At 64.2% G+C, this 54,749-nt stretch carries 56 protein-coding genes and 1 tRNA gene (1 of these 57 running past the window's edge); 26 read left to right on the top strand and 31 right to left on the bottom strand.

Going from position 1 to position 54,749, the window contains the following annotated elements; translation table 11 throughout:
• From blaOXA to AC0QTX_RS15445, 7 genes are all read left to right on the top strand, one after another.
• On the top strand, positions 1-640 hold the 3' portion of the coding sequence (gene blaOXA, locus AC0QTX_RS15475) for a class D beta-lactamase (RefSeq protein WP_474604708.1). Its footprint begins 155 nt before the window's first position; the window shows 640 of its 795 coding nt (coding positions 156-795); its start codon lies beyond the left edge, outside the window; its stop codon occupies positions 638-640.
• Positions 641-812: 172 nt separating this feature from the next.
• On the top strand, positions 813-1,100 hold the full coding sequence (locus tag AC0QTX_RS15470; protein WP_183446843.1) for a DUF1330 domain-containing protein: 288 nt from the start codon (positions 813-815) through the stop codon (positions 1,098-1,100).
• Positions 1,101-1,103: 3 nt separating this feature from the next.
• On the top strand, positions 1,104-1,406 hold the full coding sequence (locus AC0QTX_RS15465) for a DUF1330 domain-containing protein (RefSeq protein WP_474604707.1): 303 nt from the start codon (positions 1,104-1,106) through the stop codon (positions 1,404-1,406).
• Positions 1,407-1,599: 193 nt separating this feature from the next.
• On the top strand, positions 1,600-2,406 hold the full coding sequence (gene dapB / locus AC0QTX_RS15460; RefSeq protein ID WP_474604745.1) for a 4-hydroxy-tetrahydrodipicolinate reductase: 807 nt from the start codon (positions 1,600-1,602) through the stop codon (positions 2,404-2,406).
• Positions 2,407-2,604: 198 nt separating this feature from the next.
• Positions 2,605-3,225 (top strand): 2,3-bisphosphoglycerate-dependent phosphoglycerate mutase, encoded by a 621-nt coding sequence (locus AC0QTX_RS15455; protein WP_474604706.1) that lies wholly within the window; start codon positions 2,605-2,607, stop codon positions 3,223-3,225.
• A 143-nt stretch (positions 3,226-3,368) separates the two neighbouring features.
• Positions 3,369-3,989, top strand: coding sequence for an alpha-ketoglutarate-dependent dioxygenase AlkB family protein (locus AC0QTX_RS15450; protein WP_474604744.1), 621 nt, complete (start codon positions 3,369-3,371; stop codon positions 3,987-3,989).
• Between the two features lie 44 nt (positions 3,990-4,033).
• Positions 4,034-4,972, top strand: coding sequence for a hypothetical protein (locus AC0QTX_RS15445; RefSeq protein ID WP_474604705.1), 939 nt, complete (start codon positions 4,034-4,036; stop codon positions 4,970-4,972).
• 71 nt (positions 4,973-5,043) lie between these two features.
• Here the strand turns inward: AC0QTX_RS15445 and grpE are convergent, their stop codons facing one another.
• Together grpE and AC0QTX_RS15435 are read right to left on the bottom strand one after the other, a co-directional pair.
• Positions 5,044-5,661, bottom strand: coding sequence for a nucleotide exchange factor GrpE (gene grpE, locus AC0QTX_RS15440; protein ID WP_474604704.1), 618 nt, complete (start codon positions 5,659-5,661; stop codon positions 5,044-5,046).
• A 66-nt stretch (positions 5,662-5,727) separates the two neighbouring features.
• Complete coding sequence (locus tag AC0QTX_RS15435; RefSeq protein ID WP_474604703.1) at positions 5,728-8,478, bottom strand: [protein-PII] uridylyltransferase; 2,751 nt, start codon at positions 8,476-8,478, stop codon at positions 5,728-5,730.
• A 252-nt stretch (positions 8,479-8,730) separates the two neighbouring features.
• Here AC0QTX_RS15435 and AC0QTX_RS15430 point away from each other — a divergent pair, with 252 nt between their 5' ends.
• The 4 genes from AC0QTX_RS15430 to AC0QTX_RS15415 all read left to right on the top strand — a co-directional run bounded on the left by AC0QTX_RS15430 (position 8,731) and on the right by AC0QTX_RS15415 (position 12,100).
• The gene (locus tag AC0QTX_RS15430; RefSeq protein ID WP_474604702.1) at positions 8,731-9,699 is read left to right on the top strand and encodes an aliphatic sulfonate ABC transporter substrate-binding protein; all 969 of its coding nucleotides are present in this window, start codon (positions 8,731-8,733) and stop codon (positions 9,697-9,699) included.
• A gap of 23 nt (positions 9,700-9,722) precedes the next feature.
• Entirely contained in the window at positions 9,723-10,577 is an 855-nt protein-coding gene (locus AC0QTX_RS15425; protein WP_474604701.1) for an ABC transporter permease, read from the top strand.
• A gap of 205 nt (positions 10,578-10,782) precedes the next feature.
• Positions 10,783-11,571, top strand: a complete 789-nt coding sequence (locus AC0QTX_RS15420; protein WP_474604700.1) for an ABC transporter ATP-binding protein — start codon at positions 10,783-10,785, stop codon at positions 11,569-11,571.
• 19 nt (positions 11,572-11,590) lie between these two features.
• Positions 11,591-12,100 carry an OsmC family protein gene (locus tag AC0QTX_RS15415; protein ID WP_474604699.1) on the top strand — a complete coding sequence of 170 codons (510 nt, stop codon included), beginning with the start codon at positions 11,591-11,593 and terminating at the stop codon, positions 12,098-12,100.
• Between the two features lie 144 nt (positions 12,101-12,244).
• Here the strand turns inward: AC0QTX_RS15415 and AC0QTX_RS15410 are convergent, their stop codons facing one another.
• Together AC0QTX_RS15410 and AC0QTX_RS15405 are read right to left on the bottom strand one after the other, a co-directional pair.
• Positions 12,245-12,430 (bottom strand): hypothetical protein, encoded by a 186-nt coding sequence (locus AC0QTX_RS15410; RefSeq protein WP_474604698.1) that lies wholly within the window; start codon positions 12,428-12,430, stop codon positions 12,245-12,247.
• Positions 12,394-13,527 carry a penicillin-binding protein activator gene (locus AC0QTX_RS15405; RefSeq protein WP_474604697.1) on the bottom strand — a complete coding sequence of 378 codons (1,134 nt, stop codon included), beginning with the start codon at positions 13,525-13,527 and terminating at the stop codon, positions 12,394-12,396. The genes AC0QTX_RS15410 and AC0QTX_RS15405 overlap by 37 nt, the downstream gene beginning before the upstream one ends.
• 138 nt (positions 13,528-13,665) lie before the next feature.
• Here AC0QTX_RS15405 and rsmI point away from each other — a divergent pair, with 138 nt between their 5' ends.
• Positions 13,666-14,604, top strand: coding sequence for a 16S rRNA (cytidine(1402)-2'-O)-methyltransferase (rsmI, locus tag AC0QTX_RS15400; protein ID WP_474604696.1), 939 nt, complete (start codon positions 13,666-13,668; stop codon positions 14,602-14,604).
• The gene (locus AC0QTX_RS15395) at positions 14,601-14,978 is read left to right on the top strand and encodes a YraN family protein (protein ID WP_474604695.1); all 378 of its coding nucleotides are present in this window, start codon (positions 14,601-14,603) and stop codon (positions 14,976-14,978) included. Before rsmI ends, AC0QTX_RS15395 begins: the two co-directional genes overlap by 4 nt.
• Before the next feature lie 207 nt (positions 14,979-15,185).
• On the opposite strand, the gene AC0QTX_RS15390 is transcribed toward AC0QTX_RS15395, so the two are convergent.
• Positions 15,186-16,070 carry a lipid kinase gene (locus AC0QTX_RS15390; protein ID WP_474604694.1) on the bottom strand — a complete coding sequence of 295 codons (885 nt, stop codon included), beginning with the start codon at positions 16,068-16,070 and terminating at the stop codon, positions 15,186-15,188.
• A 161-nt stretch (positions 16,071-16,231) separates the two neighbouring features.
• On the opposite strand from AC0QTX_RS15390, the gene gshB reads away from it, so the two are divergent.
• On the top strand, positions 16,232-17,176 hold the full coding sequence (gene gshB / locus AC0QTX_RS15385; RefSeq protein ID WP_474604693.1) for a glutathione synthase: 945 nt from the start codon (positions 16,232-16,234) through the stop codon (positions 17,174-17,176).
• A gap of 1 nt (position 17,177) precedes the next feature.
• On the opposite strand, the gene AC0QTX_RS15380 is transcribed toward gshB, so the two are convergent.
• Positions 17,178-17,807 (bottom strand): LysE family translocator, encoded by a 630-nt coding sequence (locus tag AC0QTX_RS15380; RefSeq protein WP_474604692.1) that lies wholly within the window; start codon positions 17,805-17,807, stop codon positions 17,178-17,180.
• 53 nt (positions 17,808-17,860) lie between these two features.
• Positions 17,861-19,021 (bottom strand): radical SAM family heme chaperone HemW, encoded by a 1,161-nt coding sequence (hemW, locus tag AC0QTX_RS15375; RefSeq protein WP_474604691.1) that lies wholly within the window; start codon positions 19,019-19,021, stop codon positions 17,861-17,863.
• A 438-nt stretch (positions 19,022-19,459) separates the two neighbouring features.
• On the opposite strand from hemW, the gene AC0QTX_RS15370 reads away from it, so the two are divergent.
• On the top strand, positions 19,460-20,113 hold the full coding sequence (locus tag AC0QTX_RS15370; RefSeq protein ID WP_474604690.1) for a TetR/AcrR family transcriptional regulator: 654 nt from the start codon (positions 19,460-19,462) through the stop codon (positions 20,111-20,113).
• A 92-nt stretch (positions 20,114-20,205) separates the two neighbouring features.
• A complete protein-coding gene (locus AC0QTX_RS15365) occupies positions 20,206-20,682 on the top strand; it encodes a DUF2852 domain-containing protein (RefSeq protein ID WP_474604689.1) in 477 nt (158 codons plus the stop codon).
• Positions 20,683-20,841: 159 nt separating this feature from the next.
• Here AC0QTX_RS15365 and rdgB read toward each other — a convergent pair whose 3' ends face one another.
• Together rdgB and rph are read right to left on the bottom strand one after the other, a co-directional pair.
• Positions 20,842-21,483 (bottom strand): RdgB/HAM1 family non-canonical purine NTP pyrophosphatase, encoded by a 642-nt coding sequence (rdgB, locus tag AC0QTX_RS15360; RefSeq protein ID WP_474604688.1) that lies wholly within the window; start codon positions 21,481-21,483, stop codon positions 20,842-20,844.
• A gap of 131 nt (positions 21,484-21,614) precedes the next feature.
• A complete protein-coding gene (rph, locus tag AC0QTX_RS15355; protein WP_474604687.1) occupies positions 21,615-22,328 on the bottom strand; it encodes a ribonuclease PH in 714 nt (237 codons plus the stop codon).
• Positions 22,329-22,481: 153 nt separating this feature from the next.
• On the opposite strand from rph, the gene hrcA reads away from it, so the two are divergent.
• Positions 22,482-23,573: a heat-inducible transcriptional repressor HrcA gene (hrcA, locus tag AC0QTX_RS15350; RefSeq protein ID WP_474604686.1), complete on the top strand. Its 1,092-nt coding sequence runs from the start codon at positions 22,482-22,484 to the stop codon at positions 23,571-23,573.
• Positions 23,574-23,588: 15 nt separating this feature from the next.
• Here hrcA and AC0QTX_RS15345 read toward each other — a convergent pair whose 3' ends face one another.
• Both AC0QTX_RS15345 and AC0QTX_RS15340 read right to left on the bottom strand, forming a co-directional pair.
• Complete coding sequence (locus tag AC0QTX_RS15345) at positions 23,589-24,131, bottom strand: c-type cytochrome (protein ID WP_474604685.1); 543 nt, start codon at positions 24,129-24,131, stop codon at positions 23,589-23,591.
• A 2-nt stretch (positions 24,132-24,133) separates the two neighbouring features.
• The gene (locus tag AC0QTX_RS15340; protein ID WP_474604684.1) at positions 24,134-25,252 is read right to left on the bottom strand and encodes a hypothetical protein; all 1,119 of its coding nucleotides are present in this window, start codon (positions 25,250-25,252) and stop codon (positions 24,134-24,136) included.
• Positions 25,253-25,611: 359 nt separating this feature from the next.
• Between AC0QTX_RS15340 and lepA the strand changes: the two genes are divergently transcribed.
• A complete protein-coding gene (gene lepA / locus AC0QTX_RS15335; RefSeq protein WP_474604683.1) occupies positions 25,612-27,417 on the top strand; it encodes a translation elongation factor 4 in 1,806 nt (601 codons plus the stop codon).
• A gap of 153 nt (positions 27,418-27,570) precedes the next feature.
• Here the strand turns inward: lepA and AC0QTX_RS15330 are convergent, their stop codons facing one another.
• The 3 genes from AC0QTX_RS15330 to AC0QTX_RS15320 form a co-directional block, all read right to left on the bottom strand.
• Positions 27,571-28,350 (bottom strand): SDR family oxidoreductase, encoded by a 780-nt coding sequence (locus AC0QTX_RS15330; RefSeq protein WP_474604682.1) that lies wholly within the window; start codon positions 28,348-28,350, stop codon positions 27,571-27,573.
• A gap of 68 nt (positions 28,351-28,418) precedes the next feature.
• Positions 28,419-28,844, bottom strand: coding sequence for an arsenate reductase (glutaredoxin) (gene arsC, locus AC0QTX_RS15325; protein ID WP_474604681.1), 426 nt, complete (start codon positions 28,842-28,844; stop codon positions 28,419-28,421).
• Positions 28,845-28,937: 93 nt separating this feature from the next.
• Positions 28,938-29,558 (bottom strand): hypothetical protein, encoded by a 621-nt coding sequence (locus tag AC0QTX_RS15320; protein WP_474604680.1) that lies wholly within the window; start codon positions 29,556-29,558, stop codon positions 28,938-28,940.
• 140 nt (positions 29,559-29,698) lie between these two features.
• Between AC0QTX_RS15320 and AC0QTX_RS15315 the strand changes: the two genes are divergently transcribed.
• Positions 29,699-30,532: a lytic murein transglycosylase gene (locus tag AC0QTX_RS15315; protein WP_474604679.1), complete on the top strand. Its 834-nt coding sequence runs from the start codon at positions 29,699-29,701 to the stop codon at positions 30,530-30,532.
• A 48-nt stretch (positions 30,533-30,580) separates the two neighbouring features.
• Here AC0QTX_RS15315 and AC0QTX_RS15310 read toward each other — a convergent pair whose 3' ends face one another.
• From AC0QTX_RS15310 to AC0QTX_RS15285, 6 genes are all read right to left on the bottom strand, one after another.
• Positions 30,581-31,669, bottom strand: coding sequence for a TRAP transporter substrate-binding protein (locus AC0QTX_RS15310; RefSeq protein WP_474604678.1), 1,089 nt, complete (start codon positions 31,667-31,669; stop codon positions 30,581-30,583).
• 188 nt (positions 31,670-31,857) lie between these two features.
• Complete coding sequence (locus AC0QTX_RS15305) at positions 31,858-32,031, bottom strand: DUF1328 domain-containing protein (protein WP_036347532.1); 174 nt, start codon at positions 32,029-32,031, stop codon at positions 31,858-31,860.
• A gap of 94 nt (positions 32,032-32,125) precedes the next feature.
• Positions 32,126-33,217, bottom strand: coding sequence for an ATP-dependent DNA helicase (locus tag AC0QTX_RS15300; protein WP_474604677.1), 1,092 nt, complete (start codon positions 33,215-33,217; stop codon positions 32,126-32,128).
• Positions 33,214-34,179: a DMT family transporter gene (locus AC0QTX_RS15295; RefSeq protein WP_474604676.1), complete on the bottom strand. Its 966-nt coding sequence runs from the start codon at positions 34,177-34,179 to the stop codon at positions 33,214-33,216. Before AC0QTX_RS15295 ends, AC0QTX_RS15300 begins: the two co-directional genes overlap by 4 nt.
• A 304-nt stretch (positions 34,180-34,483) precedes the next feature.
• Positions 34,484-35,389: a hypothetical protein gene (locus AC0QTX_RS15290; protein ID WP_474604675.1), complete on the bottom strand. Its 906-nt coding sequence runs from the start codon at positions 35,387-35,389 to the stop codon at positions 34,484-34,486.
• Positions 35,390-35,504: 115 nt separating this feature from the next.
• On the bottom strand, positions 35,505-35,915 hold the full coding sequence (locus AC0QTX_RS15285; RefSeq protein WP_474604743.1) for a PRC-barrel domain-containing protein: 411 nt from the start codon (positions 35,913-35,915) through the stop codon (positions 35,505-35,507).
• A gap of 188 nt (positions 35,916-36,103) precedes the next feature.
• Between AC0QTX_RS15285 and AC0QTX_RS15280 the strand changes: the two genes are divergently transcribed.
• Together AC0QTX_RS15280 and mepA are read left to right on the top strand one after the other, a co-directional pair.
• Positions 36,104-37,264: an SDR family oxidoreductase gene (locus tag AC0QTX_RS15280; RefSeq protein WP_474604674.1), complete on the top strand. Its 1,161-nt coding sequence runs from the start codon at positions 36,104-36,106 to the stop codon at positions 37,262-37,264.
• Positions 37,265-37,370: 106 nt separating this feature from the next.
• On the top strand, positions 37,371-38,291 hold the full coding sequence (mepA, locus tag AC0QTX_RS15275; RefSeq protein WP_474604673.1) for a penicillin-insensitive murein endopeptidase: 921 nt from the start codon (positions 37,371-37,373) through the stop codon (positions 38,289-38,291).
• Between the two features lie 71 nt (positions 38,292-38,362).
• Here the strand turns inward: mepA and msrA are convergent, their stop codons facing one another.
• Together msrA and AC0QTX_RS15265 are read right to left on the bottom strand one after the other, a co-directional pair.
• Entirely contained in the window at positions 38,363-39,022 is a 660-nt protein-coding gene (gene msrA, locus AC0QTX_RS15270; protein WP_474604672.1) for a peptide-methionine (S)-S-oxide reductase MsrA, read from the bottom strand.
• Positions 39,023-39,107: 85 nt separating this feature from the next.
• Complete coding sequence (locus tag AC0QTX_RS15265) at positions 39,108-39,428, bottom strand: PetM family of cytochrome b6f complex subunit 7 (RefSeq protein ID WP_474604671.1); 321 nt, start codon at positions 39,426-39,428, stop codon at positions 39,108-39,110.
• A gap of 206 nt (positions 39,429-39,634) precedes the next feature.
• On the opposite strand from AC0QTX_RS15265, the gene AC0QTX_RS15260 reads away from it, so the two are divergent.
• The 4 genes from AC0QTX_RS15260 to AC0QTX_RS15245 all read left to right on the top strand — a co-directional run bounded on the left by AC0QTX_RS15260 (position 39,635) and on the right by AC0QTX_RS15245 (position 41,543).
• A tRNA-Ser gene (locus tag AC0QTX_RS15260) sits at positions 39,635-39,724 on the top strand.
• 242 nt (positions 39,725-39,966) lie between these two features.
• On the top strand, positions 39,967-40,113 hold the full coding sequence (locus AC0QTX_RS15255; protein WP_474604670.1) for a hypothetical protein: 147 nt from the start codon (positions 39,967-39,969) through the stop codon (positions 40,111-40,113).
• A 49-nt stretch (positions 40,114-40,162) separates the two neighbouring features.
• Positions 40,163-40,393 carry a hypothetical protein gene (locus tag AC0QTX_RS15250; RefSeq protein WP_474604669.1) on the top strand — a complete coding sequence of 77 codons (231 nt, stop codon included), beginning with the start codon at positions 40,163-40,165 and terminating at the stop codon, positions 40,391-40,393.
• Between the two features lie 976 nt (positions 40,394-41,369).
• The gene (locus AC0QTX_RS15245; protein ID WP_474604668.1) at positions 41,370-41,543 is read left to right on the top strand and encodes a hypothetical protein; all 174 of its coding nucleotides are present in this window, start codon (positions 41,370-41,372) and stop codon (positions 41,541-41,543) included.
• A 1,996-nt stretch (positions 41,544-43,539) separates the two neighbouring features.
• Here AC0QTX_RS15245 and AC0QTX_RS15240 read toward each other — a convergent pair.
• Entirely contained in the window at positions 43,540-43,938 is a 399-nt protein-coding gene (locus AC0QTX_RS15240) for a hypothetical protein (protein ID WP_474604667.1), read from the bottom strand.
• Between the two features lie 360 nt (positions 43,939-44,298).
• Here AC0QTX_RS15240 and trhA point away from each other — a divergent pair, with 360 nt between their 5' ends.
• The gene (gene trhA / locus AC0QTX_RS15235) at positions 44,299-44,943 is read left to right on the top strand and encodes a PAQR family membrane homeostasis protein TrhA (protein WP_474604666.1); all 645 of its coding nucleotides are present in this window, start codon (positions 44,299-44,301) and stop codon (positions 44,941-44,943) included.
• 105 nt (positions 44,944-45,048) lie between these two features.
• On the opposite strand, the gene mmsB is transcribed toward trhA, so the two are convergent.
• From mmsB to ytfQ, 8 genes are all read right to left on the bottom strand, one after another.
• Complete coding sequence (gene mmsB / locus AC0QTX_RS15230) at positions 45,049-46,248, bottom strand: multiple monosaccharide ABC transporter permease (protein ID WP_474604665.1); 1,200 nt, start codon at positions 46,246-46,248, stop codon at positions 45,049-45,051.
• 1 nt (position 46,249) lies between these two features.
• Complete coding sequence (mmsA, locus tag AC0QTX_RS15225; protein ID WP_474604664.1) at positions 46,250-47,779, bottom strand: multiple monosaccharide ABC transporter ATP-binding protein; 1,530 nt, start codon at positions 47,777-47,779, stop codon at positions 46,250-46,252.
• Between the two features lie 93 nt (positions 47,780-47,872).
• Complete coding sequence (gene chvE / locus AC0QTX_RS15220; RefSeq protein WP_474604663.1) at positions 47,873-48,976, bottom strand: multiple monosaccharide ABC transporter substrate-binding protein; 1,104 nt, start codon at positions 48,974-48,976, stop codon at positions 47,873-47,875.
• Positions 48,977-49,177: 201 nt separating this feature from the next.
• Entirely contained in the window at positions 49,178-49,966 is a 789-nt protein-coding gene (locus tag AC0QTX_RS15215; protein ID WP_474604662.1) for a FadR/GntR family transcriptional regulator, read from the bottom strand.
• 11 nt (positions 49,967-49,977) lie between these two features.
• Positions 49,978-50,943, bottom strand: coding sequence for a galactofuranose ABC transporter, permease protein YjfF (yjfF, locus tag AC0QTX_RS15210; protein WP_474604661.1), 966 nt, complete (start codon positions 50,941-50,943; stop codon positions 49,978-49,980).
• The gene (gene ytfT / locus AC0QTX_RS15205; protein WP_474604660.1) at positions 50,940-51,944 is read right to left on the bottom strand and encodes a galactofuranose ABC transporter, ATP-binding protein YtfT; all 1,005 of its coding nucleotides are present in this window, start codon (positions 51,942-51,944) and stop codon (positions 50,940-50,942) included. The genes yjfF and ytfT overlap by 4 nt, the downstream gene beginning before the upstream one ends.
• Complete coding sequence (ytfR, locus tag AC0QTX_RS15200) at positions 51,945-53,453, bottom strand: galactofuranose ABC transporter, ATP-binding protein YtfR (RefSeq protein WP_474604659.1); 1,509 nt, start codon at positions 53,451-53,453, stop codon at positions 51,945-51,947.
• A gap of 97 nt (positions 53,454-53,550) precedes the next feature.
• The gene (gene ytfQ / locus AC0QTX_RS15195; protein ID WP_474604658.1) at positions 53,551-54,513 is read right to left on the bottom strand and encodes a galactofuranose ABC transporter, galactofuranose-binding protein YtfQ; all 963 of its coding nucleotides are present in this window, start codon (positions 54,511-54,513) and stop codon (positions 53,551-53,553) included.
• Positions 54,514-54,749: the final 236 nt, after the last annotated feature.

The raw sequence follows: 54,749 nt of genomic DNA, 5'->3' as shown, positions 1-54,749 counted from the left end.
CAAAGTCCCGTTGAGCCTGATGGGCTATGATGCCGGCATCCTCAAGGAGGAGAATGAGCCCGCCTGGCCCTACAAGCCAGAATACAGAGCCTGGAACGAGGCCTGGCGGAAGACCATCACGCCGCGCCCGTGGCTGCGGGACTCCGTGGTCTGGTACTCACAGGTGCTGACCCGCGAGATGGGCATGGAGCGCTTCAGGCGCTACGTCGATGGATTCCGCTATGGCAATCGCGACCTCAGCGGCGACAGGGGCAAGGCCAACGGCCTGACCCATGCGTGGCTGAGCTCCTCGCTGCAGATCTCGCCCGTCGAGCAGATCGAGTTCCTGCGCAGGCTCCTCAAGCGTGAATTACAGGTCTCGCCACGGGCTTATGAGAAGACGCTCGAGATCATGCCGTCCTTCCCCGTGGCCAGCGCCTGGAACGTCTACGGCAAGACAGGATCCGGCTTTCAGCCATCGGCCGGCGGACAGATCGATCGGAACCGCCAGTTCGGCTGGTTCATCGGATGGGTGCAGCGACACGACCGCACATTCCTGTTCGTTCGGCTGATCCGCGACGAGCGGAAGGAGAACTCCGTGGCGAGCTTCCGCGCCCGCGACAGTCTCCTGGCCGAACTGCCCGCTCTGATCGCCGATTGATCTTCTCAGAGGTCAAATCATGAGAAGGGAACGGATGAGACATTCCCCATGTGTCATGGCCGTCCCCAAACTTGATCCGGCGATCAGTCCCGGTGATGACGAGGAGGATGAGGGTTGACGATCAGCCGCCTCTCGCGTTCGCTGCGACACCAAGTTCTCAGAGGAGCATCCAATGCCCAAAGGCTATGTCATTGCCCGCGTCACCGTCACGAACCCGGAGGCCTATGCGGAATACGCCAAGGGCGCCACGGAGGCGATCCGCCAGTATGGCGGGCGTCCGCTGGTGCGCGGCGGCGCCTATGAGGCGCTCGAGGGCGAGGCGCGCGCCCGCAACGTGGTGATCGAATTCGACTCGGTGGAGCAGGCCAGGACCTATTATCATTCGCCGGAATATCAGGCCGCCAAGGCCAAGCGCGAGGGCGCCTGCGTGGCCGAATTCGTGCTCGTGGAAGGAGCCTGAACCATGAAGGGCTATTGGATCGGCCGCGTCGACGTTTCGAACCCGGACGCCTACCAGAACTACGTCAAGGCCAACGCGGTGCCGTTCGCCAAATACGGCGCCCGCTTCTTGGTGCGCGGCGGCGCGTATCGGACCGCCGAGGGCGAGGCGCGGGACCGCAACGTGGTGATCGAGTTCCCAACCTACGAGGCGGCTCTGGAATGCTGGGACTCGCCCGAGTACCAGGCCGCCAAGGCCGAGCGCGACGGCCACGCGGTCGCCGACATCATCATCATCGAAGGGTATGAGGGGCCGCAGCCGGAATGAAGTGCGCGACAGCCCCTCTCCCCTTTAGCGGGAGAGGGGACGTCATTGCACGAGCACAGCCCCTCTCCCGACCTGCGTTGCAGGTCACCCTCTCCCGCTAAAGGGGAGAGGGTGAGGAAGCACCACGCTTCTCAGCCGCCCCCCGAGCCGCTATATCCGAGCCCGACATCACAGGAGAACGGCCATGAGCGAGATGCGACTTGTCGTGGTGGGTGCGGCCGGACGCATGGGGCGCATGCTCATCAAGGCCGTGGCCGAAACCGCGGGCTGCACGCTGGTCGGCGCCATCGGGCGGGAGGGCTCGCAAGGCCTCGGGCAGGATGCGGGGCTTCTCGCCGGAACGGGCCCGCTCGGGGTGAACGTGACGGACGATCCCCTGCCCGTCTTCACCCAGGCCGACGGCGTGCTCGACTTCACGGCGCCCGCCGCCACCACGGCTTACGCGGCGCTGGCCGCTCAGGCGCGCATCGTTCATGTGATCGGCACCACCGGCTTGGCAGAAGCCGACTTCACCAGGCTGGAGGCGGCGGCGCGGCACGCGCGCATCATTCAGTCCGGCAACATGTCGCTCGGCGTCAACCTGCTCGCAGGCCTCGTGCGCAAGGCGGCGGCAACCCTGGGCGAGGATTTCGACATTGAAGTTCTTGAAATGCACCACCGCATGAAGGTGGACGCGCCCTCGGGCACCGCGCTCCTTCTCGGCGAGGCTGCTGCGGAAGGCCGCAAGATTTCGCTGAAAGAGCGTTCCGTGCGCAGCCGCGACGGGCATACCGGCGCGCGCCATCCCGGTGATATCGGCTTTGCGACCCTGCGCGGCGGCACCGTGGTGGGCGAGCATTCGGTGATCTTCGCGGGCGCCGGCGAGCGCATCGAGCTGGGGCACCGGGCCGAGGACCGGGGCCTCTTCGCCCGCGGCGCCGTGAGGGCCGCCCTCTGGGGCTTCGACAAGAAGCCGGGCTATTACACCATGGCCCATGTCCTTGGCCTCGACCGGCTTTAGCTCCTTTTCCCCTCCCCTTGCGGGGAGGGACAGCCGCGGAGCGGCCGGGTGGGGTCGAAAAGTCGAAGCTCCGCGCTGCATCACCAAGTGTATGGATCAATACGGAACCTGCCTTAGAAACTCTCTCACCCGGTCGCACCACCCCCACCCCAACCCCTCCCCGCAAGGGGGAGGGGATCACAGCGGAGAACTCTCAGCATGGATCGCCTTCTTGTGCTCGCCCGTCACGGCCAGAGCGAATGGAACCTCAAGAACCTGTTCACCGGCTGGAAGGATCCGGGTCTGACCGATCTCGGCGTCCAGGAGGCGCGCACCGCCGGTCAGCGGCTCAAGGACATGGGCGTCCAGTTCGACATCGCCTTCACGTCCGATCTCGGGCGGGCGCAGCACACCTGCAAGCTGATCCTGGAAGAGATCGGCCAGCCGGATCTCAGGACCATCGCGAACCTCGCCTTGAACGAGCGCGATTACGGCGATCTGGCGGGCCTCAACAAGGACGACGCCCGCGCCCGCTGGGGCGAGGAGCAGGTCCATCTCTGGCGCCGCTCCTACGACGTGCCGCCCCCCGGCGGCGAGAGCCTGAAGGACACGGTGGCCCGCGTGCTGCCCTACTATATCCGCGAGATCCTCCCCCGCGTGATGCGCGGCGAGCGCGTGCTGGTGGCCGCCCACGGCAACTCCCTGCGCGCCCTCGTGATGGTGCTCGACGGCCTGACCTCCGAGACGATCCCGGGCCTCGAGCTCGCGACCGGCATTCCGCTCGTCTACCGGCTCAACGAAGACACGACGGTGGCCGACAAGAAGGTGCTGGAGGGGTAAGGCAGGCGCTCAATATAACCCTCATGTCATGGCCGGGCTTGCCCCGGCCATCTCGCTTCTGAGATGCGCAACGCTCCACATCACCGGGATCACCGGCACAAGGCCGGTGATGACGTGCGGGCGTGCACATGCAAAATAAACCTATGCACTCTATTACCCTAAGCCCCGGCCTCGTCTACTACCCCGACTATCTCGACCGTCCGGCGCAGGAGCGGCTGCTCCAGTCCCTGCGCGAGATCACGAAGGCCGCGCCGCTCTTCACCCCGCGCATGCCGCGCACGGGCAAGCCGTTCTCCGTGCGCATGACCAATTGCGGGCGGCTCGGCTGGGTGTCGGATGTGCAGGGTTATCGTTATCAGCCGACGCATCCCGAGACGGGGGAGCCGTGGCCTGCCATGCCGGAGCAGGTGCTGCGCGCCTGGGAGGAATTGAGCGGCTACGCGCATCCGCCCGATGCATGCCTGATCAACTTCTACGAACAGAGCGCCCGCATGGGGATGCACCAGGACAAGGACGAGGAGGCGTTCGACGCCCCCGTCGTGTCCCTGTCCCTGGGCGACACCGCACTCTTCCGCTATGGCGGGCTGGAGCGCAAGGATCCGACGAAATCGGTCAAGCTCCGCTCCGGTGACGCAATCGTGTTCGGCGGGCCGGCCCGGCTGATCTATCATGGCATCGACCGGCTGACGCCAGGCAGCTCGGACCTGCTGCCGCAGGGCGGGCGCCTCAATCTCACCTTGCGCAAGGTGGAAAAGCCGCTCTAGCCTTGGCAAGGATATCATCTGCAATGATCTTTGGAGGGGCATTCATGAAAGCCTTTGCAGCCGCTGCCCTGGGCTTCGCCCTCGCGGTTCAGGCCGCCGTCGCGGCCGAGCCCGTCTTTCCGCCAGCCTCGCGGATCGGCATCGTGCCGCCGCAGGACATGACCGTGTCGCGGCGCTTCAGCGGCTTCGAGAACGAGGAGAAGGCCGCTGCCATCAATCTCGTGGAGATGCCGGCGCAGGCCTATGAACAGCTGGTCAAAGGCTTCACCAAGGAAGCCCTCAAGCGCCAGGGCCTGAACGAGACCTCCCGCGAGACCCTGAAGCTCGGCGGCAGGGCCGGCGTGCTGATCGGCGGCACCATGGAAGGCCCCGTGGAAGGGCGCAAATGGGTCATGGCCGTCAAGGGCGAGGACGTGGCGGGCCTCATCATCGCGCAGGTTCGCGGCGGCGCGGACGGCTACAGCGAGGCCCAGATCCGCGAGGCCCTGAAGACTGTTGCCCTGCGCGGGCCGATTCCCATCGAGGAGCAGGTTTCCGCCATGCCCTTCCGCCTCGGCGACATGGCGGGCTTCCGTCCCGTGCGGGCGATCTCCGGCAACTCCGTCCTGTTCACGGACGGCCCGAAGGACACGATCAAGGCGGTGGAGCAGCCGATCCTGATCATGGCCTCCTCCCTCGGTGCTGCGCCGCCGGCGGGCGAGCAGCGCAATCAGTTCGCCCGCGCGGCGCTCAACGCCAACCAGATCCTGAAAGAGGTGAAAATCGAGCGCTCGGAGTCCTTCCGCTTCAAAGGGCAGGACTGGCACGAGATCGTCGCCAGGGCGGTGGAGGCGGAATCGGGCCAGCCGATCGTCGTGATGCAGACCATCCGCTTCGAGCCCGGCCGCTATGTGCGCATGGTCGGCCTCACCCGGGTGGAGCAGCGGGGCGAGAGCCTGCCGCGCTTCCGGGCGGTCATCGACGGCGTGGAAATGAATCCCTGACGGGGCCTGTTGCCCGCGGCATTCTCCCGGCAGGGAAGCGGGACCGGATTCTCTGATCCGGTCCCAATCCTTTACGATGCCGCGGACGAATTGTCCGCCGTCTCGCCCCCGTTGGCGGCAGCCTTCGGGCCGCCTTTGGAGACGCCGACCAGCGCCGGACGCAGGACGCGGTCGCCGATGACGTAGCCGGACTGGACCACCTGCAGGACCGTGCCGTTCGGCACCTCCGCGTTGGGGATCTCGAACATGGCCTGGTGCAGGTTCGGGTCGAACTTCTGCCCCTGGGGGTCGAGCCTCTTCACCCCGTGGCGCTCCAGGTTCTTCAAAAGGTCGCGCTCGGTGAGGTCGATGCCCTCGATCAGGCCCTTGAAGGCGCCCTCGGCGGTCCTGCCCGCCTCCTCCGGCACGCTCTCGATGGCGCGGCGCACGTTGTCGGCCACGTTGAGCATGTCGCGGGCGAAGTTCGCCACCGCATAGGTGCGGGCATCGGCGATCTCGCGCTCGGTGCGGCGGCGCAGGTTCTCCATATCGGCCATCAGGCGCAGCATTTTATCCTTCAGATCCGCCTTCTCGGCCTCGAGAACGGCAATCGGGTCGGCCTCGGGCGCGGAAGCCGCCTCGGGGGCAGCATCGTTGGCGGGCTCGGCCTGCGGGGCCGCGTTCTGGTTTTCCGTGTCGTTCGGATTCATGATCGATCAGCTTGAGATGGGAACAAGAAGGGTTCGGGCCACATATCATGCCCCCGGGGTCACAAATCAAGCGCTGCGCCGCTGGACGCCTTCGGTTTCCTCCGCCTTGAACACGTCCAGCAGGGCCCGGCGGATGGTGGCCTGACGGCCCGCATGGGTGACCTTCGTACCGGTCAGGTCCGTCACGTAGAACACGTCCACGGCCTTCTCGCCGAAGGTCACGATATGGGCCGAGGCGATGTTGAGGTTGAGCTTCCCAAGGGCCGTGGTGAGGTCGTAGAGCAGGCCCGGCCGGTCGAGGCCGGAGACTTCGATCACCGTCTGGCGGTTCGACAGGGAATTGTCGATGGTCACCTCCGGGGGCACATGGAAGGCCCTCGAGCGCTCCTTGGACGGGCGCTTGCCGTCTACGAGATCGGCGATCTTCACCTCGCCTTTCAGGGCCCGCTCGATGGCCTTGGCGACCCGCTCCGCCCGGCGCAGCTCGTCCTCGTCCCGGTCGAAGGCGCGGGACAGCACGATGGTGTCCAGCGCCATGCCGTCCGTGGTGGTGAAGATCTGCGCATCGACGATGTTGCCGCCCGCTGCCGCACAGGCCCCCGTAATGATCGCAAGCAGGCGCGGGTGGTCCGGCGACAGGATGGTCAGTTCGGTGACGTCCCGGAACTGATCCGTCTCGTAAGCCGTGGTGACGGTCCGCCCGCCCTTCTCCGATTCCCTCAGGAGACGGGCCTGCTTCGCCCGCCGGGTCTCGTCGGTCTTCATCCAGTAGCCCGGCGTATGGCGGGCCGCATAGGCCTCGAACTCCTCGTCGGACCAATCGTGCAGTTCGGCGCGCAGCTGCTCCTGCGCCAAACGCACCCGCTCGGAACGGGCGATGTCCACGGCGCCGCCGCCGAGGATTACCTCCGTCTCGTGATAGAGGTTGCGCAGGAGCTGGCCCTTCCAGCCGGTCCAGGTGCCGGGTCCCACGGCCTTGATGTCGGCGATGGTGAGCACGAGCAGGAGCTTCAGGCGCTCCATGGTCTGCACCACCTCGGCGAAGCTCTTGATGGTGGCGGGATCGGACAGATCGCGGCTCTGCGCCGTGTTCGACATGAGCAGGTGGTGCTCGACGAGCCAGGCCACCGTGTCGGTCTCCGCGTCGGAGAGGCCGAAGCGCGGCCCGAGCTTGCGGGCGATCTCGGCACCGGCCGTCGAGTGATCCTCAGGCCTGCCCTTGGCGATGTCGTGCAGGAAGACGGCCACATAGAGCGCCCGCCGGTTGCGGATGGTGGGGAAGATCCGGTTCGCCAGCGGATGCTCGCTGCCGAGGTGGCCCGCCTCGATCTCCGTGAGCACCCCGACCGAGCGGACGAGGTGCTCGTCCACGGTGTAGTGGTGGTACATGTTGAACTGCATCATCGCGACGATGCGGCCGAAATCCGGAACGAAGCGGCCGAGCACGCCGGCCTCGTTCATCTGACGCAGCACCACCTCCGGGGCATTCTTCGACGTGATGATCTCGAGAAACACCTTGTTGGCTTCAGGATCGTTGCGCAGGCTTGAGCCGACGAGCTTGAGCGAGCGTGTCGCCAGACGCTTCGCATCGGGATGGATCGCCAGGTTGTGCCGGTCGGCGAGCCAGAACAGGCGGATCAGGTTGACGGGATCGCGCTCGAAAGCCTCCTCGCAGGCGACGTTGAGGCGATTGTTGTCGAGAGTGAAATCGTCCCCCACGATCGCGCCGCCACGGCGGCGGCGGAAGCGGCCGAAAACCCGATCGAGCATGGGACGGGGCTTGGTCTGGCGGGCCTCGAGCTCGGCGCAGACGATGGCCGTGAGATCACCCACATCCTTGGCGACCAGGAAGTAGGCTTTCATGAACCGCTCGACCGCCGACAATCCGCCCCGGGGGGCAAAGCCGATGCGCTCGGCGAGCGTGCGCTGCAGGTCGAAGGTCAGACGCTCTTCGGCGCGGCCGGTGGTGAAGTGCATGTGGCAGCGCACCCGCCACAGGAACTCCTCGCAGCGGGCGAACAGGTTGAACTCGTCCCGCGTGAAGAGGCCTGCCGTCACCAACTCCTCGGGCTCTTTCACCCGATAGACGTATTTCGCGATCCAGAAGAGCGTGTTGAGGTCGCGCAAGCCCCCCTTGCCGTCCTTCACGTTGGGCTCGACGAGGTAGCGGGAGGCGCCTGCCTTGGCCACGCGGGCGTCCCGCTCCTTCAGCTTGGCATCCACGAAGGCCGGGGCCGAGGTCGCGATGATTTCCTTGTCGAAGCGCTTGGTCAGATTATCGAAGAGCTCCCTGTCGCCGAACAGGAAGCGCGTTTCGAGCAGGGAGGTGCGGATCGTCATGTCGGCGCCGGCCTCGCGCAGGCAATCCTCCACCGAGCGGGTCGCGTGCCCCACCTTCAGCTTGAGGTCCCACAGCACGTAGAGCATCGCCTCGACCACGCTCTCGCTCCACGCGGTCTGCTTGTAGGGGAGCAGGAACAGGAGATCGACGTCGGAGCCCGGCGCCAGGGTGCCGCGCCCGTAGCCGCCGGTCGCCGCAACGGCGAGGCGCTCTCCGGCAGACGGATTGGCGCTGGGGTAGAGATGCTGGACAATCGCCCCATGGACGATGCGCACCACCTCGTCCATCCGCTCGCAGAGATAGCGGGCGCACACGAGCCCGTCCTGATTCTCCAGGAGCCTTGCCTCGGCCTCTGCCCTGCCCTCGTCGAGCAGCGTCTTCAACAGGGGAACGAGCCTGGCGCGCAGCTCCGCGGCATCCGGGATCGTATGGCTGCCGAGACTTTGCAGGAGGCTCTGGGGATCGAGGGCTGGCATGGAACAACCGTATATGAGCTGCCGTTCGGCTTACCACCAGAAAAGGACTTCACCCAAGGGTGGACTGGCCTTATCCGGAAAAGCGGATAAGATGTTCTTTATAAGAGATATCGTTTGACATAAAGAACTCAACGTTCTAAATAAAGGACACGCGCCGATTTGAGCATGCAGCTTGCGGGCGCGAAACAAGTGCAGCTAAAGCGCCGGGCGCCTCGAACGAAGCTCCCATGCGCCCAACATGGGACCAACACGATGAGCCTGACCCGCCGCCTCCTCCTCGCCGCCTCCGTTGCCACGGGCCTGACGATCCTCGCCAATGGCGCCATTGCACAGCCCAAAGAGATCCGCATCGACTACGCCACCTACAACCCGGTCAGCCTTGTTCTCAAGGACAAGGGCTTCCTCGAGAAGGAACTGGAGAAGGACGGCATCAAGGTGCGCTGGGTGCAGTCGCTCGGCTCCAACAAGGCCCTCGAGTTCCTGAATGCCGGCTCGATCGACTTCGGCTCCACGGCCGGCGCCGCCGCCCTGATCGGCAAGATCAACGGCAACCCGATCAAGTCGATCTACGTCTATTCCCGACCCGAATGGACGGCGCTCGTCACCCGCAAGGATACGGGCATCAGTAAGGTCGAGGACCTGAAGGGCAAGCGCGTGGCCGTGACCCGCGGCACCGATCCCCACATCTTCCTGGTGCGCGCTCTGCAGGAGGCCAAGCTCACCGAGAAGGACGTGAAGCTCGTCCTGCTCCAGCATCCCGATGGCCGCACGGCGCTCGAGCGCGGCGACGTGGATGCCTGGGCCGGTCTCGATCCTCTGATGGCCGCCGCCGAAGTGGAAAGCGGCGCCCAACTGTTCTACCGCAACGCCGGCGCGAACACCTGGGGCGTGCTCAACGTCTCCGAAGCCTTTGCCAAGGAGAACCCTGCCCTCGTGGAGCGCGTGCTCAAGGCCTATGAGGAGGCGCGCAAGTATGCGCTCGCCAACAAGGACGAGCTGAAGAAGTCCCTGATCACCTACACCAAGCTCGCAGAGCCGGTGATCGAGCGCCAGCTCGAACGCACGGAGCTCACGCACTCCTCCATCGGTCAGCCCCAGGTGGACACCATCCTGGCCGCAGGCCTCGCCCTGCAGCAGGCCGGCGTCATTACGCCTGAGACCAACGTACGCGCCGCCGTCGACTCGCTCATCGACCGCCGCTTCGCCACCGCGTCGCGCTGATGATTTCATCACGGGAGAGCGCCGTGACAGGCAACGCTGCAAGCAACGCCTGGTCCTCCCATGAGGGTGCCGCCGCTCTCGCGGCCCCAACCTCCACCGAGAAGCGACGCGCCTTCGACTGGCGCATCCTTCTCGGCTTTTTCTTGCCTGTCGGCGTTGCGCTGCTCTGGGAGGCCGCCGTCACCCTCAGTCTCGCCGAAGGCCGCCTGATACCGCCGCCGAGCCGCATCGCCGCAACGCTCTGGGGCTTGGCGCAGACCGGCGAGCTGTGGACGCATACGTGGATGACGCTCTGGCGTGTTCTCGTCGGCTTCGCCATCGGCGCATTGTCCGGCATCGTGCTCGGCGCGCTCTCCGGATCGAGCCGAACCCTCCGGCAATTGCTCGATCCGACGTTGCAGGCCCTGCGGGCGATTCCCTCCATCGCCTGGGTGCCCCTGTTCATTCTGTGGCTCGGCATCTTCGAGGCGTCGAAAGTGGCGCTGATCGCGGTGGGCGTGTTCTTTCCGGTCTATCTCGGCATCGCGGGCGCGATCCTCTCCGTCGACCGCAAGCTCGTGGAAGTGGGCCACGTGTTCCGCCTCTCGCGCGTCCAGCTCGCCCGCCGCATCCTGCTGCCGGCGGTGCTGCCCGAAGCCGTGATCGCGCTGAGGTCTGGCCTGGGCCTCGGCTTCATGTTCGTGGTCGCAGCCGAGTTCATGGGCGCGTCGGAGGGCCTCGGCTACCTGCTCGTCGACGGTCAGCAGATGGGCAAGCCCGACCAGATTCTCGCCGCCATCATCGCCTTTGCGCTGCTCGGCAAGACGGCCGACAGCCTGCTTGTGTCGGCCACCAAGCCGCTCGTGCGCTGGCAGGACACCGTACGGGAGAGGCTGTGATGATGCGCGATTACTCTTCACTGTCATTCCGGGGCGGCCGTAGGCCAAGCCTGGAATCCATAACCGCTGATAGTACAGGATCAAGGGTAAGGCTTGGACACAGCTCATTTTCACATCGTCGTGTTTATGGATTCCGGGCTCCGCTGCGCGGCCCCGGAATGACAGTGCTCTACACGCAAGCCATGACGAGAGAATTGAGCGTTAAATGCTGAGCTTCGAGCACCTCTCAAAAACCTACGCCGACGGCACGCGGGCGCTCTCCGACATCAACCTCACCGTGCACGAGGGCGAGATCGTCGCGCTGATCGGCGGCTCGGGCTGCGGCAAGACCACGCTGCTGCGCCTCATCGCCGGCCTCGACCGGGAAAGCGCCGGCCGGATCCGCCTCGACGGCGAGGTGCTGTCAGGTCCGCATCCGGCGGTGGGCATCGTGTTCCAGGAGCCGCGCCTGCTGCCCTGGCTGTCGGTTTTCGACAACATCGCTTTCGGCCTCGACGGCTTAAGCGCCGCTGAACGACAAGCGCGCGTATATCATGCGCTCGAAAAGATCGGCCTTGCCGAACATGCCAATCGCTGGCCGCGCGATCTCTCAGGCGGGCAGCAGCAGCGAGTCTCCATCGCCCGTGCGTTCGTCACCAACCCGAAGGTGCTTCTTCTCGACGAGCCCTTCTCGGCCCTCGACGCTTTCACCCGCGCAAGCCTGCACGAGCACCTACTCGGCCTCTGGGAAGAGACGCGCCCCACCGTCGTGCTCGTCACGCATGACGTGCAGGAGGCGGTGACGCTGGCCGACCGCGCCGTCGTCATGCAGCCCAAGCCCGGCCGCATCTTCGACGAACTGCCCCTGACGCTCTCGCGTCCGCGCGACAGGACGGGCCTTCCCTTCGAGACCTCCGTGCGCCGCGTCTTGACGGCCCTCGACCATTCCCTCAAAGCTCCGCAACAGCAGCCCCAGCGCGAACGCGACCGTCAGGCCGCAGCGCTGTGGTGGTAACATACCTAAGGACAACATCATGGACGCCACCGCCCTTCGCGCCCTTCAGGCGCCGCTGAAGGATCAGTACCGCAGCGATCCGAACGCCGCCGTCATCACCCTCAAGGCGCAAGGCACGCTGGACGACCAACACATCGCCTGCAAGGTCGAAACCGGCCGCGCGCTGGCCGTCGCAGGCCTCCACCCGGCCACCGGCGGCTCCGGCGCGGAGCTGTGCTCCGGCGACATGCTGCTCGAGGCGCTCGTGGCCTGCGCGGGCGTGACCCTGAAGGCGGTCGCCACCGCGCTCGAAATCGACCTGCGCCACGGCGCCGTGAAGGCGGAAGGCGATCTGGACTTCCGCGGCACGCTCGGCGTCGACAAGACTGCCCCGGTGGGCTTCAGGAACATCCGCCTGTCCTTCGAAGTCGACACGGATGCGCCGCAGGAGAAGATCGACCAGCTGCTCAAGCTCACCGAGCGCTACTGCGTGGTGTTCCAGAGCCTCAACAACAAGCCGGACTTAAGCGCGACGCTGACGCGCAAGTAAGGCTGCCTGCCACAACCAGTAGAAGACTTTCACGTCATGGCCGTCTCGATTTGATGAGGGAGGTGCTCTCCATGATCGGGATCACCGGCACAAGGCCGGTGATGACGTGGATGATGGTCATGAAGCGAGGTTGCTGCGAGGGTGTCAGTTCCCCGCCACCAGGCTCTGCGGCGCACCGCTGATCGCAACCGCAGTGCCATTGCGGATCTCCTGGACGGTCAGAGCACGGGCGTTGGTGCCGTCGGGGTTGAAGCGGAATACGCCGTCCGCTCCGGCAAAGCCCGCCGGATTGGTCAGCATCGCGTCGCTGAACGCTTGAGCGCCCTGCATGCGCGCGAGCGCCGCCGCCAGGGTGACGGCGTCGTAGGACAGGGTCGCAAGCCGGATCGGATCGGATCGGTGTTGAAGCGCGCGCGGTAGCGCTCGGCGAAGGCCTCGAAGCCGCGGTTGTCGGGAGCCGCGAACCAGCCGCCCTGCAGGGCCGGCAATCCGAAGATGCGCGGCTCGTTCCACACGCCCGTGCCGAGCGGCTTGACCCGCGTGGGATCGAAGCCTGCCATCTGCAATGCCTGGGCGACACCCGGCAGGCCATCGCCGTTGTCGGGAATGAACAGGGCATCCGCCTGCGGGGCGGCTCCGCCGATCACGCGGGCGAGGCGCTGCACGCCCACCTGCGGCTGCCCCGGCGGATAATATTCGAGCGCGGCAATGCGCAGGCCCTGCCGGGCGGCCGCCTGCTGCAGCCGCGCCTCGGCCACGCGGCCGTACTGCGTTTCCGGAATCAGCGCCGCGATCGAGCGGCGGCCTTGGGCCGCGGCAAAGGCGACGATGTGGTCGACCTCCTCCTGGACGAGGAAGCTCAGGAGATAGACGCCGCGGGTGGCGACGCTTGCATCGGACGAGAACCCGATGACGGACTTCCCCCACTCGCGGGCCGCTTGGCCCGCCGCCTGAACGGAGCCGGAGAAGACCGGCCCGATCATGAGCTCGGCCCCTTCCGCGAGCGCCTGCTGCGCGGCGGCCCGTGCCCCCTCGGGCGTGCCCTGATCGTCCTTCACGAGGAGCGTGACATCCGAGCCCTGGAATTCACTCACCGCCATCTCGGCGGCGTTGCGCATGCTCTGGGCCACGACACCCCCCTGCCCGGCAGCGCTCATGGGCAGGATCAGGGCGACCTTGACGAGTCCTTTGCCGATGGTGGCGGAGTTCCCGAGCGGGGCAGGCGCAGGTGCCTGCATGGGGGGCGGCGTGACCCCGGCGGCATAGGCGGGTTCGGCGGGAGCGGCCTGAGGCCGGCTCACGCTGCGCGGCGGCAGAAGGCTCTCGGAGCCGACGCAACCCGACAAGGCCAGAGATCCAGCCAGGACCAGAGCCCAGGCCGCTCGGCCCGGAAAGCTCCGGACCCGATCATACAACACGCATGCCATCTCCACCCCCCTTGGAAACAGCTTTCGTCACCGGGGGAAGTGTGCCGACAAAAAGTAAACATTGTTTCCAACAGGTCATGAGCGGCTGAACGACCCGGCTTTCGCGAAGGCCCCGCTTCATGCGAGAGTAAAGGTCGCATGACTCAGAGAATCGACAACCGAACCAAGCGGCGCGAGCCCAATGAGCGGATCGCCACCTTCACCGCCTTCGGCCTTGCTGCCGAGGCCAAGCCCCTCTCGCCCGGCCTCTATGTGGTCGCGACCCCCATCGGCAACCTGCAGGACGTGTCCTTCCGGGCGCTCAGCGTGATGGCCGCCGCGGACGCGGTCCTGGCCGAGGACACCCGGGTGACGAAGACGCTGCTTGCCCATTACGGCATCACCACGCCGCTGGTGGCCTATCACGAGCATTCCAATGGCGCTGTGCGGGAGCGCATGGTCCACCGCATCCGCGAAGGACAGGCCCTTGCGCTGGTCTCCGATGCCGGCACGCCGCTGGTGTCGGATCCCGGCTACAAGCTCGTGCAGGCGGCGATCGAGGAAGGGCTGCCGGTCACGCCGATTCCCGGCCCATCCGCCGTGCTCACCGCGCTGGTGGCCTCTGGCCTGCCGACGGACCGCTTCTTCTTCGAGGGCTTCCTGCCGGCAAAGAGCGGCGCACGCCGCACGCGGCTTGCGGAGATCGGCACCATTCCCGGCACGCTCATGCTCTTCGAGGGCCCGCACCGCCTGCCGGAAATGCTGATGGACGCCGCCGAGGTGCTGGGCGAGCGACAGGCCGTGGTGGCGCGCGAACTGACGAAGATGTTCGAGACCATCCGGCGCGGCACCCTGCCGGAACTCGCCCGGCAATTCGCCGAGGAGGGCCCGCCCAAGGGCGAGATCGTGGTTCTGATCGGCGAGGCCACCAAGGCCATGCACGCTGCGGAAGCCGATGCAGTCCTCGACGGCAAGCTCGAAGCAGCCCTCAGGAATCATTCGATCAAGGACGCAGCGGCGCTCGTTGCGGCGGAACTCGATCTGCCCAAGCGGGAGATCTATGCCCGCGCCCTGGTGCTTGCCAGGAAGGGCGAATGAAGAGCGCTCTCGACCGACGGGAGGCGACCTTTCTGCGCGGCCACCGCGCCGAGTGGATCGCGCTCCTGTTCCTGATCTCCAAAGGCTATCGCCCCCTCGCGCGTCGCTATGCGGCGTCCGGCGGCGAAATCGACCTGATCGTCATGCGCGGCGACACCATCGCGTTCGTCGAGGTGAAGGCACGCGCGCTCATGGATGACGCGCTCTCGGCCATCACGGCGCGCAAGCGCCAGCGCTTCTCGCGGGCCGTGCGTGCGTGGCTTTCGCGCAATGCATGGGCTCAAGGGAAAACATGGCGCGCCGATGCCGTATTCATCGCGCCGAAGCAATGGCCGCAGCATATGGTGAGCGCGTTCGAGCTGGAGATGGGTTGAAGCAGCAACGTTGCCACTGTCATTCCGGGGCCGCGTAGCGGAGCCCGACCCGAAGGGCTGCGCCTTAGCGTGGAAATCCATAACCGCTGACGATGCAGAAGCGGATGAGCGTTGAGACAGTGCCTCACTTCCCAGCTGTCGTGTTTATGGATTCCGGGCTCTCGCTTTGCTCGCCCCGGAATGACAGTGGCGGTATAAGCGTGATCCTCAGCCCTTAGCCGGCTTCGGCGCGAACACCGTCACGGCCGCGGGCCTGATCGAGAAATGGGCCGGCGTCTGCGTGACGATCTCGCCATCGGCGTTGACGGGCTTGGGCTTGCGGGTGCGGATGTCGAACTCCTTGGCGCGCACCGCCCGCACCTCGCTCCAGGCGCCGTGGCGGCCGTGGCGGAACGAGCGAGCCATGAAGGCGAGCTTCCAGGCCTGTCTCAGTTCCAGGCTGTAGAGATCGAGATGGTGGTCGTCGATGGTGGCATCCTGTTCGACCGCATTGCCGCCGCCATAGAAGCGGCCGTTGCCCACCGCGATCTGGAGGGTGCGCACGCGCGCCGCCTCGTTCTCGCTGTAGATGGTCGCCCGGAAGGGCTTTGCGTGCATCAGAACGTTCAGGGCCACCATGGCATAGCCCAGTCGCCCCCAGCGGCGCTTGATGTCCCGGGTCAGCTTCTGGGCCAGCTCCGCCGAGAGCCCGATGCTCGCCACGTTGAAGAAGGGCTCGCCGTTGACGATGCCGAGATCGATCTTGCGGGTGTGGCCGTCGGCGATCACCTGGGCGGCAGCGTCGAGGTCAGGGGCGATCTCGAGGGTGCGGGCGAGATCGTTGGCCGTACCCAGCGGCAGGATGCCGAGCGGCAGGCCGGTCTCGATAACCCCGAAGGCTGCCGCGTTGAGCGTGCCGTCACCCCCGCCGACCACGGCGCAATCCACGTCCTTCGCATGCTTCACGATGAGGGGTGACAGGTCCTCCCGGCGGCCGCAATCCACATGGACCGGCTCGATTCCATGGCCTTTCAGGCGCTCGACGGCGATGTCTCGCTGGGCGGCACCGCTGCGGCTCTTGGCATTGACGATCAGAAGGGCGCGGCGGGGCATATACTCTCACATGGAAAAGCTTGGGGGATCTGCAAGGGGCAGCAGCCAAGCGGGGCCGTTGAATAACCCGCATCCCCGGCTTTCGTTCAGGCCAGGCGGGATGAACAGTTGCCATACCACATTTTAGGCCCAATAACCCTGCTTCCAAGGAGGCCTGACCCATGACCCTCACCGTCGCGTTCCAGATGGATCACATCCGCAGCCTCAAGATTGCGGGCGACACGGGCTTTGCGCTGCTGCTCGAGGCCCAGCGGAGGGGACACCGGGTCCTGCACTACACGCCCGACCGCCTGTCGCTCCGCGACGGCGCCGTGATCGCCATAGCGGAGCCCGTCGAGGTGCGGGACGTGGAGGGCGACCACTTCACCCTGGGAACGCCCGAGCGGGTCGATCTTTCCACCGTCGACGCGGTGCTCATGCGCCAGGATCCGCCCTTCGATCTGGCCTACATCACCGCCACCCATTTCCTGGAGCGCATCCACCCCAAGACCCTCGTGGTCAACGATCCGACCCATGTGCGCAACGCACCGGAAAAGATCTTCGTCACCCATTTCCCACACCTGATGCCCCCGACCCTGATCTCCCGCGACCGAGGCGAGATCGAGGAGTTCCGGCGCGAGCATGGCGACGTGGTTATGAAGCCGCTCTACGGCCATGGCGGCGCGAGCGTGTTCAAGGTCGGACGGGAGGATCCCAATTTCGGCTCCCTCTACGACCTCTTCGCCAACCTGTTCCGCGAGCCCTGGGTGATCCAGCGCTTCCTGCCTAAGATCACAGAGGGCGACAAGCGCATCATCCTCATCGACGGCGAGGCGGCAGGCGCCATCAACCGGGTGCCGGCGGCCAACGACATCCGCTCCAACATGGTGCGCGGCGGCGCGGCGAAGCCCACCGACCTCACGCCCCGCGAGCGCGAGATCTGCGAGACCATCGGCCCCGATCTCAAACGCATGGGCCTGATCCTCGTGGGCATCGACGTGATCGACGGCAACCTCACCGAGATCAACGTGACGGCGCCCACGGGCATCCGCGCTATCAAGCGCCTCGGCGGACCGGATCTGGCGGTAACGGTGTGGGATGTGATTGAGTTGAAGGTGAAGCGCTGAATCAAGCCGGTCGACGCGCCAGCGTGAGAAGGGCTCCGAGACCGCACATGACCATGCCCGAAGCCTGACGAACGCGCCGGATGACGTGAGGCCTGCGCGCGAGGCTGTCTCGGGCTCGGGATGCCATGAGGGTGGCAAGAACAGCCCCAAGCGTGTTCAGGCCAATCGAGACCAATCCGAGGGCAACGAATTGCAGCGCGACACCGCCCTGATCCAGACTGACGAATTGTGGGATGAAGGCCAGGAAGAAGGCTGCTGTCTTGGGATTCAAGGCTTCCACCAAGACACCGTCACGAAAGGCTCGCCATGGTCCCGAAGCCGGGACATCTGCAAGCGCCTCCGCCTTCGCTTCCCGGATTGTTTTGAAGCCGAGCCAGACCAGATAGGCTGCGCCGAAAAGCTTCAGCACCGTGAACGCTTCAGCGCTTGCCATCACCAGGGCCGAGACCCCGAATGCCCCGGCAAGCACATGGACGAAGCCGCCGAGCACGGTGCCGAAGCAGGAAGCGATTCCTTCCGCGCGTCCACCAGCCAGGGTTCGAGCGGTCACATAGAACAAACCCGGGCCCGGCGTGACCGCGATAAGGAGAGCGGCAGCGAAGAAGAGCACGAAGTTTTCGGGCAATAGCATGAACCCGCTCCTGACAGCCCCCTCGATGGGCCGCTCAAAACACGACGCTCGGCCTACGCTGCTAGTTCCGCAATGACCGCATTAAGGACCGGGAAGCCCTTCGGCGTCACCGCGAGGCGCGAACCATCCACCTGGATCAGGCCTTCCTCCTCCAGAACCCGCAAGCCGCGCCGATTGAGCGTCTTGCCCGTGAACGCCTCGAACCGGCGCGGGTCGACGCCTTCCTTGAGACGCAGTCCCATGAGCAGGAATTCGTCGCCCTCGGCCTCGGAGGTCAGAACCTCCTCGTCGATGATGCCGTGCCCCTCGCGCTCGACCCGTTCGAGCCATGTCTCGGGGTGCTTCTCCGTCGCGGTGGCAAGGCGTGCATTGCCCGTCACGAGGCGGCCATGGGCGCCGGGGCCGATGCCGGCATATTCGCCGTAGCGCCAGTAGAGCAGGTTGTGCTGCGACTCCGCGCCGGGCCTCGCATGGTTCGAGATCTCGTAGGCCGGAAGGCCGTGCTTCTCGCACACCTCCTGCGTGATGTCGTAGAGCGCGCGGCCGGTCTCCTCGTCGGGCACGGCGATCTTGCCGGCATCGTAGAGGCGCTGGAACCAGGTGCCGGGCTCGATGGTGAGCTGATAGAGCGACAGGTGCTCCACCGCATGGGAGATCGCCTGCTCCAACTCCGCGCCCCAGTCCTTCGGGGTCTGGCCGGGACGGGCATAGATCAGATCGAAGGAATAGCGATCGAAGATGGAGGCGGCAATCTTCACCGCGCCCAGGGCCTCGTCGACGGAGTGCATGCGCCCCAAGCGCTTGAGATCGGGATCGTTGAGCGCCTGGACGCCGAGCGACACCCGGTTGATGCCGGCACTCCGATAGCCGCGGAAGCGCTCCGCCTCGACGCTGGTGGGGTTGGCCTCCAGCGTGACCTCGGCCTTGGGATCGATGCCCCAGGCGCCCCCGATGGCATCGAGGATCGCACCCACGGTCTGGGGCTTCATGAGCGAGGGCGTGCCGCCGCCGAAGAACACGCTCGTGACCGTCCTGCCCGGAATCCGCGCGGCCGTGTGGGCGATCTCGCGCCGGAAGGCCGCCAGAAACCGCTCCTGGTCCACGGGCTGGTGGCGGACATGGCTGTTGAAGTCGCAATAGGGGCATTTGGAAGCGCAGAAGGGCCAATGGACATAGACGCCAAAGCCCACATCGCGCGTCGGATGATCGATCATGGGGCGTATATGGCAGGTCGGAGGACGAACGTCACGGGTGCCGGTGTCGCGTTACCGTGCGATCTTCCCTCCCCCTTGTGGGGAGGGGCAGCCGCGCAGCGGCCGGGTGGGGGTCGCAAAGTCGGAGCGCTGCGTCTGATGGATATCGGCGAGGCCTTCCCTACCACGTCATCACCGGCCTTGTGCCGGTGATCCCGATCATGACGAGTGCAGCGCTTATCAGCATCGGGATGGCCGCCACAGGGCCGGTGATGACGGAAAGGTTCCGCCCCGCCAAACCACCCCCACCCCTGTCCCTCCCGCAAGGGGGAGGGATGAGCGGTTTGAAACTTTTCTGAACCTCTTCGCCCACAATGATGTTCACTCGATGAACCGTTCCATTCTGGCGTCCGCCGCACCGGAAGCCTAAGATGGCCGGCAGAGAGTTAGGAACCCATCATGCGGCATTGGCGCGGTCCGTTCGACCGGCAGGGCTATCACCACGGCAACCTGAAGGAGGCGCTGATCGAGGCGGCGCAGCGCTTCATTGCCGAGCGGGGAATCGGCGGGTTCACCCTGGCCGATGCGGCCAAGCTCGTGGGCGTGACGCCGGCGGCCCTCTACCGGCACTTCCGGGGCCGGGACGCCCTGGTGGCCGAGGTGGCCTTCCGCGGCTATGACGAACTCGCCAAGCGGCTCGGCCGGGCTTTGCAGAGCGACGGCACGGCGCTCGAGCGCTTCACCCGCATGGGCGAGGCCTATCTGGCCTTCGCTGAGCAGGAGCCCGGCTTCTATACGGCCATGTTCTCGGCGAAGCCTGCCGAGGGCGAGGCCTGTGCGCCGTTCTGGGCCAAGGCTGTGGAAAGCGGGGGCAAGCCCTCCGGGAATGCGTTCGACTTCCTGGTGAAAGCGCTCGCCGACACCTTTCCGGAAGGCTTTCAGACCGTCGACGCCCGGTTCATCGCCGTTGAGGTCTGGGCCCTCTCCCACGGCATCGCCACCCTCGACGCTGCGGGCCAGCTGCCGAAGGGGCCTGGCCTTCCCGACAAGTACGAACTCCTGCGGGCGGGCGTCCTCGCCCTCGTGCACGGAGCCCTCAAGGGCAAGCCTTAAGCTCCCTCTCGATTTTTCGAACCGGATCTCTTGAAAGCGCCTAAATCGATCCGCATGTTAATGTTGTTAGCATTAACATAGGACCCTTCTCGATGTCAGATTCTGCCTCCGCCGCCTGGAATGCGGGCCCGCACGCGGGGCCGTGGGAAAACCGGACCAACCGCCGCAGCGGGCGCAAGCCCGGCCGCGGTCTGGAGATCGCCGGCATCATTCTGGGCTTCATCTTCGTCTGGCCGCTCGCGCTGGCCTATCTGGTGTGGAAAATGTGTGGATATCCGAAATACGACGAGGCCAAGACCTTCCTGAACGAGACCTTCGGCCGCGCCAAGGACGATCTCTTCCGCTCCCGCGGCCCGGCCGGCTTCGGCGGCTTTGCCAGCACCGGCAATGCGGCCTTCGACGACTACCGCCGCAGCGAGCTGGAGCGCCTCGAGGAAGAGCGCCGCAAGCTCGACGAGGAAGCCCGCGACTTCCGCAACTTCGTCGAGGAGCTGAAGCGGGCCAAGGACCGCGAGGAGTTCGACGCCTACATGGCCAAGCGCCGCGGCAACGGTCCGACGAACGTCTAAACCAGTCGATGAGCAATTGGAGCGCCCTTCGGGGCGCTTCATTCTTTAAAGCGCACATTCTCCGGCATGGCCGGGCTTGTCCCGGCCATCTCGATTGGAAGAGCGCTGCGGTCACATGATCGGGATCACCGGCACAAGGCTGGTGATGACATGGAGGGTTCAACCCCTCTGCAAGCACCCCGCCGCCAGCTTCACGAAGGCGCGCGCCCGGTGCGACAGGCCCGAGGGCTCAGGCTTCGACCAGTCAATGCCGTGCTTCTCCTCGGAGGAAATCTCCCCGAAGGTCTCGGTGAAGCCGTCCGGCTGGAACATGGGATCGTACCCGAACCCCTTGTCGCCCCGGGGCGGCCAGACCACCTCGCCGAAGATGCGGCCCTCGAACAGCTCCTCGTGCCCGTCGGGCCAGGCAATGACCAGGGCCGAGACAAAATGCGCCTGCCGGTCGGTGGCTTCGCGCTTCTCCAGCTCGCGCATCACCCGTTCCATGGCGGCATGAAAGTCCTTGCTCGGCCCGGCCCAGTCGGCCGTGAACAGGCCGGGCGCGCCGTCGAGCGCATGAACGCAGAGCCCGGAATCATCGGAGAGCGCCGGCAGGCCCGTGGCCCTGGCGGCCGCATGGGCCTTGATGGCGGCGTTCTCGGCGAACATGTGCCCCGTCTCGTCGGGGACGGGGAGGCCGAGCTCGCCGGCAGAGACGGCCTCGATCCCGAAGGGCGCGAGCAGCTCCTGCATCTCGCGCAGCTTGCCCGCATTGTGGGTGGCGATGACGACCTTGCCGGTCAGGGCACGATGAAGACTCATGTTTCTCTCATCCAGTCAGTGTCATTCCCGGCCGGAGCGCAGCTGAGGGGAAGGAAATCCACCCCAGGCTCAGCGCTATGGATCCCCTTCCCTCGCCTGAGGCTCGCCGGGGATGACAGAGAGGTCGTGGCTTAGGCCACGGCCTTCTTCTGCAGGTCCACGAGCTGCGCTACCCCGGCCTTGGCGAGGCGCAGCAGGTTCAGGAACTCCTCCTCCGAGAAGGGCTTGCCCTCGGCCGTGCCCTGCACTTCGACGATGCCGCCGGAGCCCGTGATCACGAAATTGGAATCCGTCTCGGCCGCCGAATCCTCGGCGTAATCGAGATCGAGCACCGGGGTGCCCTTGTAGATGCCGCAGGAGATGGCGGCGACAGGCTCGCGCAGGGGGTTGATCGAGATGATCGAACGGCTCTGCATCCAGGCGAAGCAATCGTGCAGGGCCACCCAGGCGCCGGTGATGGACGCGGTGCGGGTGCCGCCGTCGGCCTGGATCACGTCGCAATCGACCACGATCTGCCGCTCGCCGATGGCCGGCAGGTTGACCACGGCGCGTAAGCTACGGCCGATGAGGCGCTGGATCTCCTGTGTGCGGCCCGACGGCTTGCCGGAATTGACCTCGCGGCGGGTGCGCTCATGGGTGGCGCGGGGCAGCATGGAGTATTCCGCCGTCACCCAGCCCTTGCCCGTTCCGCGCAGCCACGGCGGGCCCTTCTCCTCCAGCGAGGCGGTGCAGATCACCCGGGTGTTGCCGAAGGAGATGAGGCACGAGCCCTCGGCGTAGCGCGCAACACCGCGCTCCAGGGTGACGGGCCGCAATTCGTCGGGGGCACGGTTGGACGGACGCATGGCGGGATTCTCTCCTTCAAATCTCGTGATTCACGCCTGTTTGAGGCCACCGGGCGCATTGTGCAAGGGTCAAGCCTTGCCGAAGAGCCCTCGGACCCGCACATAATGACGGTCTGCCGGGTCGAATTGTCGAAAGAGCGTAGAACCTATCGGATGCACGCCAACGGTCCCTTTTCCCATCTGTCGGAAGCCCGCGCCATCGCGGAGCTGAACGACCGTTCCCGCGAGATCTTCCGCCAGATCGTCGAGAGCTACCTGATTACAGGCGAGCCCGTGGGCTCACGCCACCTCTCGCGCATCCTGCCGATGACGCTCTCGCCGGCCTCGATCCGCAACGTGATGGCGGACCTGGAGGCGGCAGGCCTGATTTTCGCTCCCCATACCAGCGCCGGGCGCCTGCCTACAGAGTCGGGCCTGCGCTTCTTCGTCGATGCCATGATGGAGATCGGCGACGTTACTTCCGACGAGCGGGCCCGCATCGAGGCGCAGATGCGGGCGGCCGCCTCGGGGCACACCATGGAAACGGCGCTTGCCGAGGCCTCGGCCCTGCTCTCGGGCGTCTCGCGCGGCGCGGGCGTGGTGGTGACCTCCAAGTCCAATGCCCGGCTCAAGCACATCGAATTCGTGCGGCTCGACCCGACCCGCGCCTTGGTGGTGCTGGTCTCCGAGGACGGTTCGGTGGAAAACCGCCTCCTCGATCTGCCCGCGGGTCTTCCGGCCGGAGCCCTCGTGGAGGCCGGCAATTTTCTCAACGCCCGCATCCAGGGCAAGACGCTCAGCGACATCAAGGTCGAGATCCAAGCGCGCCGCGGCGACATGGAGCGCGAGCTCGATGTGCTCACCGCAAGGCTCGTCGAGGCGGGGCTCGCCACCACGGTGGGACCTGTCGAATCCCGCCAGCTCATCGTGCGCGGCCAGGCCAATCTCCTGGACGACCTGAAGGCGGTGGAGGACCTGGAGCGCATCCGCCTGCTCTTCTCGGATCTCGAGACGCAGACGGACGTGATCGACCTTCTGAGCCGCGCCGAGGGCGGCGAGGGCGTGCGCATCTTCATCGGTTCGGAGAACAAGCTGTTCTCGCTCTCCGGCTCATCGATGATCGCCGCCCCCTTCCGGGACGGCAGCCAGAAGATCGTCGGGGTTCTGGGCGTCATCGGCCCGACGCGGCTCAATTACGCCCGCATCGTCCCGATGGTGGACTACACCGCCAAGGTGATCTCGCGCATTCTGGATAAGGGACGCTAGATCGCCCCTCGCCTGCTACGGCTTCGGCGGCAGGGGATCGGGCACCTTGTTCTTCACCGGAGGAACCTGGCGTAGATAGGCGAAGACCGCCTTCAGGTCGTCGTCCGTCATCTTTCCATAGGCCGGCCACGGCATCGGCGGCAGGATCTGCCGGCCCTGGCCTTGGTGGCGCCCCGTGCGCATGGTCTGGATGAACTGCTGCTCGGTGAAATCCCGCAGCACGCCGGTCTCGGGGTCCGGGGTGAGGTTGGCCGAGAAGCTCACGCCCCAGGGGCCGGACCAACCTGTCGAGGTTGGATTCATGGCGCCGCTCCAAGGCGGCGAGATGCTGGCCGGCGCGGTAATCGTCAGATCCTGCGGGTGACCTGACAAGGCTCGCTTCATGTCGGGCTCCGGCCCGCCGGAGCCCGTGATCCAAGGCGTGTGGCAATCGTGGCACCCCGCAATCGACACCAGGTATTCGCCACGCTTCACCTGCGCTCCGGCACTGTCCTGAGCAGAAGCGGTGCTGGGCACCAGCAAGGCAGTCGTCAACATCAACGGCAGGGCGCGAGGCATGGTCATCTCCCTTCTTCGTTTGCGTGAGCTTGCTGAATGGAAGCATCGTTTTCTGCGATCCACCGATAGAGCAAGCGCACAGCTTCATCGTCGATCAGCTCGGTTCCGAGGGGCGGCATCTGCAAGGCGGAGTAACGGGAGGAAACCCGCTCCATCAGCCCGCTGCGCTCAGGATGCCCCGGCGCGACGCGCAACACGGCATCGGGCGATTGGCCGGGAGCAGGCTTCTTCACGGATTGCCCGACGGTGGTTGCAATGGCCGGTTCGACTGCCGTTTTGACGCTGTGACGGAGGAAGAGCCCGATGTTCTGCAGCGAACCGCGCTCATTATGGCAATGCCCGCAATTGCCGTGCATGTAGCCGAGAGCGGCGCGCTCCGTTGCCGTTGCCCCCGCGATCCGAGGGGGCGTATCGAGAACGGCCTCGGGCAGGCCGACGAGCAGGCCTCTGTCGACCAGGTAGGAGAGATCGACGCCGGGATCGGGCCGGAACTCGGCATGCGGCGCACCGGCATCCCGATCCGGCGACAGCTGCAGCGTGCCGAAGCCAAGAACTTCGGAGGGCCCTCCCTGATGGCACGCCTTGCAGTCGGCCACCCCCGGAATCGTATGGGAGCGCCCGCCTGCGAGCGGATACGCGCCACGCTTGCCTCGTGCCGGAACGAGCTGCGCCTCGCGGCCATCGGCGCTCCAGGCATAGGCGGCATAGAGCCATTGGCCGTCGGCCCGGCGCTCGAGGTAGCGCGTCTCGACCTTTTGGCCGTTGAAGGAGAACTCCTTCCAGAAGCGCGTGCCGACCGGGAAGATCCAGGCCTCCGGATCGGACCCGTCGATGGCTGTGCCCGGCGGCAGCGAGATCCACCGGCGCTTGGCGGCGCCGTCGCTCCACAAAGGGTACTGCGGTGCAAAGGCGAGATGCGCGGGATCGACCTGCAGGGTGCCGGGATCGGCATAGAGGCCGGTCTCCCGGAGCGTCGGCGGAGGATTGTCGGTGGCGGGCTGCGGAACGGCCGGCAGGGTGGAAAGGACGCCCGCAGCCAGGATCAGCATCGCCCCGACGGCTGTCGAGCGACGATCCGGACCGGATCCCGACCCTCCCACGGCGGCAATGACCTTGGCCATGCACGTCTTCCTTCTTCCAGGACGAACGCATGCCGATCGATACGCCTTTTCCCCTCGCGCTGCGGTGATCCTACGCACCTGCGCATCGTGTGCCTAAAACTCTTCGGAGGTGGCCCTTCGGACGGCTGCGGTCTCGAAAGGGATCAGGTGTTGGCGCTCAATGAGCGCCGAGATTCCTGGCAACGCCACCCTAGTCGAGAAGCCGGGCACCCACCAAAAGGAGGGGCCAGCCTCGCGGCCGGTCACTGAGGCGCTCGAAACCCTGGAAAGAGCCCGCGCGACACCGCCTTCCCTTGGCATAAGGGGGCCGGGCTGCTATTGCCCGGCAAACAGGGTTTCACGCCCGCCAGAGTTTACTGATGACCACGCGCAGCTTCGACAATATCCGCAACTTCTCCATCGTGGCCCATATCGACCACGGCAAGTCCACGCTCGCCGACCGCCTGATCCAGACCACGGGGGCGCTGACCGCCCGCGAGATGACGGAGCAGGTGCTCGACAACATGGATATCGAGCGCGAGCGCGGCATCACCATCAAGGCGCAGACCGTGCGCCTGGAATACAAGGCGCAGGATGGCAAGACCTACATCCTGAACCTAATGGACACCCCCGGCCACGTGGACTTCGCCTACGAGGTCTCGCGTTCGCTCGCCGCCTGCGAGGGCTCGCTCCTGGTGGTGGATGCAAGCCAAGGGGTGGAGGCGCAGACGCTGGCCAACGTCTACCAGGCCATCGACGCCAACCACGAGATCGTGCCGGTTCTCAACAAGATCGACCTTCCGGCCGCCGATCCGGACCGGATCAAGGAGCAGATCGAGGAGGTGATCGGCATCGACGCCTCGGAGGCCGTGCCGATCTCGGCCAAGACCGGCCTCAACATCGAGGCCGTGCTGGAGGCCATCGTCACCAAGCTGCCGCCGCCGAAGGGCGATCCGGACGCGCCTCTCAAGGCCCTCCTGGTTGATTCCTGGTATGACGCCTATCTCGGCGTGGTCGTGCTCGTGCGCATCATCGACGGCTCGATGAAGAAGGGCTCGACCATCAAGATGATGGGTACGGGCGCATCCTACAGCCTCGACCGCGTCGGCGTGTTCAATCCGAAGATGACGGAACTCGCCCAGCTCGGCCCCGGCGAGGTCGGCTTCTTCACCGCCTCGATCAAGGAAGTGGCCGATACCCGCGTCGGCGACACCATCACCGACGAGCGCAAGCCCACGGCCCAGGCGCTTCCGGGCTTCAAGCCCGTGCAGCCGGTGGTGTTCTGCGGCCTCTTCCCGGTGGATGCCGCCGAGTTCGAGAACCTGCGGGCCGCAATGGGCCGCTTACGCCTCAACGACGCCAGCTTCTCCTACGAGATGGAAACCTCTGCGGCGCTCGGCTTCGGCTTCCGCTGCGGCTTCCTCGGGCTGCTCCACCTCGAGATCATCCAGGAGCGCCTGGAGCGCGAGTTCAACCTCGACCTCATCTCCACCGCACCGTCCGTGGTCTATCACCTGAAGCTGCGCGACGGCTCGACCATCGAGCTGCACAACCCGGCCGACATGCCGGACGTGATGAAGATCGAGACCATCGAGGAGCCTTGGATCCGCGCGACGATCCTCACGCCCGACGATTATCTCGGCTCCGTGCTCAAGCTGTGCCAGGAGCGCCGCGGCGTGCAGATTGACCTGAACTATGTCGGCAAGCGCGCCATGGTGGTCTACGACCTGCCGCTCAACGAGGTGGTGTTCGATTTCTACGACCGGCTGAAGTCGATCTCGAAGGGCTATGCGTCCTTCGACTACCACATCTCCGACTACCGCGAGGGCGACCTCGTGAAGATGTCGGTGCTGGTCAATGCCGAGCCGGTGGACGCGCTCTCCATGCTGGTCCACCGCGACCGCGCCGAGGGCCGGGGCCGCGCCATGTGCGAAAAGCTCAAGGAACTGATCCCGCCGCACATGTTCCAGATCCCGGTCCAGGCGGCCATCGGCGGCAAGATCATCGCCCGGGAAACCATCCGGGCCCTGCGCAAGGACGTGACCGCCAAGTGCTACGGCGGCGACGCCTCGCGCAAGCGCAAGCTCCTCGACAAGCAGAAGGAGGGCAAGAAGCGGATGCGCCAGTTCGGCAAGGTCGACATCCCGCAGGAAGCCTTCATCGCCGCCCTGAAGATGGATACGTAAGGCGCGTCTGCATCATTTACTGAGGTCCGAAGGCCCAGCTCACCCGTGGCTGGGCCTTTTCCAGTACGATGGCCTTGCCTAACCGAACATCGGAGCATTCCCCTCCCCGCGGAGTCCAACCCAGGCACGGGGCTTGGTCTCTTGCCGCTGCGATTACACCAGCAGCGATTGCGCGCCGTCGATCCAGACCGGCGTGCCGGTGATGTGGTGGGCGCGATCAGAAGCGAGGAAGAGCACGAGCTCCGCCACCTCCTCGCTCGTGCCGGGCTCCTCGCCGGTCAGCGGAATCGGGCCTTCCGGGTACTCGGCGGGAACCTCCGCCTCCTCGGTGTTGCGCTTGTCCGTGTTCTCCATGATCTCGGTGCCGATCTTGCCGGGGCAGACCACGTTGACGCGGATCTTGTGCTTGGCGAGCTCCACGGCCAGCATCTGGGCCATCGCCACCTGGGCGGCCTTGGTGGCGGAATACGCCGTGGCGCCCGCGCTCGTGAAGGTGCGCGTGCCGTTGATGGAGGCCGTGATGACGATGGAGCCGCCCGCTGTCTTCAGGTGCGGCACTGCATAGTGGATCGTCAGATAGGTGCCGCGCAGATTCGTGTTGATGGTACGGTCCCATTCCTCCGGCTGCAGCTCGTCGATGGGCGCCCAGACGCCGTTGATCCCCGCATTGGCGAAGACGATGTCGAGCCGTCCGTAGGCCTGGACGAGATCGGCCACGGCCTTTTTCATCTGGCTTTCGTCCCCCACATCGGCAACGAGCGGGATGGCCTTGCCTCCGGCCCGCTCGATCTCCTGCGCGGTCTTGCGGATCTCGTCGTCCGTATGACTGAGCACGCCGACCATGGCTCCCTCGCGGGCGAAGCACAGGGCCGCCGCCTTGCCGATGCCGGATCCTGCGCCCGTGACCAGCGCGACCTTGCCTTGAAGCTCCATAGTCTTTCCTCCGGTGATGGGATCGTCCTGTCACTGAACCGGAGGAGCGCCGGCTTGTTCCCGGCGCTTCAGGCGATGCCGACGCGCCGTCTTACGGCATCCACCACCGGCTCGCCGTCCTCCTTGACGAACTCGCCCTGCTGCGGCGGCAGGATGTCGAGCACCGCTTCCGATGGACGGCAGAGCCTGGCGCCGAGCGGCGTGACCACGATGGGCCTGTTGATCAGGACCGGGTTCTCCATCATGGCGTCGAGCAGCTGATTGTCGCTGAGGGACGGATCGTCGAGGCCGAGTTCCTGATAAGGCGTTCCCTTCTGGCGGATCACATCGCGGACGCTCACCCCCATGCGCGCGATGAGCTGGCGCAGGAGCAGGCGCGTGGGCGGGCATTTCAGGTACTCGACGATGTGCGGCTCGATTCCCGCGTTGCGGATCATCGCAAGCGTGTTGCGGGAGGTGCCGCATTGGGGATTGTGGTAGATGATCACATCCATGGCTGATCCTTGGTCCTTGCGCGAAGACGATTGCGGTCCGGCTACCGTGAATGGCTAACGGGCAGACGGGATGTGTTCAATACCGATTTGGCTTCAGCCGTGGCAGGCCGCCCTGCCCTGCACCTGCAATCGCGTCAGCAGCCGCTGCGCGAGAGCATCATAGGCCGCCTGAGTTTCCACGCCGTCGACGGAGAGCTCGAGCACCCATTCGGCCGAGAGCGGAACGATGAGTGCACCGACCGTCATGCTCTGCGATGCGCTCGGCAGGTTGACGTCGGTCCAGGTTGCGGACCAGCGCGCGGCCTTTCCGTGGGACGACAGGGAGACCGATTGCGCGGGACGCCCGAGAAGCTCCTCGTAGTCCCTCTGCAGGATGGCCGCGTCGCGGCTTGCGAGATCCGGCTGCGGCAGGTCGCGGAGCTCTCCGGCGGAGCGAAGGCCGATGCCGATCTCCACATCCGAAAGGGCGGACTTCAGCCCTCGAGCGGTGGGGCGCCACTCCTCGGGGAGTGAGAAAGAGAAGCAGAGACCCGATGGGACGGCACCCGACACCGAAGTCTGCCGTATCATGGGATCGAAGCGCACCTGAACAGGTTCGCTGCTCATCGGCTCATCAAGCGGCCCATTCGCGGCCTGCGTGCCGGAAGCGCAGGAGAGCAGGACCAGAATCGCGGCTTGGCATGCCCCTGCTCGCCAGGATTTGACGCTACGCACTCGATCCTCCCACTGGGACGGCCCCTCATCTTCATGGCAACGCATTGGAACTGCGCCGGTTGCCTCGGGGACCTGTGATCTTGAGTTGCCGGAGATGGGCCCTACCTCGCTCAGGAACGGAAAGAACCTGGAGAGACTTCATGCAGGCCTTCATACGCGCCTCGCTCATCGCGGCCACCCTGCTCGCAGCAGGCCAGGCGACCGCCGCCACCTGCCGGGATCCGGCAGGTTTCGAGAAATGGCTCGACGACATCGCGCAGGAAGCCGTGGCACAGGGCATCTCGGCCCAGGCCGTCCAGAAGGGCCTGTCCGGCGTCACCTTGGATCAGAGCGTGATCAAGAAGGATCGCGGCCAGGGCGTGTTCAAGCAGAGCTTCGAGCAATTCGCCGGCCGTATGGTGTCCGCCGGCCGCCTCAAGGGCGGCGCCAACATGCTGCAGCGGCATGCGGGAACGCTCTCCCGCATCGAGCAGCGCTTCGGCGTGCCGGCTCCGGTGCTCGTGGCGATCTGGGGGCTCGAGACCGATTTCGGCGCCGTGAGGGGCAACCTGCCGGTGATCCGCTCGGTCGCGACGCTGGCCTATGATTGCCGGCGCTCCGACTTCTTCAAGGCACATCTGTTCGATGCGCTGAGGATCGTCGAGAGGGGCGACCTGTCTCCGGCCGAGATGCGCGGGGCCTGGGCGGGCGAAATGGGCCAGACCCAGTTCATGCCGTCGTCCTATGTGAAATACGCAGTCGACTTCGACGGCGACGGGCGCGCTGATCTCCTGCGCAGCCCGGCGGACGTGCTCGCCTCGACGGCCAATTATCTGCGAGGGCATGGCTGGGTGAAAGGCGCCGACTGGGAGCCGGGCACCCCGAACTTCGAAGCCATCCGAGCCTGGAACAAGTCGCAGGTCTATGCGAAGACCATCGCCTTCTACGCGAAGAAGCTCGCGGGCGAAGACACCTCGGCCTTCGCGACTCAGTGATATCCTGGAAAAAGGCGGGCTCAGGGCCCGCCTTTTTCATACGACGGGTCAGCCGCGGGCGCGGGCGCGGATCATGAAGGTGTCGAAGGCGTATTCAGCCACCTGGAACCAGAGATACTCCTCGTTCCGGAAAGCCTTGTAGCTGTCATAGAGCTTCTTGAAGTCGGCGTTCTTGGCCGAGGTCTCGTCATAGACCTCGTTGGCTGCCTTGTAGGCCGCATCCATGATCTCCTGAGAGAACGGACGCAGCTGCGCTCCGGCGCCGATGAGGCTGCGGAGGGCCGCCGGGTTCTTGGCATCGTACTTCGCCTGCGTGTCCACATTGACATAGCCGGCCGCTGCCTGGAGGGCAGCCTGATAGGTCTTGGGCAGCTCGTTCCACTTCTGCAGGTTGATGTAGAAGTGGATGGCGGGGCCGCCTTCCCAGAAGCCAGGATAGTAGTAGTACGGGGCCACCTTGTTGAGGCCGAGCTTCTCGTCGTCGTAGGGAGCGACCCACTCGGCGGCGTCGATGGTGCCGCGCTCCAGCGACGGATAGAGATCGCCGCCGGCGATCTGCTGCGGCACGACGCCGAGCTTGCCCATGATCTGTCCCGCGAGACCAGCGATGCGCATCTTCAGGCCCTGCAGGTCCTGGACGGCCTTGATCTCCTTGCGGAACCAGCCGCCCATCTGCACGCCGGTATTGCCTGCCGGCAGAGCGTAAACGTTGTGCTTGGCGTAGAACTCGTTCAGCAGCGCATTGCCACCGCCGTGGTAGAGCCAGGCGTTGGTCTGGCGTGAATTAAGGCCGAAGGGCAAGGTCGTGCCGATGGCGAAGGTCGGGTCCTTGCCGACATAGTAGTAGGAGCAGGTGTGGCCCATCTCCACCGTTCCGCCCGCGATGGCATCGAGGGCCTGAGGAGCGCCGACGATCTCGCCGGGTGCGAAGGGCTGGATCTGGAACTTGCCGTCCGTGGCTTCGGAGACGAGCTTGGCGAGCGTCTCGCCGCCTCCGAACAGGGTATCGAGGGATTTCGGGAAGGCCGAGGTCAACCGCCAGCGGATTTCCGGATTCGACTGGGCGATGGCCGGAGCGGCGATGGCGGTCGATGCCGCGCCGATCGATGCAGCTTGGAGGAATGCACGACGTTTCATGGGCGTCCCTTTCGTTCGTTTACGCTTCAAGGCGCATACGAGACAGAAAGTTTCCCGCAAGCGCGCTCAAACGTAAAAAGTTGAACGGCCCCTATAGCGAGCCTTCGGAAAGAAGGCAGAGCTTTCGAAGCAGGGACTTCATGCGCATGGCGCATGCGTGACCGGCCACAGGAACGTCAGGCGGCATCCTAGAAGATCAGCTCGCCCGCCCCCCAGGCCAGCAGAATGAAGATCACGAAGATCAGCAGGAAGATGCCGAACAGGACCTTGGCGATGCTGCGGGCCCCGGAGGCGATCCCCGTGAAGCCCAGGGCACCGGCCACGAGGGAGATGACGAGGAAGATCAGAGCCCATTTGAGCATGTCGGCAACCTTTATCGTTTACTGTCCAGCTCCTGGCATAAGCGCTCAAGCTTGATCGGGTTCCCGCATGCGCCCGGAAGCCGGAAGCTGCCTTCTAGACCACGATGGTAATCTTCTCCGCCGCTCGTGTCAGGGCGGTGTAGAGCCAGCGGCTGCGGTGCTCGCGGAACGCGTAGGATTCGTCGAAGAGCACGAGATCGTCCCACTGGGATCCTTGAGCCTTGTGCACGGTCAGCGCGTAGCCATAGGTGAACTCGTCCGATTCCTTGCGCAGGACGAAGGGCACCTCCTCCTCGGTGCCCTCGAAGAAAGCCTTGTGCACGGCCACTTCCACGGACCGGCGACGGACATCGTCGTCGGGAAGCACATCCATGCGGATGAAGTCGTTGCGGATGCCGCGCAGGGCCTGGATGGTCCAGGTGCCGCCATTGAGCAGACCCTTGGTCTTGTCGTTGCGCAGGCAGACGAGCTTCTCGCCCGCTGCCGGCATGGGATCGCGGTAGCCGTTCAACTCGCGCAGGCGGGTGTTGTAGAGGCGCCGCGTCTTGTTGAGACCGACCAGCACCTGATCGGCCGCCATGACGGCGGCGGCATCGATCTCGCGACGGCGGATGATGCGGCTCTCTCCATGGATGCCCGGCTCGAGGCGCCCGCCTTCGCGGACCTGCATGGAGAGATGGATGATCGGGTTGTCCTTGGCCTGGCGATGCACCTCCGTGAGCATCACGTCGGGCTCGCCCTCCGTAAAGAAGCCGCCGCCCTTGACCGGCGGCAGCTGCGCCGGGTCGCCGAGCACGAGAACGGGCTGCCCGAAGGACAGGAGATCGCGACCCAGCTCCTCGTCCACCATGGAGCATTCATCGATGATGATGAGGTCGGCCTTGGAGGCCGGGCTCTGGCGGTTGAGCACGAATTGCGGACCGTTCTCGTCCGACTCCCGCGAGCGGTAGATCATGGAATGGATGGTGGAGGCATCCGTGCAGCCCTTCGTGCGCAGCACGAGCGCCGCCTTGCCCGTATAGGCGCCGAAGGCCACGTCGCCATCCACGTGCTCGGCGATGTGCTTGGCAAGCGTCGTCTTGCCGGTGCCGGCATAGCCGAACAGCCGGAACACCGGGCGGTCACCACGGCGCAGCCAGTCGGCGACGGCTTTCAGGGCTGCATCCTGTTGCGGTGACCAGGTCATGCGGAGCGTGCCTCGCGGTTCAAGGAATAGAGAAGACCGACGATGATGCAGAAGCTTCCCAGGAAGACATAAGGATCGAGCGGCTCGCCATAGAACTGCCAGCCCACGAAAGCGATCAGCGGGATACGCATGAAGTCGAGGGGTACGACCATCGTGGCGTCCCCCTGACGATAGGCATTGGTCAGGCAGTAATGCGCCAGCAGGCCGCCGAGGGAGATGCCGATCAGAGGCAGCACGTGGGCCTGCTCGACCTGAAGCCAGAAGGCTCGGCTCACGCCCGCGAGGTTCATGGGCAGCTGCAGCAGGTTCATGAAGAACAGGATCGAGAACGTGCTCTCGGTCATCGTGAGGCGCTTGGTCATGATGGCCACGAGGGCGAAGCTGAAGGCCACTCCGAGCATCAGGAAACTGGCCGGCTGCAAGGTTTCCAGCCCCGGCCGCAGGATCACGAGAATGCCGATGAATCCAAGGATGACCGCCACCAATCGCCCTCGGGTCATCTGCTCCTTGAGCAGGGGAATCGCCAGCAGCGCCACCCAGGCCGGTGTGGTGAATTCGAGCGCGAAGACCGTTGCGAGCGGCAAGAGCGTCAGGCCGAAAGCCCATCCATCGGTGCCGGCGAAGTGCAGGACGTTGCGCATGAGATGCAGGCGGAAGCGCCGCGGCTTCAGGCCAGGCCTCACCTCAGGCCTGACGAGCGCAAGAGCGAGCAGGATCATGACGCCGGCGGCATTGCGGACCGCCAGCATCTCGAAGATCGAGAAGGTGGGCGCGAGCGCACGCACGGCGATAGCCGTTGCCGAGAAGGCGAGGAGCGCTCCGCTCATCCAGAGGACGACGGCAAGGATGCGGCGTTGGGGCACGATGGACCAGACGATGTGAATGCCTCTTCCGCTTACCCTGCCACTTCTGCGGCGTGAAGCCTTCATCGACACGAAGCCTCCAGCGACCAAGGCGCGCATGAGCGATCATCTTCGATCCGGCGGGCCACACCTCGGACGATGAATCATCGAACGTGATTCTTGACGCGAATGGAGGCTCCCATGCCGCACGTCATGCCGCGGAGACGATTTTTTTCGAACCATGTCAGAGCGCATCGTCGGATGCATGAAATGCCCTGATCTTCCCTCTCGGAGTGAAGAGGATTCCACCGCGGCGTTGAACGTTCTTGAAGATGTTCGAATACTCGCGCAATGACAGAGATCAACTTTCGACATCATATAAGCATCTGAATACTAATGATTTTTTCAACAGTACGCGACAGCCTCACTGGCTGGCCGATGATGCCGAAGCCTCTGAAGAAGAGTCCCTAACTGCCTCATCGTGCACCCGATATTGAGTCTTGCATCCGCAAGTGAAGAGAGCAGCGCCGGGCAACATATCCACAGAAAAAGTGCGCGTTCTACTGTCTACACTTTCCGTTATTCGGAACCCCCTTGGTATAACGACGTTGCCTTGCAAGCGTGACGGTTGCACGCGAAGGCCCTTGAAGGAGGCGGCAATGCCGACAGATACCAAGAACCCGCTGACGATGCTGTTCACGGGTGACACCGGTGCGACCAGCACCAAGAAGACCGCGAAGAAGAGCAGCTCTCGCAGCGGCTCCTCCAGCACCAAGAAATCGGGCTCGAAGAGCTCGGGCGCCAAGAAGACGACGGCCAAGAAGACGGCTGCGAAGTCGACCTCGAAGTCGGCCTCGAAGTCTTCGGCCAAGTCCGGCGCCAAGAAGACCACGGCGAAGAAGACGGCTGCCAAGAAGACCTCGGCCAAGTCGGCCGCCAAGTCCTCGGCAAAGTCCGGCGCCAAGAAGACCACCGCTAAGAACACAGCGGCGAAGAAGAGCACCGCCAAGAAGACCGCGGCCAAGAAGTCGACCGCCAAGAAGACTTCGGCCAAGTCGACCTCGTCGGCAGCCCGCAAGTCCTCGTCGGCTCGCTCCGGCGCATCGCGCTCTTCGGCCAAGAAGACTACTTCGCGCAGCTCCAGCCGCGGCGCGGTGAAGTCCTCGTCCCGCAGCTCTGCGTCCAAGTCGCGCAGCGCTTCCAAGTCGGCGCCCAAGCGCGCTGCCGCCGCTTCGAGCCGGACCTCTTCCACGAAGAAGTCGGGCAATGTGGCCAAGCGCTCGTCCGGCTCCCGTTCTTCGAGCTCGCGTAAGAGCCCCTCGAAGTCCAAGCGTTAAGTCGCACATGCCGCACGCGCCGGGATAGGCTTCCCCATCGTCCGGCGCATGCACAAAAAAATCGCCCGGTGAAAGCCGGGCGATTTCTTTTTGCAAGTTGGGGTCCGGTTAGCGGCCCGTGCTCATCGGGTCGCTGGCACCCCAGTAGGGGGTGGCATTGTAGTAGCGGTGGACGTGCTCCTCCCATTCCCGGTCATAGGAGGCATCGTGCCCTTCCGCACTGCGCCGGGGGGCGCCGCGCAGCTGATCCTCGGAGAGATTCAGCTCATACGCGTCGAGCTCGGTATTGTACTTCAGGACGCTCCAGGGAAGCGTGTAGTATTCCTCGCCGAGGCCCATGAAGCCGCCGAAGCTCATGACCGCATAGGCCACCTTGCCGGACCGCTTCTCGATCATCACACGCTCGATCGTCCCGATCTTCTCACCGTCCGAGCGGCGGACGGGCGTTCCCTCAACCTTGTCGCTGGCGATCAGGCTATGGGTTTCGCGAACGTCGCCACTCTGTGCCGTCGTCTCCATCATCTCGCTCCTTCGTCTGTGAGATCCTAAGGCAACGCTCGGGTTGAAAACCCGGTTCCGATTCCGCGTCCCCCTTCTCCAGGCATTCCAAGGCTTTGCCCCTGCGCCAAGCGCTGCCTTAGGAACCCCCTTACCGCCCTCACGTTGATCAACGTTTTCGGAAACGTGAGAATATGAGGGAGATTGCCATGGCGGTTCGCCAGAAGCCGGTCGAGGAGCAGGTGGTCGTGATCACCGGCGCATCCAGCGGCATTGGACTTGCAACAGCGCACCTGTTTGCCGAGCGCGGCGCCAGAGGCCTCGTCCTTGTGGCGCGCAACGAGGAGGCCCTGCGCAAGATCGCCGACGAGCTCAGCCATGGCCGCACCCGCGCCGTCGCGGTGGCGGCGGATGTGAGCAAGCGGGAGGACCTGGAGCGTGTGGCGCGCACGGCGATCGACACCTTCGGCGGTTTCGATACCTGGGTGAACGATGCAGCCGTCGCCCTGTACGGGAACCTCAACGAAATCCCCATGGAGGACCAGCGGCAGCTTTTCGACGTGAACTACTGGGGCGTCGTCAACGGCTCCATGATCGCAGCCGACCACATGCGCCGGCGCGGCGGCACCATCATCAATGTCGGCAGCGTCCTGTCCGAGCGGACCATGATCCTGCAGACCCAGTATTCCGCCTCCAAGCATGCGGTGAAGGCGTTCACCGACGGTCTGCGCATGGAGCTGGAGAACCAGGATGCTCCGATTGCGATCACGCTCATCAAGCCCTCCTCCATCGACACGCCTTATGTCGAGCATGCCCGCAACTACCTCGATCACAATAACGCCGTTCCTCCGCCGGCCTACGATCCGCATCTCGTCGGCAAGGCGATCGTGTTCGCGGCAGAACACCAGCGGCGCGAGATCACCGTCGGCTTCGGCGGCTGGATCATCGGCGCCATGGGCAAGGTGGCCCCGCGGCTGATGGACAAGGCCATGGAGTGGACGGGCTACGGCTCGCAGACGACGGATCAGCCGGAGCGTCCGGGTATGCGCGACAACCTCTATCGGGCCCGCGAGGACGGCGACGTGTACTCGTCCCTTCCCGGCGAGCCGCGCAAGACGAGCCTGCTTCTCGAGGCGCAGCTCCACCCCTTCGTCACGGCAGCTGTTCTGGCAGGCGTCGCGGCCGGCATCGCAGCCCTGTTCGTGCCCTCCCTGGCAGGAGGCGGACGCCGGCGCCAGGCCAAGCGTCCGACGCCGCGCTACCAGCCCACCATGCGGCGTACCGGCAACGGCCACGACAAGCGCACCTTCGGTCCGGGCCATGTGAGCCAGCGCGGCCCCTATGAGGGCCGTCCGCAGCCGCGGCACTGACGGCATGAAGGGGGCCGGACCTCGGATCCGGCCCCTCCCTGGATAGCGACAAGATGGCCGCCGGAGGCACGTTCCGAAGTGGAGGGATGCGGGTTAGCCTTCCCGCATGAATCCGATTCGCTTCTCCGCCATCGCGCTCGCTCTGGTCATCGGGGGCTCTGCCGCCGCGCAGGACAAGGGCACCCTGAACCCGAAGCCCCTGCCGCCGATCGTCAATCCAGGCGATCCGAAGCTGGCCGCCAAGGAGCTCTTCGGCCGGCGCACCACGCCGGCCGACCTGCGGCCGCGCTCCATCGGCGGCTATGCCCGCGGCTGCGTCGCAGGCGCGGCAGCCATCCCGATCGACGGCGACAACTGGCAGGTCATGCGCCTGTCCCGAAACCGTAACTGGGGCCACCCGCAGCTGATCGACTTCCTGCAGCGCTTCGCCACCCGGGTTCCCTCCGTCAACGGATGGCCGGGGCTCCTCGTCGGCGACATCTCGCAGCCGCGCGGCGGCCCCATGATCACAGGCCACGCCTCGCACCAGATCGGCCTGGACGCGGACATCTGGCTGACCCCCATGCCCAACCGCCGCCTCACGCGGGCCGAGCGGGAAGAGATGTCCGCGACGAACATGGTGCGGGACGACTGGCTCGACGTGGATACCAACCGCTGGACGCCGCAGCACACCGCCCTCATCCGCGCCGCCGCGCAGGAAAGGAGCGTCGCCCGGATCTTCGTGAACCCCGCCATCAAGAAAGCCCTCTGCCGCGAGGCGGGTGCGGACCGCGGCTGGCTGACCAAGGTGCGTCCCATGTGGGGCCACAACTACCACTTCCACATCCGCCTTGCCTGTCCGGCCGGCAGTGCAGGATGCTCCGATCAGGATCCGCCGCCCGGCGGCGACGGCTGCGGAGCGGAGCTGGCGGCCTGGTTCACGCCCCAGATGCTGAATCCCAAGCCGGGCAAGCCCCGCCCGCCCTTGACTATGGCGCAGCTGCCCAACGAGTGCCGCGGCGTTCTCGAGGCGCCTGACGGCCCCTGAATAAAAAGAGAGCGGCTCGCCCCTGCTGGAAGCGAACCGCCCTCTCGCGTCTTGAGAATGAACGGATCAGCCTACTCGGCCGCCACATCGACGCCGACCGGGCAGGACACGCCCGTGCCGCCCAGACCGCAATAGCCATTGGGGTTCTTGGCCAGGTATTGCTGGTGATAATCCTCGGCGAAGTAGAATGGCCCGGCCTCGACGATTTCCGTGGTGACCGGCCCATAACCCTTGGCGGCCAGCGCCTGGGCATAGGCGGCCTTGGAAGCCTCGGCGGCTTTGCGCTGATCCTCGTCGAACACGTAGATCCCCGAGCGGTACTGGGTGCCGACATCGTTGCCCTGGCGCATACCCTGGGTCGGGTCGTGGCTTTCCCAGAATGTCCTGAGCAGGGCGTCGTAGGAGATCACCTTCGGGTCGAAGACCACCAGCACCACCTCGTTATGGCCGGTGAGACCTGAGCAGACCTCCTCGTAGGTCGGGTTCGGCGTGGCGCCGGCCGCGTAGCCGGCTGCGGTGATCCAGATGCCGTCGCCCATCTGCCAGAACTTGCGCTCCGCGCCCCAGAAGCAGCCGAGACCGAACAGGGCCTTCTCCATGCCGTCCGGGTAGGGCGGCAGCAGCGGGCGGTTGCTGATGAAATGCCGCTCCGCGGTCGGGATGGGGCTGGACCGGCCCGGCAGGGCCTCGGCGGCGTTCGGCAGGTCGGTGCGTTTACGGAAGCTGAACATGGGGGATCCTCGCGTGACCCCGCTTATGTAATCATCACCCTGTTCTGACGGGAGGGGCCGCCTGCCTCACCTTGCTGTGAAAGCCTCAGCGCTCGGCCAGATATCCGATGGGCTCGAGAGGCCTCTGGCCCAGCCACAGCAGGAATGCGCCGAGAATGAAGCCTGTCACGGAAGCGGGCAGCTGAAGTCCGTAGGTGGCGATCGGTTCCCACAACCATGGATAGCTACGCTGCGCGACGCCTCCCTCCAGCCCGGCCATGCTTCCAGGGAAGATGACGCCGGCCACCTTGCCGACGGGAGCGAATGATACAGCATTGTTGACGATGGATCGGGTCCCATCGATGACCAACCCAACAAATCCTGCTGCGATGAGCAGGAGGCCGAGGCTACGCGCTAAGAACTTCAAGGGAGGATACCTCTCCAAACAGAGGGGAGATTATCTAATCTCTTTTGTCGCAATGGCAAAGGCGATTCAGGATGATTTGTCCCAAGTTCGGTCTTGCCTTTTGCCCCGATTTGGCGATACACGGGCGCTCCGCAGATGGAAGCGGAGAACCTGACCAGCCGGCCGGACCGGCGCGCGAGGGTTCCTGAGCTGCATAAGCTCATGCTGGAGGGGTGGCCGAGTGGTTGAAGGCGCACGCCTGGAAAGTGTGTATACGGGAAACCGTATCGCGGGTTCGAATCCCGCTCCCTCCGCCATCATTGCCTAACTTACTGAAATATTAGGCGTTTGTTCCGAAAACCTGAAAGAGCTCGGTGATAAGGATCGTCACTCTGGCGCATCGAATGCGTTCCGGAATGAACGTTCAGATCGGGCTCGACATCACCGGGGGCGACGGTTGTGACCCGGCAACACTCGTACACAGTTCGTGAAGGAATAACCCGACAGCTGCCTGCGTTTGCCAGTCATGGATTGGCATTCAGAACGCAGGACAGGCCTCATGACCCTCGAACAGCACTCGCAGAACCTCCATTCGAACCAGATGGATGGCGCCCATACCGGCCCCTCGCTCGGACGGGCTTCGTTCCTCTTCGTGACCTCCGTCAGCTCGTTCATCGGGGCGAGCCTCTTGCTTGCGAGCATCTGACGGACAGCGTGCCAGAACACGTCAAGCTTTTGGAGCAGGAGATCTCAAGATGCGCAGATCAAGGACCGACCACACAGTAGAGCTCGTCGCGCGAGCGATCTACGAGGCTGAACAGCACGCATGCCCATGGGACAACGGGCCTACATCGAGCAAAGAGCGCTCCCGGGAGTATGCTCGGAACGCGATCAGGCTGCTGAACGACGACATCGGCGTTCTTCTCTTCGCGTTGAATGAAGCCGCGGCAGAACACGCCACAGGGCCTTCGGGAGTGGCGACGTAATTCCGGCTGGCTCGTGAGGCGTCAGCGTAAAGCCACGACCGAGCCAGCAGCGTTGAGCCGGCATCCAACTTGTGACTGGCGAACCTGACGTGCATTTGCCCGGGCATATACGACGCTGACCTGGAGTGGAGCCATGAGGCCGCCATCCGGCAGACGACTTGTCCGCCCGGCGCCGGCAGCGTTCACCCGGATGGCTCCATAGCGCAGTGCCGCCGCTGCGATGGACGTGCGACACACCTCGACGATCTGGCCTGAAACGCCGTTTCGCTGAGTTCGTACGTCAACCAAGCTTCCCCTTTCCGCATCAGAGGGTTCAAGACGGGGGATCAGCGACGACGGCAGGCTCAATTCGGCCGAGTTCCCCCGTGTCGGGACCGATGCCGTCGCCGGCGCGTTTCCTGGAGCCCGCGCACTTGGAGCAGCCTGAGGGGCCACGCTCCCGGTCCCCCGAGGGTCGAAACCTCCGACGCCGGCGGCTCCTCTTCCACGGCCGGTATTTCCATTCTCCTGGCTGCTGGTTCCTCCGGCAACGCCGCCGCTGGCGTTGCCTCCCTGACTGCCGCGGCCCTCCGCGCTCCCTCCGCTCCTGCCGCTGCCCCCTCCATGCCCAGCCCCGCTGCTACCTCCGCTATCCTGACCGCTGCGTCCGCCGCTGCTTCCACCGCCACCGCTGTTGCCGCTGGATCCACTGTTTCCGCCACTGCCGCCGTTGGCGTTGCCGCCGCCGCTGCTGCCTCCACTGCTTCCACCGCTGCCGTTTCCTTGACCTTGACCGCCACCGTTTCCGTTACCCTGGCTGCCCCCGCCGTCCTTCCCCCCGCCATTGCCGCCGCTGTTGCCATTGCTGCCACTGTTTCCGCCGGCGCCGTTACCGTTGCCACCGCCGTTTCCTCCACCATTGCCCCCATTCTTGGCGGCAACGGGATGAGCTGTCAGCAAGGCGGCGATGACAATGGAAGCGAGAGGTATCCGGAGCATGGCTCCTCCTGATGAGTTCAATGTCTGGTACCCCTTGAGACCGAAGGCGGACGAGAGTTCACCAAAGCCTGCTGTCCGGCAGCAGATCACTCGGAAGGCTAAGGCCGCCACGGTCGCGCAGCTTGCGAGTGTCATGAGCAAGCAGTCGAAGCTGCTGACCTGCTCCTGGTGACGGCCTTCCAGCCGAGCGCGCACTCTGGGTTTTGAGCTCCCGCTTTGGCCTTGCCAGTCTCGCTCCATCAGGATCAGGCGGGCGAACCGGAGCCGCCACTGTCTTGCCGACTGGTCTGATCGGCGGTTTGGCTCCGGTATTCCGGACAGACTGCCGGGGCTTATCGGCCGTCGCCCTCTCAGTTTTGTCCGGTCGAACACTCTGGGGTGGAACTTGTCTTTGCTCCCTGGGCAAGGCCGTGCTCCTCTCGAGAGACACAGGAGGTTCGGAGGCTTGCTCCGCCGGGAGTGGGTTGCTGAGGCTGCTTGGAGGAGCATCAACAACCTGATCGTTCTGAGGCGGCCATCGGCTTTCGGTCCCTGCGCTGCCCCTCTCGCGAGCAGAGACGACAGCCAGCTGACGCTGCGCGGCTTCCAGCTGCTCCAGCGCGGAAGCAGCTCTCACCTTCTCGATGTCTGCCGTTCTCTGGGCCTTGAGGAGCGCTGTGCTCAGGGTTGCCAGCTCTTCCTGTAAGGCGGCCGCCCTCAACAATGCACTATCCGCTCGCCTCTTCTGCTCAGTCTCCGCGCTCAGTCGCTCGCTTGCCTGCTTTGCAAATGCCTGTGCATCAGCGAGCTGTTCCCGGAGAACCAATGCCTCCTCCTGCTTTTCTTGCAGGGTGGCGAGTTGTTCTTGGAGCGCGGCAATCTGCAGCTGTGCAATGGCGGCACTGTTCCGCTCCCGCTCAAAAGATGCCTGGAGGGCCAGAAGCCTGACCTCATCACCTGCCGCGACCTCAGCGGAGCTTTGCGTTGCGAGCAGAGGCAAGTTCTGCCAGGTCTCCGTCAGCGAGGGGGCCGGATCGGGCACGCCCCGGCTATTCGCATCGGCATCGTTCGGAGCGGGGTGACCATCGGCCACTTCCGGCGAGGGTCCTCCTGGCTCATGCCGACCCTCTGCAAAGCTCGGCAGCAGATATGCCGTTGCGCTCCCTACAACGAGAACACCAACAACGCTCCACCACTTTCTGCCGAGGACCGGCGGGCCAAACCTTCCTTCATGCGCTGCTCCAGAGCGCCAAGACATCTGCCGGATCATAGGCGGCCCTCTGCTTTCCAATATTCAGCGCAGCGATGGGTCAACTCAAGGGACGCTCGTTAATCGACATGAGAGGCTCTCGCTTCGATTGCCTTGCCTAGGTCGTCATCCAAGCTCAGGTCGTCATCTAATACTGGACTGCATTGTGGCTTCGTCATGTGTTCTCATTGGCAATTCGGAACGATGATACCTTTGAGCGTGCCGAGTGCCTATGAACGGGGCCGGAATCCGGGCCCTCTTACCGGCTGCAGCGGCACCCGGTCGTACTCTCGGCTCGCTTCTTCGGGTCGGCAGGCATTCTCCATGCTATGGCAGAGGGGCCTTTACACGGGTGTCCGCGCGGCGCAGAAGCCGCGTCTTCTGGCTCCCCATCGGGGGCCAAACCAGCATGAGGGATCATCTGTGAGGCACAGGCGGCTTGCCTGCTCCAGCCGCGCCGCTTCACGCGGGAAACTCACCACATGACAGAATCGACTTCTATCTACGAGGCTGCCCCGACATGTGGAGGTGCAGGCGGGGGCATCCAGTGAGTTGCGTCATCCACGTCGATGTAATCTCGCAGATGAGTGTCGTAGAAGACGAACGCACCCTGAGGATAATCAGGGCCGTGATGCCAGAACACATCGATGTAACGGATCCCGTTCTCCGTCCATACATCAAGCCTGGATCCGTCCCGAGGCGCGGTCTCTAGCGGCCGCCACTCGCTCATTGAGGGTCTCCTATGAACAAACGGAGCTTCGGTTGTCGGAACAGCACGCACCAGTCCCGACGACAGCCCTCTTATAGTCATAGTTCGTTCTTCCAGGAATAGGGCTCAGGAATGCAGTTACGTCGGTTCTGCCGCGACAAGTGCAAGCTTTGCAGTATTCTGCAAACGCGGCCAGCCTATGAGAGAGGAAGCGCACGATCGAGTGGACATTCAGAAGGCAATACCCGTACTTTGATGTTTGCGGCCCATCGACGGATTTCTCCGCATGCGTCCGGAGCGAAATCCTTTCTTCGATATCGGCGAAAGCGTTGCGTTCAGGATCTCGCTCAAGCTCCTGAGCTCCTCCTGCAGGGCCTCAAGACGTTTCACCAACTCGGCATCTGACATTACCACGGCAGAAGCATCCGGGTGCAGAGGCGGCTGATTGTCCGTGACTTGGCGAATGCTCGCCAGCGCCGACCGTCCAATTCCCGGGACTGCCAACCAGCTTCTATCGCAGATCCGGCTGACTTCTCCGACGGTGGGCCTGCGCCCGCTAAACTCGCGCAGGACAGCAGTCCTCACCCAAGACGGAACGGTTTCCAGTGGAAATGCCTCATCCTCATGCATCTCAAATCACCTCGCACCTCGAAGATCCGCTCTAGGTCAGAGTTCAATCGAGGCAAAGGCGCGACAGGATTGAGACTGATTTAAGATCATGCACGGCCATATACAGAAGAGATCGTCCATTCTCCTTTGCTTCAGCGGCCGGATCGCATCGGCAAGATCGAGAGAGGGGACTTCTCGCCGCTGGATACTCTGATTGGAGAAATATTCTGCATCGATCCCGGCATCATGGGTACATAGCCCATATCGTTCCGCCTGGAACTACACTGGATGTGATCCATATATCCACCGGATGTTGCCGCAATCAGACTGCCTGATACCCGGCAGTATTCGGAAACCTGCTCTACTACAGAGGAAGTGAACGTGAGGTGGAACTACGACAGGCATGAGATCATCGCGGACGGCGTCGTGCATGGTTTGGGCGTGATTGCCGGGGCGGTCTCCATCATCGCCTTGCTCGTCATGGCCGCACCAACCGTCGGTGCGTGGGAGTTCACGTCCATTCTGGTCTATGGCACCGGCCTTCTGACGGTGCTCACCGTATCGGCGCTCTATAACCTCTGGCCTGTCTCGCCCGTCAAATGGACGCTCAGACGGTTCGACCATTCAGCCATCTACCTGCTGATTGCAGGGACTTACACGCCGTTCATCACCCAGATGAAGGCGAGCGCGGAATCCATGGCGCTTCTGGTCGGTGTGTGGCTCACCTCCGCAGTGGGTATCGCACTCAAGCTCAGCTTCCCGGGCCGCTTCGACCGTTTGTCGATCGTGCTCTACCTTTTCCTGAGCTGGAGCGGCGTCATGGCCTACGAATCCGTGTTCGGCGATCTTCCCGCATCCACTCTCTGGCTTCTCGCGATCGGGGGCGTTCTCTACACGGCCGGCGTGGTGTTCCACCTTTGGGAGAGCCTGCGCTTTCAGAATGCGATATGGCATGCCTTCGTGCTGGTCGCGGCCGCCTGTCATTATGGTGCCGTGCTCGACTGCTTGGTGCTTGCACGGGCCTGACGTGGCGCATCGCTAGGCTTAGTCACTCTCGACTAGATAGCGATGAAGGCTGAACAAGCTGGCCATACGCAGGCCTGCGCAATTCTCGATTCATTCCCGACCGGCTCACTTCTTTCTGTTGTAGACGTCCAAGGAGACCGCTGCGAGCAGAACGAGGCCTTTGATGACCTGCTGGTAGTCGATGCCGATGCCCAGGATCGACATGCCGTTGTTCATCACGCCCATGACGAATGCGCCGATGACGGCACCCGTCACCTTGCCGACGCCGCCCGTGGCCGAGGCGCCGCCGATGAACACGGCCGCAATCACGTCGAGTTCGAAGCCAAGGCCGGCCTTCGGCGTAGCCGTGTTGAGGCGAGCCGCGAAGATCAGGCCGGCGAGACCTGCCAGCACACCCATGTTGACGAAGGTGAGAAAGGTCAGGCGTTCGGTCTTGATGCCCGACAGCTTGGTGGCTTTCTCGTTGCCGCCCAGCGCATAGACCCTCCGGCCGATCGTGGTGCGGTTGGTCACGAAGGCATAAAGCGCGATCAGAACCGCCATGATGACGAGCACGTTCGGCAATCCACGATAGGTCGCCATGAGGTAGCAGAAGGCAATCATGAGCGCGGCCAGCAGACCGTTCTTGAAGAGGAACAGGCCAATAGGCGCAGTCTCCACCGCATGCTTGAGCTGGTTGGCGCGGCTGCGGAAGCTGAAATAGATGATTGCTGCGACGCTGGCGACTCCGAGGAACAGGGCCGTGTAGTTGAACCCCTGGCCGCCGAAGACGTCAGGGATGAAGCCGGAGCTCAGGCGCTGGAACACCACCGGGAAGGGGCCGACCGACATGCCGCCGAGGAGCGCCAGGGTCAGTCCCTTGAAGACCAGCATGCCCGCGAGCGTCACGATGAAGGAGGGCACCTTGAAATAGGCGACCCAATAACCCTGGGCCGCACCGATGATGCCGCCCACAATCAGGCACGCGACGGTGGTGGTCACGGGATCGAAGCCCCACCTGACCATCATCATGGCGGCCAGACCGCCTACAAAGCCGACGATGGAACCCACCGAGAGGTCGATGTGCCCGGCCACGATGACCAGCAGCATGCCGAGCGCCATGATGACGATGTAGCTGTTCTGCAGCACAAGGTTGGTCAGGTTGAGCGGACGCAGAAGCGTACCGTTGGTGACAACCTGGAAGAACAGCATGATGACCAGCAGCGACAGCAGCATGCCGTAATCGCGGAAATGGGTTTTGATGAACTCCGTCCACGAGGTTTTCGGCTGGGAAACGTGAAGCTCGTCCGCGGTTCTCGTATCCATCTCAGCGCCTCCCGGACTTAACGATAGCGTGCATGATCTTTTCCTGGGATGCCTCGTCGATGTCGAGCTCGGCGATCAGGGCCCCTTCATTCATCACATAGATCCGGTCGCACATGCCGAGCAGTTCCGGCATTTCCGAGGATATCATGAGGACGCCCTTGCCGGCATCTGCCAGTCTGTTGATAATGGTATAGATTTCATACTTCGCGCCCACGTCGATGCCTCGGGTCGGCTCGTCGAGAATGAGGATCTCCGGATCGGAAAAGAGCCACTTGCTCAAAACGACCTTCTGCTGGTTCCCGCCGGATAGGTTCACCGCCTCCTGGAAGACGCTGGGGCTGCGGATGCGCATCTTGGCGCGATAGTCGTTGGCAACCGCCAGCTCCTGAATGTCGTCGATGACGAGATTCTTGGACACCCCCTTGAGATTGGCAAGCGTCACGTTCTTGCGGATGTCCTCGGCCAGAACCAGGCCATAGGTCTTGCGGTCCTCTGTGGCATAGGCGATCCCGTTCGCGACCGCCTTCTCGACCGTGCTCACATCGATCTCCCGCCCATGGAGCATCACGCGGCCCGAAATGCTCTGCCCATAGCTGCGCCCGAACAGGCTCATGGCGAATTCGGTCCTCCCTGCTCCCATCAGCCCGGCAATGCCGACGATCTCGCCGCGCCGGATGTTCAGGTTGACGTTCTTGACCACCTGCACAGAGTTGTGAATCGGGTGGTAGGCGGACCAGTTCTCGACCTCGAAGATGGTCTCGCCGATCTTCGGCTCGCGCTTGGGATAGCGGTCCTCCATGGTGCGGCCCACCATCCCTCGGATGATGCGGTCCTCGCTGATGGCCTCTGCCCGGCAGTCCAGCGTCTCGACTGTGCTGCCATCTCGAAGCACCGTGATTGCGTCGGCGACCTTCGAGATCTCATTGAGTTTGTGGGAGATCAGGATCGAGGAGATGCCCTGAGCCTTGAATTGGAGCAACAGCTTCAGGAGTGCGTCGCTGTCCTTCTCGTTCAAGCTGGCGGTCGGCTCGTCCAGGATAAGGAGCTTGACCTTCTTGGAGAGGGCCTTGGCGATCTCGACGAGCTGCTGCTTGCCAACCCCGAGGTTCGTGACGAGCGTTTCGGGAGATTCGTTGAGGCCTACGACCTGGAGCAGCTGTTTCGTTCGCGCGAATGCCGCCGACCAGTCGATGATCCCGTATTGGGCCTGCTCGTTGCCGAGAAAGATGTTCTCCGCAATGGACAGGAGCGGCACCAGAGCCAACTCCTGATGGATGATGATGATGCCGAGCGCCTCGCTGTCGGCAATGCCCTTGAAGCGTCTTTCGCTGCCCTCGTAGACGATCGAGCCGGAATAGGAGCCGTGCGGATAGACACCGCTCAGGACTTTCATGAGCGTGGATTTGCCTGCGCCGTTTTCACCCACCAGCGCATGGATCTCACCGGCCTTGACGGTGATATTGACGTTGTCGAGCGCTTTTACGCCCGGAAACGTCTTGGTAATCCCTCGCATCTCAAGGACTGCGCTCATCACATAACCTCAAGCCGCACCGGGGTCGGCAATCCCTCCAGAAACGAGGATGGACCCTGCGCAATCACGCAGGGCCCAAATTCATTGAGTCGGTTACTTGAACTGGTCTTCCTTGTAATAGCCGCTGCCGACCAGCACTTCCTTCCAGTTCGACGCATCGACGCTGACCGGCTTCAGCAGGTAGGACGGCACGGTCTTCACGCCGTTCTCGTAGGTCTTGGTGTCGTTGACTTCGGGCGCCTTGCCGCCGAGCACCGCGTCGACCATGGTGGCCGTCACCTTGGCGAGTTCGCGGGTGTCCTTGAACACCGTCTGGGTCTGCTCCTTTGCCAGGATCGACTTCACGGACGGGACTTCCGCATCCTGACCGGTGATGACCGGCATCGGCTGCTGGGCCGTGCCGTAGCCAACGCCCTTGAGCGAGGAGATGATGCCGATGCTCAGGCCGTCGTAGGGTGAGAGAACCGCATCGACGCGCTTGTCGGTGTAGAAGGCGCTGAGCAGGTTGTCCATGCGGGCCTGGGCGACCGCACCATCCCAGCGCAGGGTCGAGACCTTGTCCATCCCCATCTGGCCGCTCTGAACCTTGAGCTTGCCGCTCTTGACATAGGGGTCGAGAACGGACATGGCGCCGTTGTAGAAGAAGTAGGCGTTGTTGTCGTCCGGCGAGCCGCCGAACAGCTCGACATTGAACGGGCCCTTGCCCTCCTTCAACCCGAGAGCCTTCTCGATATAGCCGCCCTGGAGCACGCCGACCTGGAAGTTGTCGAAGGTGGCGTAGTAGTCGACGTTCTTGGAGTTGCGGATCAGACGGTCATAGGCGATGACCTTGATGCCTTTGTCGGCAGCCTGCTGCAGCGCGTCGGACAGGGTCGTTCCGTCGATCGCCGCGATCACCAGCACCTTGGAGCCTTTGGTGATCATGTTCTCGATTTGGGAGAGCTGGTTTGGAATATCGTCTTCCGCGTATTGCAGATCGACGTTGTAGCCCTTCTCCTTCAGCACCTTGACCATGTTGTTGCCGTCGTCGATCCAACGTGCGGACGACTTCGTGGGCATGGCCACGCCAACGGTACCTTTATCCTGCGCCTGTGCGGCACCAAGCAGGCCGAAGGCTCCAAGAGCCGCAGCCGCCAATGTGGTTCTAAATGTCTTCAAGGTCGTTCTCCCTCTTGTCCATGGCCAGGCTTTCGCCATGACTGCCTGGCGCAAATCGGCACCCTTCGCCCAAGAACTTTTCGTCAGTTTGCAGCGGTCCCATCAGAACCGGCCGTCTGATCTTCTTGTGGAGGCCGGCCGCTACTTTGGGGTCAGCTCTCTCTTTGTTGCCCGACCGAGTGTTAGCTCGGTCCTTTCAATAATAAATCATACTATACTACTATTTTTCGCGGCAAGCATTCATCGGCTGGACTGGTCAGTGCCTGAGAAGGCATGGATCTGGATCCGGGCCAGTGAGCTTTCAGCGTGCTTGATCTGAACCCTCTCCGCCGCCTGCATGATGAGCGCGGCCATGGCGTCGCTCGCGGCGGACGAGTGTCGCTGCTCGATAGCATCGAAGACGCCCTGATGCTGCCGCATCACCTCCCTGAAGCGGTCGTCGCTTGAAACCGGGGAGCTGATCGTGAACGATGTTGCCAGGGCCGCCCCGATGACAGAACCGATCGACTGCAGAAAGGGATTGCCGGAAGCCTCCAGGATGGCTTGGTGAAAGGCGAGATCGGCTTTCGTGAACCCCTGCCGGTTGCTCTCGCACCCATACATGCCCTGAAGCGCCTTGTGCATGGCCTTGAGCTGCTCCGGCGTCCGCCGCAGGGCCGCTGTCGCGCAGGCGAGCGGCTCGAGCATCTGCCGGATCTCGAACAGCCATCCGAGGAATCGGGCATCGACGCCCATCTCCAGATGCCATTCGAGGATGTCGGCGTCGAACATGTTCCAATTGTTGCGATCCAGAACCTTGGTGCCGACCTTCGTTTTGGATTCGATCAGGCCCTTCGCAGCCAACGTCTTCAAGGCTTCCCGAAGCGCCGTGCGCGAAACCCCGAAGAGCTCCATCAGTTCACCGTCGCCCGGCAAGATGCTTCCGATAGGGAAGCGTCCCTGCATGATGTTCTGACCGATCCCATGGGTGACGAGATCATGGGCCGATCGCGATCTTGAGGGCCTCTGGAAACCGTTCACCAACACCATGACCTGTTCTCTCAATTGGACCTGGATCGAACAGATGCCGCCGACAATCCCCGTTGCAAGACGATGAATGCAAACAGGAGAGCACCGATGGCTATCTTCGTCCACCAGGAACTCAGGGTTCCCTCGAAGGTAATGTAGGTTTGGATCAATCCCTGAATCAACACGCCGACAAGGGTGCCGATGATCGTTCCGTAGCCCCCCGTCAGCAGCGTGCCGCCGATGACCACGGCGGCGATCGTGTCGAGTTCGACCCCAGTCGCGGCCAGGGAGTAGCCCGCGGATGTGTAAAAGGAAAAGACAATCCCCGCCAGGGCGGCGAGGAGGCTCGACAGCATATAGATCCGCACCGTCGTTTTCCCGACGGGAACGCCCATCAGTTCGGCCGAGGTTCTGTTGCCGCCCAGGGCATACACATTGGCGCCGAACCGCGTGAAATGGGCCAGAACGATGCCGGCTGCGAAGGTCAGGAGCATGACGATGGCGATGAAGGTCAGCCGGCCCCCGCCCGGGAGGGCGAAGGCGATGTCGGTAATCTGGCCATAGGCCGGAGCATTGATCGGGATCGAGTCCGTGGTGAGCACGAAGCAGAGCCCCCGCGCCAGGAACATGCCCGCGAGCGTGACGATGAAGGCGGGGATCTGGAAGGCGTGGATCAGGAAGCCCATGCCGGCTCCGAACAGGGCAGCCAAGCCGAGGATGAGGATGAAGGCCAGGTATGGATCGAGGCCGTACCGCTCGATGGCGACGGCCAGGAACACCCCCGTGAAGGCGATCACCGAGCCGACCGAGAGATCGATGCCGCCCGATAGGATCACGAAGGTCATGCCGACCGCCACGATGCCGAGAAAGGCATTGTCCGTCAGGAGATTGCCGATCACGCGCGTGGAGGCGAAGCTCGGGAACTGAGCAAGGCAGATCAGGTAGCCGACGATGAAGACGGCCAGCGTGATGAGGACTGGAAGGTGCCGCCGGATCATGCCTTGTTCCTCCAGATCGCGCGAACAGCCGTCAGGACGGGGGACTGGGCCAGGAGCACGGCGAGCACGACGATGGCCTTCACGATGAGGTTGTATTCGGGAGGGTAGCCGCTCAGCAGGATCCCGGTGTTCATGGCCTGGATGATGAGCGCCCCGACGACCGCAAGGCCGAGGCTGAAGCGCCCGCCGAAGAGGGACGTGCCGCCGATCACCACGGCGAGAATGGCGTCGAGCTCGAGCCATAGACCCGCGTTGTTGGCGTCCGCCCCGCGGATATCGGCCGTGACGATCAGACCTGCGATGGCCGCACAGAGGCTGCACCACATGTAGACCGCAATGGTGACAACCTTGGTGCCGATCCCCGCATAGGCACTGGAGCGAATGTTGGCCCCGATGGCCTCGATGAAGAGCCCGAGCGCCGTGTAGCGGACCACGAGATGGGTGATGAGGAGCATCACAAGGGCGATGACCACCGGCATCGGCAGCATCAGGAAGGATCCTCCGCCGATCACGGCAAAGCCCTCGCTCACGAAGGTGATGATCTGGCCCTCCGTGATGAGCTGCGCAAAGCCGCGTCCAGCCACCATCAGGATCAGGGTCGCCACGAATGGCTGGATTTCAAGCACGGCGACGAGGATGCCGTTCCACAAGCCGCAGAGAAGCCCGACACCGGCAGCCGCCGCAAGGGCGACGGGAAGCGGATAGCCCTGCGATGTCAGGGTCGCAGCAACCGCGCCTGCAATCGCCATGACGGCGCCGACCGAGAGATCGATCCCCCGGGTGGCGATGATGAGCGTCATGCCCAAGGCGAGGATGGCGACGGGCGCACCCCTGTTCAGCACGTCGATGACGCTGCCGAACAGGCGGCCGTCCTGCAGGCGCAGGGCGAAGAAGTCGCGGAACACGAGCCAGTTGACGAGAAAGACGATCAGGAGCGCCGCGACCTGTGGCAGTCCCTTGGGTAAGGTGCGTGGAGCAATGGCCTGGATCATGCCGCTCATTCAATGGCTCGCGATGGTTGTCATGATGGTGTCGGCGCTGACCTCGTCTCCGGAAAGCTCGCGCACGTGTCTGCGATCGCGCAGCACGATCACCCGGTCGCTGTAGGAGGCGATCTCTTCGAGCTCCGAGGAAATCACAAGGAGCGCAAGCCCATCCTCGCACAGCCGCTCGATCAGGCGGATGATCTCGGCATGGGCTCCCACGTCGATGCCGCGGGTCGGCTCGTCGAGGATCAGGAAGCGGGGCTCGGTGGCAAGCCAGCGGGCCAGCAGCGCCTTCTGCTGGTTGCCGCCGGAGAGAAGGCCGATGGGTTTCTCCGCATCCGGCGTTCGGATGTCGAGAAGCTTGATGAAACGGCTTGCGATCTCATCCTGCTTGGCCCTCGGGATCTTGTGCAGCCAGCCGCGCTGCGCCTGCAGGGCCAGAATGATGTTCTCGCGGATCGACAGCTCGGCGACGATCCCTTCCGTCTTCCGATCCTCCGGCGTGAAGCCGAAGCGCAATCGTGCCGCATCGCGCGGGGACGCAAGACGGACGGTCCTGCCGTCGACGAATGCCTGTCCGCTGTCCGCCCGCTCGATGCCGAATACCAGCTTGGCGGTCTCCGTCCGCCCGGAGCCGAGAAGCCCGGCCAGACCCACCACCTCACCGGGGCGCAGAGCCAGATCGAACGGCTCCAGCATGCGGCTCTTGCCGTAGTTCCTGAAAGCGACGAGCGGCTCTCCCGCCACGGCAGGCCGCTGGTTGCGGTGGAGAGCCTCTGCGGCGAGTTCACGTCCGAGCATCATGGACACGAGTTCGATCCGGGGCAGTTCGGCTATCGGGCGGGAGCCCACAAGGCGTCCGTTGCGCAGGACCGTGATGCGGTCGCAGACGGCATAGACCTGATCGAGGAAGTGGGTGACGAACACGATTCCGATGCCGCGGCTCTTCAGGCGCTTCAAAATGCTGAAGAGCGTCTCGACCTCCTGAGCATCGAGACTCGCCGTCGGCTCGTCCAGGATCAGCACCTTGGCCGAGAGATCGACGGCGCGCGCGATCGCAACGATCTGCTGAACGGCGACGGAGTAACTGCTCAAGGGGTTGGCGACATCGATACCGAGGCCGTAGCCTGCGAGCAATTCGGAAGCACGACGGCGCATCTCGCCGGTGCGCACCAGACCGAAGCGATGCGGCTGGCGTCCAATGAAAAGGTTCTCGGCCACGGAGAGGTTCGGCAGGAGGTTGACCTCCTGGTACACCGTGCCGATCCCTAAGGAGAGCGCGTCGGCAGTGTCTCGCGCCGTGATTTCCTGTCCCTCGAGGCGGATGGTGCCGGCATCACGCCGCAGCACTCCCGTCAGCACCTTGATCAAGGTCGACTTGCCGGCGCCGTTCTCTCCGAGCAGGCCGTGGATCTCTCCGGCCTCGAGGGTGAAGTCCACCTGATCGAGGGCCTGTACGCCCGGAAACCCTTTCGCCAGCCCTCTGATCTCAAGAAGCTGCGGCTGCTCTCTCGATGGCTGCATCACGTCCTCGCCCGACCATGCGCAAAACCGCCGAAGCCCGGCGGATTCAAGCCGGCAGCAGGCAGAACCTGCCTGCTGCCGGCGTAGCCTCAGGATCTTAGTAGAGATCCTTGCGCTTGTCGTACTCGGCCTTTGCCGTCTCAGGCGTATAGACCTTGGACTCCGTCTGGATCCACTTCGGCGGCTGCTTGCCGTCCTTCTTGAACGCCATCAGGGCGTCGAGAGCCGGACCTGCCATGTTCGGGGTCAGTTCTACGGTCACGTTGGCCTCACCGTCGGCCATGGCCTTGAAGATATCCGGAACCGCATCGATGGAGACGATCTTGATGTCTTTGCCTGGCTTCAGGCCCGCTTCCTTGATGGCCTGGATGGCACCGATCGCCATGTCGTCGTTATGCGCGTAGACGGCGCAGATGTTCTTGCCTCCGCCCTCGGCCTTGATGAAGCTTTCCATGACTTCCTTGCCCTTGGTGCGGGTGAAGTCGCCGGATTGGGTGCGGATGATCTTCATGCCGGGATTGGCGGCAACGACCTGATCGAATCCCTTTTTGCGGTTGATGGCCGGGCTCGATCCGACCGTGCCCTGCAGTTCCACCACATTGCACTTGCCGCCCGTTTCCTTGGCCAGCCACTCACCGGCCACCTTGCCTTCAAACACCGTGTCGGAGGTCACGGCCGTCAGGTAAAGCGAATCATCCTTGGTTTCGATGGAACGATCGAGGAGGACGACAGGGATCTTGGCATCCTTGGCCTCTTTGAGAACCGAATCCCATCCTGTCGACACGACCGGCGCAATGAAGATCCCGTCGACGCCTTGCGCAATGAAGGACCTGACGGCGCGGATCTGGTTTTCCTGCTTCTGCTGCGCATCGGAGATTTTCAGGTCCACACCCCGCTTCTCGGCCTCGATCTTCGAGACCTTGGTCTCGGCAGCCCGCCAACCGGACTCCGATCCGACCTGCGAGAACCCGATGGTCAGTTTGGACTGGGCGTAAGCGGCACCTGAGGACAGCATCAGTGCAGCCATGCCGATTGTCGTCAGAAGATGACGGGCCTCCATGCGTTCTCTCCCTAAATTTGTCGTTGCTCTTCGACTTTAGCAGCCTTAACAGCTGCCCATTAGTAGTATTATATGAATTAATGAGAGCGCCTATACAACCAAAGTCGTGGGGTCACACCCTGACCGGTCGGGTGCGATAGCGTGTCAAAGGCGAGCACGATGAGCGAAGACAAGAAGCGCCAGCTGCGCAGCCAGGCCTGGTTCGGGCGCCAGGACAAGATGGGGTTCTATTACCG

The organism is Microvirga sp. jy35 (genome assembly GCF_056148915.1).
This window is presented reverse-complemented; position numbering and strand designations above follow the sequence as displayed.

Excerpts from the sequence above, each read along its gene's own strand:
- AC0QTX_RS15470 (WP_183446843.1), top strand. The coding sequence starts at position 813 with ATGCCCAAAGGCTATGTCATTGCCCGCGTCACCGTCACGAACCCGGAG.
- AC0QTX_RS15465 (WP_474604707.1), top strand. The coding sequence starts at position 1,104 with ATGAAGGGCTATTGGATCGGCCGCGTCGACGTTTCGAACCCGGACGCC.
- dapB (WP_474604745.1), top strand. The coding sequence starts at position 1,600 with ATGCGACTTGTCGTGGTGGGTGCGGCCGGACGCATGGGGCGCATGCTC.
- AC0QTX_RS15455 (WP_474604706.1), top strand. The coding sequence starts at position 2,605 with ATGGATCGCCTTCTTGTGCTCGCCCGTCACGGCCAGAGCGAATGGAAC.
- AC0QTX_RS15450 (WP_474604744.1), top strand. The coding sequence starts at position 3,369 with ATGCACTCTATTACCCTAAGCCCCGGCCTCGTCTACTACCCCGACTAT.
- AC0QTX_RS15445 (WP_474604705.1), top strand. The coding sequence starts at position 4,034 with ATGAAAGCCTTTGCAGCCGCTGCCCTGGGCTTCGCCCTCGCGGTTCAG.
- grpE (WP_474604704.1), bottom strand. The coding sequence starts at position 5,661 with ATGAATCCGAACGACACGGAAAACCAGAACGCGGCCCCGCAGGCCGAG.
- AC0QTX_RS15435 (WP_474604703.1), bottom strand. The coding sequence starts at position 8,478 with ATGCCAGCCCTCGATCCCCAGAGCCTCCTGCAAAGTCTCGGCAGCCAT.
- AC0QTX_RS15430 (WP_474604702.1), top strand. The coding sequence starts at position 8,731 with ATGAGCCTGACCCGCCGCCTCCTCCTCGCCGCCTCCGTTGCCACGGGC.
- AC0QTX_RS15420 (WP_474604700.1), top strand. The coding sequence starts at position 10,783 with ATGCTGAGCTTCGAGCACCTCTCAAAAACCTACGCCGACGGCACGCGG.
- AC0QTX_RS15415 (WP_474604699.1), top strand. The coding sequence starts at position 11,591 with ATGGACGCCACCGCCCTTCGCGCCCTTCAGGCGCCGCTGAAGGATCAG.
- AC0QTX_RS15410 (WP_474604698.1), bottom strand. The coding sequence starts at position 12,430 with ATGCAGGGCGCTCAAGCGTTCAGCGACGCGATGCTGACCAATCCGGCG.
- AC0QTX_RS15405 (WP_474604697.1), bottom strand. The coding sequence starts at position 13,527 with ATGGCATGCGTGTTGTATGATCGGGTCCGGAGCTTTCCGGGCCGAGCG.
- rsmI (WP_474604696.1), top strand. The coding sequence starts at position 13,666 with ATGACTCAGAGAATCGACAACCGAACCAAGCGGCGCGAGCCCAATGAG.
- AC0QTX_RS15395 (WP_474604695.1), top strand. The coding sequence starts at position 14,601 with ATGAAGAGCGCTCTCGACCGACGGGAGGCGACCTTTCTGCGCGGCCAC.
- AC0QTX_RS15390 (WP_474604694.1), bottom strand. The coding sequence starts at position 16,070 with ATGCCCCGCCGCGCCCTTCTGATCGTCAATGCCAAGAGCCGCAGCGGT.
- gshB (WP_474604693.1), top strand. The coding sequence starts at position 16,232 with ATGACCCTCACCGTCGCGTTCCAGATGGATCACATCCGCAGCCTCAAG.
- AC0QTX_RS15380 (WP_474604692.1), bottom strand. The coding sequence starts at position 17,807 with ATGCTATTGCCCGAAAACTTCGTGCTCTTCTTCGCTGCCGCTCTCCTT.
- hemW (WP_474604691.1), bottom strand. The coding sequence starts at position 19,021 with ATGATCGATCATCCGACGCGCGATGTGGGCTTTGGCGTCTATGTCCAT.
- AC0QTX_RS15370 (WP_474604690.1), top strand. The coding sequence starts at position 19,460 with ATGCGGCATTGGCGCGGTCCGTTCGACCGGCAGGGCTATCACCACGGC.
- AC0QTX_RS15365 (WP_474604689.1), top strand. The coding sequence starts at position 20,206 with ATGTCAGATTCTGCCTCCGCCGCCTGGAATGCGGGCCCGCACGCGGGG.
- rdgB (WP_474604688.1), bottom strand. The coding sequence starts at position 21,483 with ATGAGTCTTCATCGTGCCCTGACCGGCAAGGTCGTCATCGCCACCCAC.
- rph (WP_474604687.1), bottom strand. The coding sequence starts at position 22,328 with ATGCGTCCGTCCAACCGTGCCCCCGACGAATTGCGGCCCGTCACCCTG.
- hrcA (WP_474604686.1), top strand. The coding sequence starts at position 22,482 with ATGCACGCCAACGGTCCCTTTTCCCATCTGTCGGAAGCCCGCGCCATC.
- AC0QTX_RS15345 (WP_474604685.1), bottom strand. The coding sequence starts at position 24,131 with ATGCCTCGCGCCCTGCCGTTGATGTTGACGACTGCCTTGCTGGTGCCC.
- AC0QTX_RS15340 (WP_474604684.1), bottom strand. The coding sequence starts at position 25,252 with ATGGCCAAGGTCATTGCCGCCGTGGGAGGGTCGGGATCCGGTCCGGAT.
- lepA (WP_474604683.1), top strand. The coding sequence starts at position 25,612 with ATGACCACGCGCAGCTTCGACAATATCCGCAACTTCTCCATCGTGGCC.
- AC0QTX_RS15330 (WP_474604682.1), bottom strand. The coding sequence starts at position 28,350 with ATGGAGCTTCAAGGCAAGGTCGCGCTGGTCACGGGCGCAGGATCCGGC.
- arsC (WP_474604681.1), bottom strand. The coding sequence starts at position 28,844 with ATGGATGTGATCATCTACCACAATCCCCAATGCGGCACCTCCCGCAAC.
- AC0QTX_RS15315 (WP_474604679.1), top strand. The coding sequence starts at position 29,699 with ATGCAGGCCTTCATACGCGCCTCGCTCATCGCGGCCACCCTGCTCGCA.
- AC0QTX_RS15310 (WP_474604678.1), bottom strand. The coding sequence starts at position 31,669 with ATGAAACGTCGTGCATTCCTCCAAGCTGCATCGATCGGCGCGGCATCG.
- AC0QTX_RS15305 (WP_036347532.1), bottom strand. The coding sequence starts at position 32,031 with ATGCTCAAATGGGCTCTGATCTTCCTCGTCATCTCCCTCGTGGCCGGT.
- AC0QTX_RS15300 (WP_474604677.1), bottom strand. The coding sequence starts at position 33,217 with ATGACCTGGTCACCGCAACAGGATGCAGCCCTGAAAGCCGTCGCCGAC.
- AC0QTX_RS15295 (WP_474604676.1), bottom strand. The coding sequence starts at position 34,179 with ATGCGCGCCTTGGTCGCTGGAGGCTTCGTGTCGATGAAGGCTTCACGC.
- AC0QTX_RS15285 (WP_474604743.1), bottom strand. The coding sequence starts at position 35,915 with ATGGAGACGACGGCACAGAGTGGCGACGTTCGCGAAACCCATAGCCTG.
- AC0QTX_RS15280 (WP_474604674.1), top strand. The coding sequence starts at position 36,104 with ATGGCGGTTCGCCAGAAGCCGGTCGAGGAGCAGGTGGTCGTGATCACC.
- mepA (WP_474604673.1), top strand. The coding sequence starts at position 37,371 with ATGAATCCGATTCGCTTCTCCGCCATCGCGCTCGCTCTGGTCATCGGG.
- msrA (WP_474604672.1), bottom strand. The coding sequence starts at position 39,022 with ATGTTCAGCTTCCGTAAACGCACCGACCTGCCGAACGCCGCCGAGGCC.
- AC0QTX_RS15255 (WP_474604670.1), top strand. The coding sequence starts at position 39,967 with ATGACCCTCGAACAGCACTCGCAGAACCTCCATTCGAACCAGATGGAT.
- AC0QTX_RS15250 (WP_474604669.1), top strand. The coding sequence starts at position 40,163 with ATGCGCAGATCAAGGACCGACCACACAGTAGAGCTCGTCGCGCGAGCG.
- AC0QTX_RS15245 (WP_474604668.1), top strand. The coding sequence starts at position 41,370 with ATGGCTCCTCCTGATGAGTTCAATGTCTGGTACCCCTTGAGACCGAAG.
- AC0QTX_RS15240 (WP_474604667.1), bottom strand. The coding sequence starts at position 43,938 with ATGCATGAGGATGAGGCATTTCCACTGGAAACCGTTCCGTCTTGGGTG.
- mmsB (WP_474604665.1), bottom strand. The coding sequence starts at position 46,248 with ATGGATACGAGAACCGCGGACGAGCTTCACGTTTCCCAGCCGAAAACC.
- mmsA (WP_474604664.1), bottom strand. The coding sequence starts at position 47,779 with ATGAGCGCAGTCCTTGAGATGCGAGGGATTACCAAGACGTTTCCGGGC.
- chvE (WP_474604663.1), bottom strand. The coding sequence starts at position 48,976 with ATGGCGAAAGCCTGGCCATGGACAAGAGGGAGAACGACCTTGAAGACA.
- AC0QTX_RS15215 (WP_474604662.1), bottom strand. The coding sequence starts at position 49,966 with ATGGTGTTGGTGAACGGTTTCCAGAGGCCCTCAAGATCGCGATCGGCC.
- yjfF (WP_474604661.1), bottom strand. The coding sequence starts at position 50,943 with ATGATCCGGCGGCACCTTCCAGTCCTCATCACGCTGGCCGTCTTCATC.
- ytfT (WP_474604660.1), bottom strand. The coding sequence starts at position 51,944 with ATGAGCGGCATGATCCAGGCCATTGCTCCACGCACCTTACCCAAGGGA.
- ytfR (WP_474604659.1), bottom strand. The coding sequence starts at position 53,453 with ATGCAGCCATCGAGAGAGCAGCCGCAGCTTCTTGAGATCAGAGGGCTG.
- ytfQ (WP_474604658.1), bottom strand. The coding sequence starts at position 54,513 with ATGGAGGCCCGTCATCTTCTGACGACAATCGGCATGGCTGCACTGATG.